At 45.3% G+C, this 57,671-nt stretch carries 44 protein-coding genes (1 of these 44 cut by a window edge); 16 read left to right on the forward strand and 28 right to left on the reverse strand.

The features are described from left to right. A protein-coding gene (locus tag KO501_RS13745; protein WP_216030239.1) for a hypothetical protein crosses the window boundary here: on the reverse strand, nt 1–223 show its start. The gene continues 1,493 nt to the left of window position 1, outside the view; 223 of the gene's 1,716 nt are visible here — the first part of the coding sequence; it begins with the start codon at nt 221–223; the stop codon falls past the left edge of the window. A 631-nt stretch (nt 224–854) separates the two neighbouring features. Between KO501_RS13745 and KO501_RS13750 the strand changes: the two genes are divergently transcribed. Together KO501_RS13750 and KO501_RS13755 are read left to right on the forward strand one after the other, a co-directional pair. Next, nucleotides 855–1,532 carry an HAD family hydrolase gene (locus KO501_RS13750; protein WP_216030240.1) on the forward strand — a complete coding sequence of 226 codons (678 nt, stop codon included), beginning with the start codon at nt 855–857 and terminating at the stop codon, nt 1,530–1,532. A gap of 2 nt (nt 1,533–1,534) precedes the next feature. Further along, on the forward strand, nt 1,535–2,491 hold the full coding sequence (locus tag KO501_RS13755) for a sugar-binding transcriptional regulator (RefSeq protein ID WP_216030241.1): 957 nt from the start codon (nt 1,535–1,537) through the stop codon (nt 2,489–2,491). A 51-nt stretch (nt 2,492–2,542) separates the two neighbouring features. Here KO501_RS13755 and KO501_RS13760 read toward each other — a convergent pair whose 3' ends face one another. From KO501_RS13760 to KO501_RS13780, 5 genes are all read right to left on the reverse strand, one after another. Next, complete coding sequence (locus KO501_RS13760; protein WP_216030242.1) at nt 2,543–3,013, reverse strand: hypothetical protein; 471 nt, start codon at nt 3,011–3,013, stop codon at nt 2,543–2,545. 140 nt (nt 3,014–3,153) lie between these two features. Further along, entirely contained in the window at nt 3,154–4,014 is an 861-nt protein-coding gene (gene yghU, locus KO501_RS13765) for a glutathione-dependent disulfide-bond oxidoreductase (protein ID WP_216030243.1), read from the reverse strand. 122 nt (nt 4,015–4,136) lie between these two features. Further along, nucleotides 4,137–5,168, reverse strand: coding sequence for a M48 family metallopeptidase (locus tag KO501_RS18590; protein WP_216030244.1), 1,032 nt, complete (start codon nt 5,166–5,168; stop codon nt 4,137–4,139). Between the two features lie 5 nt (nt 5,169–5,173). Further along, the gene (locus KO501_RS13775; protein ID WP_216030245.1) at nt 5,174–6,370 is read right to left on the reverse strand and encodes a YjgN family protein; all 1,197 of its coding nucleotides are present in this window, start codon (nt 6,368–6,370) and stop codon (nt 5,174–5,176) included. A 140-nt stretch (nt 6,371–6,510) separates the two neighbouring features. Then, entirely contained in the window at nt 6,511–7,749 is a 1,239-nt protein-coding gene (locus KO501_RS13780) for a hypothetical protein (protein WP_216030246.1), read from the reverse strand. 320 nt (nt 7,750–8,069) lie between these two features. On the opposite strand from KO501_RS13780, the gene KO501_RS13785 reads away from it, so the two are divergent. Then, complete coding sequence (locus tag KO501_RS13785; RefSeq protein ID WP_216030247.1) at nt 8,070–8,540, forward strand: DUF3718 domain-containing protein; 471 nt, start codon at nt 8,070–8,072, stop codon at nt 8,538–8,540. Between the two features lie 76 nt (nt 8,541–8,616). On the opposite strand, the gene KO501_RS13790 is transcribed toward KO501_RS13785, so the two are convergent. Next, complete coding sequence (locus tag KO501_RS13790; protein ID WP_216030248.1) at nt 8,617–9,330, reverse strand: DUF1499 domain-containing protein; 714 nt, start codon at nt 9,328–9,330, stop codon at nt 8,617–8,619. Between the two features lie 77 nt (nt 9,331–9,407). Continuing rightward, nucleotides 9,408–12,575 carry an EAL domain-containing protein gene (locus tag KO501_RS13795; RefSeq protein ID WP_216030249.1) on the reverse strand — a complete coding sequence of 1,056 codons (3,168 nt, stop codon included), beginning with the start codon at nt 12,573–12,575 and terminating at the stop codon, nt 9,408–9,410. 442 nt (nt 12,576–13,017) lie between these two features. On the opposite strand from KO501_RS13795, the gene KO501_RS13800 reads away from it, so the two are divergent. Next, on the forward strand, nt 13,018–13,536 hold the full coding sequence (locus KO501_RS13800) for a YgjV family protein (protein ID WP_216030250.1): 519 nt from the start codon (nt 13,018–13,020) through the stop codon (nt 13,534–13,536). A 1-nt stretch (nt 13,537) separates the two neighbouring features. On the opposite strand, the gene KO501_RS13805 is transcribed toward KO501_RS13800, so the two are convergent. Further along, nucleotides 13,538–14,443: a DUF6492 family protein gene (locus KO501_RS13805; protein WP_216030251.1), complete on the reverse strand. Its 906-nt coding sequence runs from the start codon at nt 14,441–14,443 to the stop codon at nt 13,538–13,540. 163 nt (nt 14,444–14,606) lie between these two features. Next, a complete protein-coding gene (locus tag KO501_RS13810; protein ID WP_216030252.1) occupies nt 14,607–16,673 on the reverse strand; it encodes a TonB-dependent receptor in 2,067 nt (688 codons plus the stop codon). Between the two features lie 329 nt (nt 16,674–17,002). On the opposite strand from KO501_RS13810, the gene KO501_RS13815 reads away from it, so the two are divergent. Further along, nucleotides 17,003–18,349, forward strand: a complete 1,347-nt coding sequence (locus KO501_RS13815) for an MATE family efflux transporter (RefSeq protein ID WP_216030253.1) — start codon at nt 17,003–17,005, stop codon at nt 18,347–18,349. A gap of 62 nt (nt 18,350–18,411) precedes the next feature. Here KO501_RS13815 and KO501_RS13820 read toward each other — a convergent pair whose 3' ends face one another. Further along, a complete protein-coding gene (locus tag KO501_RS13820) occupies nt 18,412–18,825 on the reverse strand; it encodes a hypothetical protein (protein ID WP_216030254.1) in 414 nt (137 codons plus the stop codon). Nucleotides 18,826–18,830: 5 nt separating this feature from the next. Beyond that, entirely contained in the window at nt 18,831–21,518 is a 2,688-nt protein-coding gene (locus tag KO501_RS13825) for a reprolysin-like metallopeptidase (protein ID WP_216030255.1), read from the reverse strand. 226 nt (nt 21,519–21,744) lie between these two features. Between KO501_RS13825 and KO501_RS13830 the strand changes: the two genes are divergently transcribed. Further along, nucleotides 21,745–22,161, forward strand: coding sequence for an META domain-containing protein (locus tag KO501_RS13830; protein ID WP_216030256.1), 417 nt, complete (start codon nt 21,745–21,747; stop codon nt 22,159–22,161). A 60-nt stretch (nt 22,162–22,221) separates the two neighbouring features. Here KO501_RS13830 and rlmF read toward each other — a convergent pair whose 3' ends face one another. After that, entirely contained in the window at nt 22,222–23,133 is a 912-nt protein-coding gene (gene rlmF, locus KO501_RS13835) for a 23S rRNA (adenine(1618)-N(6))-methyltransferase RlmF (protein WP_216030257.1), read from the reverse strand. 160 nt (nt 23,134–23,293) lie between these two features. After that, nucleotides 23,294–24,208 carry a choice-of-anchor L domain-containing protein gene (locus tag KO501_RS13840; protein WP_216030258.1) on the reverse strand — a complete coding sequence of 305 codons (915 nt, stop codon included), beginning with the start codon at nt 24,206–24,208 and terminating at the stop codon, nt 23,294–23,296. 380 nt (nt 24,209–24,588) lie between these two features. On the opposite strand from KO501_RS13840, the gene KO501_RS13845 reads away from it, so the two are divergent. After that, nucleotides 24,589–25,611, forward strand: coding sequence for a DNA topoisomerase IB (locus KO501_RS13845; protein WP_216030259.1), 1,023 nt, complete (start codon nt 24,589–24,591; stop codon nt 25,609–25,611). 163 nt (nt 25,612–25,774) lie between these two features. After that, nucleotides 25,775–27,703 carry an EAL domain-containing protein gene (locus tag KO501_RS13850; protein WP_216030260.1) on the forward strand — a complete coding sequence of 643 codons (1,929 nt, stop codon included), beginning with the start codon at nt 25,775–25,777 and terminating at the stop codon, nt 27,701–27,703. Between the two features lie 116 nt (nt 27,704–27,819). Here the strand turns inward: KO501_RS13850 and KO501_RS13855 are convergent, their stop codons facing one another. The 3 genes from KO501_RS13855 to yccS form a co-directional block, all read right to left on the reverse strand. Then, entirely contained in the window at nt 27,820–29,364 is a 1,545-nt protein-coding gene (locus KO501_RS13855) for an arylsulfotransferase family protein (protein ID WP_216030261.1), read from the reverse strand. A 282-nt stretch (nt 29,365–29,646) separates the two neighbouring features. Further along, nucleotides 29,647–30,108 carry a host attachment protein gene (locus KO501_RS13860; RefSeq protein WP_216030262.1) on the reverse strand — a complete coding sequence of 154 codons (462 nt, stop codon included), beginning with the start codon at nt 30,106–30,108 and terminating at the stop codon, nt 29,647–29,649. 125 nt (nt 30,109–30,233) lie between these two features. Next, nucleotides 30,234–32,426 carry a YccS family putative transporter gene (gene yccS, locus KO501_RS13865; RefSeq protein ID WP_216030263.1) on the reverse strand — a complete coding sequence of 731 codons (2,193 nt, stop codon included), beginning with the start codon at nt 32,424–32,426 and terminating at the stop codon, nt 30,234–30,236. 372 nt (nt 32,427–32,798) lie between these two features. Here yccS and KO501_RS13870 point away from each other — a divergent pair, with 372 nt between their 5' ends. The 3 genes from KO501_RS13870 to KO501_RS13880 all read left to right on the forward strand — a co-directional run bounded on the left by KO501_RS13870 (nt 32,799) and on the right by KO501_RS13880 (nt 35,879). After that, entirely contained in the window at nt 32,799–33,038 is a 240-nt protein-coding gene (locus KO501_RS13870; protein ID WP_216030264.1) for a DUF2164 domain-containing protein, read from the forward strand. 70 nt (nt 33,039–33,108) lie between these two features. Then, on the forward strand, nt 33,109–35,067 hold the full coding sequence (locus KO501_RS13875; protein WP_216030265.1) for a RecQ family ATP-dependent DNA helicase: 1,959 nt from the start codon (nt 33,109–33,111) through the stop codon (nt 35,065–35,067). 143 nt (nt 35,068–35,210) lie between these two features. Then, nucleotides 35,211–35,879, forward strand: coding sequence for a hypothetical protein (locus KO501_RS13880; protein ID WP_216030266.1), 669 nt, complete (start codon nt 35,211–35,213; stop codon nt 35,877–35,879). Between the two features lie 90 nt (nt 35,880–35,969). Here KO501_RS13880 and KO501_RS13885 read toward each other — a convergent pair whose 3' ends face one another. The 5 genes from KO501_RS13885 to KO501_RS13905 all read right to left on the reverse strand — a co-directional run bounded on the left by KO501_RS13885 (nt 35,970) and on the right by KO501_RS13905 (nt 41,755). Next, nucleotides 35,970–38,108 carry a hypothetical protein gene (locus KO501_RS13885; RefSeq protein WP_216030267.1) on the reverse strand — a complete coding sequence of 713 codons (2,139 nt, stop codon included), beginning with the start codon at nt 38,106–38,108 and terminating at the stop codon, nt 35,970–35,972. A gap of 214 nt (nt 38,109–38,322) precedes the next feature. After that, on the reverse strand, nt 38,323–39,444 hold the full coding sequence (locus KO501_RS13890; protein WP_216030268.1) for a P1 family peptidase: 1,122 nt from the start codon (nt 39,442–39,444) through the stop codon (nt 38,323–38,325). A gap of 137 nt (nt 39,445–39,581) precedes the next feature. Then, nucleotides 39,582–40,025: a DUF3859 domain-containing protein gene (locus KO501_RS13895; RefSeq protein WP_216030269.1), complete on the reverse strand. Its 444-nt coding sequence runs from the start codon at nt 40,023–40,025 to the stop codon at nt 39,582–39,584. Nucleotides 40,026–40,046: 21 nt separating this feature from the next. Then, the gene (locus tag KO501_RS13900; protein WP_252728475.1) at nt 40,047–40,685 is read right to left on the reverse strand and encodes a fibrobacter succinogenes major paralogous domain-containing protein; all 639 of its coding nucleotides are present in this window, start codon (nt 40,683–40,685) and stop codon (nt 40,047–40,049) included. Nucleotides 40,686–40,858: 173 nt separating this feature from the next. Next, the gene (locus KO501_RS13905; RefSeq protein WP_216030633.1) at nt 40,859–41,755 is read right to left on the reverse strand and encodes an AraC family transcriptional regulator; all 897 of its coding nucleotides are present in this window, start codon (nt 41,753–41,755) and stop codon (nt 40,859–40,861) included. Nucleotides 41,756–41,931: 176 nt separating this feature from the next. On the opposite strand from KO501_RS13905, the gene KO501_RS13910 reads away from it, so the two are divergent. Continuing rightward, the gene (locus tag KO501_RS13910; RefSeq protein WP_216030270.1) at nt 41,932–42,876 is read left to right on the forward strand and encodes an SDR family oxidoreductase; all 945 of its coding nucleotides are present in this window, start codon (nt 41,932–41,934) and stop codon (nt 42,874–42,876) included. Nucleotides 42,877–42,966: 90 nt separating this feature from the next. On the opposite strand, the gene KO501_RS13915 is transcribed toward KO501_RS13910, so the two are convergent. From KO501_RS13915 to KO501_RS13930, 4 genes are all read right to left on the reverse strand, one after another. Further along, on the reverse strand, nt 42,967–43,263 hold the full coding sequence (locus KO501_RS13915; protein WP_216030271.1) for a hypothetical protein: 297 nt from the start codon (nt 43,261–43,263) through the stop codon (nt 42,967–42,969). Then, nucleotides 43,232–43,411 carry a hypothetical protein gene (locus KO501_RS13920; RefSeq protein WP_216030272.1) on the reverse strand — a complete coding sequence of 60 codons (180 nt, stop codon included), beginning with the start codon at nt 43,409–43,411 and terminating at the stop codon, nt 43,232–43,234. The genes KO501_RS13915 and KO501_RS13920 overlap by 32 nt, the downstream gene beginning before the upstream one ends. Nucleotides 43,412–43,449: 38 nt before the next feature. Continuing rightward, the gene (locus KO501_RS13925) at nt 43,450–43,620 is read right to left on the reverse strand and encodes a hypothetical protein (RefSeq protein WP_216030273.1); all 171 of its coding nucleotides are present in this window, start codon (nt 43,618–43,620) and stop codon (nt 43,450–43,452) included. 343 nt (nt 43,621–43,963) lie between these two features. Then, on the reverse strand, nt 43,964–46,216 hold the full coding sequence (locus KO501_RS13930; RefSeq protein ID WP_252728421.1) for a TonB-dependent receptor: 2,253 nt from the start codon (nt 46,214–46,216) through the stop codon (nt 43,964–43,966). A 372-nt stretch (nt 46,217–46,588) separates the two neighbouring features. Here KO501_RS13930 and KO501_RS13935 point away from each other — a divergent pair, with 372 nt between their 5' ends. The 3 genes from KO501_RS13935 (at nt 46,589) to KO501_RS13945 (ending at nt 50,541) form a co-directional block, all read left to right on the forward strand. Further along, on the forward strand, nt 46,589–48,265 hold the full coding sequence (locus KO501_RS13935; protein ID WP_216030274.1) for an alkaline phosphatase D family protein: 1,677 nt from the start codon (nt 46,589–46,591) through the stop codon (nt 48,263–48,265). A 419-nt stretch (nt 48,266–48,684) separates the two neighbouring features. Then, nucleotides 48,685–49,863, forward strand: coding sequence for a HAMP domain-containing sensor histidine kinase (locus KO501_RS13940; protein ID WP_216030275.1), 1,179 nt, complete (start codon nt 48,685–48,687; stop codon nt 49,861–49,863). Nucleotides 49,864–50,007: 144 nt separating this feature from the next. After that, nucleotides 50,008–50,541: a PepSY domain-containing protein gene (locus KO501_RS13945; protein ID WP_216030276.1), complete on the forward strand. Its 534-nt coding sequence runs from the start codon at nt 50,008–50,010 to the stop codon at nt 50,539–50,541. Here KO501_RS13945 and KO501_RS13950 read toward each other — a convergent pair. Continuing rightward, nucleotides 50,524–52,443, reverse strand: a complete 1,920-nt coding sequence (locus KO501_RS13950) for a TonB-dependent receptor (protein WP_216030277.1) — start codon at nt 52,441–52,443, stop codon at nt 50,524–50,526. The two genes, KO501_RS13945 and KO501_RS13950, sit on opposite strands and share 18 nt — an antisense overlap. Nucleotides 52,444–52,539: 96 nt before the next feature. Beyond that, nucleotides 52,540–55,797, reverse strand: coding sequence for a glycosyl hydrolase (locus KO501_RS13955; RefSeq protein ID WP_216030278.1), 3,258 nt, complete (start codon nt 55,795–55,797; stop codon nt 52,540–52,542). Between the two features lie 369 nt (nt 55,798–56,166). On the opposite strand from KO501_RS13955, the gene KO501_RS13960 reads away from it, so the two are divergent. Further along, entirely contained in the window at nt 56,167–57,537 is a 1,371-nt protein-coding gene (locus KO501_RS13960) for an APC family permease (RefSeq protein ID WP_216030279.1), read from the forward strand. Nucleotides 57,538–57,671 lie beyond the last annotated feature (134 nt).

The raw sequence follows: 57,671 nt of genomic DNA on the forward strand, positions 1-57,671 counted from the left end.
TCAGTACAGCCAGGAGGTTCCCCACCAGCAAACCAAGTAAAATATCTGTCATTGTTGCCCCGAGGGCCACAAAAGTCGCACCAAAGACAAACTCGGTGGCAGCAACGTGTTCACCGGCATATAAACCCATGAAATGTTTCCAGCCTTTTAGCTGGTGTTTGGCAACGGGAAGTTGCTCATCGCTGATCTGTGATATATCAATCTTATTTGAAGTCGAACTCATTTTTTTCTCGCTTCATTTGCACATAAAACTTGGCTGACAATAGCAACGAGTTTTTCTTATATCGTTCGTCGCATGAATGAGCATTTACCCCTCCCATGAGATATAGCCCACGCGGATAGTTACATAACCGCGTAAAAATGTAAACAGATTTAACAGAACAATAGTTACATAATCGTTAACAGTTTCTTACATCACATCCTAATTACTTATATCATTTTTCAATAAAATGCCGCAAAAAGCTGTTTTACCGGCTTTTTTCACATAAACCGACATTCCATTGAGGTCATTTGTTAGACAAACGTAAATGAGAAAAGCTCAACCAATAATTGAATATGAGCAAATACTCACACTAAGAGCCAAAGCCCCAATTGATTTACTTTTACTTCTCATAATCTCTATACGTTGTGGTAAAGGTTTAGATTTCGTTTATCTATAAAGGGACGTCTTGCAGCAGCCCAAGTACACTCGCATCGCTGTCATACCGATTTCAGTGGCATCTCGGGTTGGATAACCGTAATATTTAAAAATAATGCTTATGCGGTTTGGCACTAGCAAGTACATGTTTTCTAAACGATACTGGTTTTATGCAAACAAAAATGACTGATCTCTACTTACCCAAGGTAAGCCACACGTGTTAGCAGACGTACAGCTTATCATATTCGACTGTGATGGCGTGCTCATTGACAGCGAAGTGCTGTCGATGAGAATGTGGCAACAAGTGTTAAAAGAGCGCGGGGCGAACCTCACCCCAGCCTATTTTGTCGATGAGTTCTTAGGAAAAAGTGTGCAAATTGTTGAACAATGCGTAGCCCGGGATTTTGGCATCACATTAACCGCCGATGATTTAGCCAGGTTTCACCATCGGCTAGTTGCCTCTTTTGCTGCCCATTTAAAGCCTACAGAAGGGATCGTATCGTTATTGCAGCAGTTATCAGTGCCTTACTGTCTGGCCACCAGTAGCTCTTCTGAGCGCACCAGTCAGGCACTATCATGTACATCCCTTGCCCCGTATTTCCCCCAACACCGCTTTACCCGCTCGCAGGTAACCCGAGGAAAGCCGGCCCCTGATTTATTTCTTTATGCGGCCGAGGCGATGGGTGCGGCGCCAGCTAACTGCTTGGTCATTGAAGATTCGCCTGCTGGGTTAGAAGCGGCTCATGCCGCCGGCATGCAAGTACTGCGTTTTACTGGGGGAAGTCATTTACAGTACCTAGACGATTTGAATGGGACCAGCATATCCAGTTGGCAGGCATTTAAAACACGTTTCCCCGAGTTATTAAAAAATATTGATATGAAAGACACGGAATGAGTATGAGTAAGAAGTTACAACAAGAAAACCAACGTCTCGACGATGCGGCTAGGGCTGGCTGGTTATATTATGTGGCAGGCAAAACACAGGATGATATTGCCAAGCGTTTAAATACCTCCAGACAGAGTGCCCAACGCCTTGTGGCCTTGGCCGTCTCAGAAGGACTGGTAAAGGTGCGCCTTGAACATCCCATCGCCCGTTGTATGGAACTTGCCGATGCCATCAAACAGCGTTTTGGTTTGCAATTTTGTGACGTGGTACCCGCACTGAGTGACGACCCTAATTCCACTTTGGGACTAGGGCAAGCTGGCGCTGCGGTTATCGAGCGAGAATTAAAGGCGAATACGCCAAAAACTATAGCTTTTGGTACCGGACGGGTTCTGCGCGCCTGTGCCGACGAACTTGCCCTGATGCACTGTCCGCAACATAAAATTGTGTCCTTGGTGGGCAATATTGCCAGCGACGGTGCTGCCACCCGTTACGATGTGGCAGTACATATTGCTGATCGCATTAAAGCGCAACACTATCCTATGCCTTTACCGGTTATTGCGTCCTCTGAAGAAGAACGCCAGCAGCTGCACCAGCAAGCGCACATAGCTCGCATTCTTATGCTGGCAAAACGAGCGGATGCCACCTTCGTGGGGATTGGTAATTTAGGCCAGACGTCCCCCTTACATGTGGACGGCTTCATTGATGATGATGAAATGGGGTCCCTCGCCGGTTCTGGGGCGGCAGGAGAAATTATCAGTTGGGTTTACAATCTGGAAGGTGCCATCGTCAATTGCGATATTAACCGGCGAGTCACCAGCACCCCGATGATCTTATCATCAGAAAAGCCGGTTGTCGGTATTGCATCAGGGGTCAATAAAACGAACGCAATATTAGGTGCACTGCGTTCTAAGCTAATTAATGCGCTTATTACTAACGAAACTACCGCCGCCCAAATATTAAAAGGCTAGGCGCTAGGTTATTCCGTGATTAAGGTGGTGAGACAAGTCTCACCGCCACCACTAATACCCATAGTCGTTAATAAACAGCGCCTTGTCTTCATTAGTGGCAGAATCGTTACACTCTCCGAGTATATTAAACCGTGTTTCGGTTTCATATGTATCTATTTCAATATACCCCTCTCGGCAATAACCGGTTTCACCCAACTTGAGATCGAGGGCTTCATATATCTTCTCGATTCTATCCTCATCGCTGCGACCTTGGGAGTCTTGGCCATCACGCTCTGGTGGTGCACCCTTGCCGCCTCGACCACCACGGCCCCCACCGCCAGATTCTCTGCCGCGACCGCCGCCATCTCTGCCTTGTTTTTCAGCCCGCATTGCCACACTGAAACTAAACATTTTAGACCCATCGGGTTTAATGTTCGTAACAAACAATGGCTGTTCTTTCGGTGGTTTATCGGGTTTGCTGGCACACCCGCTTAGCAAAAGCACCGGTGTAACACATAAGGGTAGCAGGAAAGTTTTTTTCATATATTTTTCGTCTTCTGGGTCCGAAACTGAGCGTTAATCATTCTTCAGTTAGAAGGACGATTAACGCCGATAGTTTCGTTCCTATTTGTAAGGTTTTAGTAAACCTTAACAATACTTAAGCAATTACCTGCTAAAACACATTAACTCGCCGCCTTGAGCGCATCATCAATATCCTTCGCACTATGCCGGTTTTCCAAAAAGCCTTCGTCGCCACTGGTACGGTTAACAATGCGTCCTCGTTTTACCGCAGGACGCTGAGCGATTTTTTCCGCCCAAGCCACCAGATGGGTGTACTCGTGAACCTGAAGAAACGTAGCCGCGTTGTAAGAATTATTAATCACCAAGTTGCCGTACCAAGGCCAAATAGCAATATCAGCAATACTGTACTCATCACCGGCCATATAGGTATTTTCGGCTAAGTGCTTGTCTAGCACATCTAACTGACGTTTAATTTCCATGCTAAAACGATTAATGGGGTATTCCATTGGGTACGGCGCATAATGATAAAAGTGTCCAAACCCTCCGCCTAAATAAGGCGCCGATCCCATTTGCCAAAATAACCAGTTATAACACGCCACTTTTGCATGGGGCGCTTTGGGAATGAAGGCATCAAATTTTTCAGCTAAATAATGAAGAATGGAACCTGACTCAAACAATTTCGTTTCAGGTGTGGTGGTGCGATCCACTAATGCGGGGATCTTGGAATTAGGATTAACCTCAACAAACCCTGAAGAAAACTGATCGCCCTCGCCTATGTTAATTAACCAAGCATCATACTCGGCTTCGGTGATCCCCGCTGCCAGTAACTCTTCCAACAAGATGGTCACTTTTTGACCATTAGGTGTAGCCAAGGAATAAAGTTGTAAGCCATGTTCACCAACCGGGCGTGCTTTTTCGTGGGTTGCCCCCGAAACGGGCCGGTTGATACTTGCCCATTGGTTGCCATCGTCTTCTGGCGTTGTCCAAATCTCGGGGGGCGTGTAATGTTTGTCGTCAGTCATAATAATCCTCTAGTAAACCATTTAATTACATAACGTACATGTAGGTTTGGAAGATAAAATGTCAAGAGGCCCGTTACCAATGTACGACCAATCACGCCGTGAAACGGTAAACGGTCTGCAAACTAAGGGGTTTCTGGTACTTTGCTGGCATTATCAATACGCGCGTCAATATGAGGGTGAGTCGAAAACCACTGTGATAGGTTTTCATTTGTTGTAGGCATCAGTGTCGCTAATTTCTTCATGGCTTGGGCAAAGGTATCCGGCTCTCTGGACAACTGATGAAGCTGACTAATGGCGTAATTGTCTGCTTCCCATTCATGCTTTTGAGAAAACTGATTGTGCACCACGGTGCTACCTACTCCCATAAACAAATCCAGCGCACCGCTTACATCACCAAAATAAGTACTAATAATGACGGTGGTAAAAAGAGATTCTGCCACCAATTGCATTGCGTGGTTGTGTTCAACATGACCAATTTCATGCAGAAGTATGGCATCTAGGAGGTCTTGCTGCTTATCGACCAATAAAATAATCTCATCGGTAAATACAATGGTCCCATCGGGCAATGCAAACGCATTGGGTCCCATGGCGTTACCTTGGCGAAACAAAATGGTGAAGGGGTCGTGCTGAGTATGGATATTGGCCAGTACCTGGCTAAAATGAACCTGTATGCGCTGTTGCTCCGCAGCCGAGAGTGACGAGGGTTCAAGCAACGAGTAATCTAACGCTTTTAAGGTTTGCTCAGAGGCAATTTGCTTTATGCTATGGGGCACATAAGCGGCAAAGTATACTGCAGACCAGGGCAATAAATAGCCAAAGAGGCCGTACAAGCTTAGCGGCACTAACAACAAACTCGCCACTAACCATTTGCGCTGGGTTTCTAATGCAAATAAGGAGGCGCCTTTTTTAGGCGCCAACCACTCATCTAAGGCGGCAAAAGCAGAACACACCACTTTATCGCCGTGGGGTAGATGAATCTCTCTTGGTAAACTAGCAAGCTTAGACTCGGCCTCGCAACTTGCCGAGGAATACCGATATATCACCTTGTTGTCGTGTTCATCAAAAATAACCAACTGATTATTCTTAATCGCACAGCAAACCGGCACCACCGGTCCACCTGTTGCGTGATACAGAAAGCCTTTTGACACCGTCACAGCAACTACCCTAATGCCACATCAACATCAAATAATGTTACCGCTTCTTCACCTAATGCCCCCGCAGCATTACGATCATCAGCCACCACCTCATCAATGCCCGGTAAAATTTCAACATAAGTCGCATTCGCATAAAAATGCGCGGTGCGGATCAGTACCCAAGGAATAGCAAACCCCAGGCTGCAAATAATCGCTAGGATATTGGAAAAACGAAGCCAGATAAGAGATGAGACCCTTACGTTTGAAGAAAATTGCGCCACATTACCTAGCTTTGTTCGTGCAAATATATGGTTTCGGATGCGAGCAGAATAAAACCCTGAGGCTATGATATAAGCCAATCCATAAAGACCCAAAAAGCCCGCCGTTAGAATACTGACCATCGCCTGCTCACCGCCTTCACTGGCCACAACAACGGCCGCCACCGTCGCCGCGATGCCTCCCACCATAAAAATACCCATGGCGATCCCCACAGCCCCTAAGCTGGTGCCATAATATTCGGCCGTGCTTAAGCGCGAAGAAAACTGACGATTTCCATAGCCACTGCCGTCGATAAGGTATTCATCAATTTTCTGAAATACGATGGGCAAGATAGTATAAAGGGTAAATACACTGGCAATAGGCAGTAAAAGAAACACCACAAAGGCCTGCTTAATACTGCCATTAAAATGGAAGCGCACGTGGCGATAGGCTGTCATACGCAACTTAAAGCGATAACTCAATACCACCAACACGGGCGTAAACCCAGCTAAGAGTACAGCCACGACCAAGCCAGCTATGGGATGTATGGTACTTAAAATAAAGTAACTCGCGAATAGACATACCGCTAGAATGCGACCCTTGAGGATTTGCAATGGGGTTGCCAAATAGGTAAACCGATGTCCGTCGATCTCGGTGTTACCATAAAAATAGCGGTAAGTTCTTACCTTTGCCCACGCCGAAAAAACACCTAGGGTGACAATACTAAGCAGCAAGTTGACGATCCAAATAGAGAAGTACTCGCCGGTTTTGCCATGAAACGTTAACGCAGCGCCAGCAACGGGTTTATCTTCAACAGGCAGGGTTGGATTTTCCAGGGCAGAAAATGCCGCTATCCGTTTATCTAACTCTGCGGCCCGTTCGGGGTAACGGGTTGCATCAATGGTACGTCTTGCTTCTTTTAATTCAGAAAATGAATAATTTTCATATTGTGTGGGGGCATCCATGTTCACAAATTCCTTTTACTGCTCCATACCCATGTTAATAAGCGCATTAACATATCCAATGCTGAACATACTGAAAACTAAATAAAGCGGCAACTTATTTCTGCCCACCTTACTCCACGCTAACTCGTCTTAAGTAACCGTTATTCATTGAAGCCAGTTAAAACAAATTTTTGCACCCTTCGCCCCGTGCTGACTTCAGAGGTATAAAGATTTCCTTGGCTATCTGCTACCACGCTGTGCAACCACGTAAATTGCCCGGCATAACGACCTGGCCGTCCAAAACTACCCAGCACTTCGTACGTTTGATGCCATAAAATCCAAATACGGCCATTCATCATGTCTGCCACATACATATAGCGGTTGTCCGGTGAAAAGGCGATATCTGAGGCAGTGCCTAACCCCCCCGTTTCCCCAGCGATGACCAAATCCTTCACGAAGGTTACTTTGCCATCATCATTAAGTGAGAAAATTTGAATTCGATTATTTCGCCGGTCGCACACATATATACGCCCATCACTTGATTGGGTAACACAATGGACGATATCCCCAAAATTCTCTGCTTCAACACTTGTACTGTCAGCATTTGCGGTGGCTTGAGAGACATCAAAAGACCCTGAGCGTGTACCACCTCTTGGACTATTGCCATACGCCCCCCAAACCTGATCAAAGTGATTGTCGGTAGTATGGTAACTGGCAATACGTTTATTAATATAACCGTCGGCAATGAATACTCGGTTTTCGCTGCTATTGTGAAAGACATCAGCGGGATTACCTAAATATGCCTCACTATTATTACCGTCGGTTTCCCCGCGCTGGCCAAACTGCTTAATAAATTCCCCCTGGGCATTAAAATTTAATACCACATGGTCGCCGTCACCATTGCCACCTAACCACACCGTATTGTCATCATCCACGTACAAACCGTGCACATTTTGCGGCCATTGATTGACACCCGCCAATGAAGGAGCGATCTCGGGTCCACCCCAAGCATTCAGCAATCGCCCTTGGGGTGAAAACTGCAAAACATGGGGGGCGGCTTTACAGCAAAGGCCAATCTTTCCGGTCAGCCCCAAATCAAGCTTATTTAACGAGTTGGGCCGGTGAAGTAGCCATACGTTATCTTGTGCGTCTACTGCCAACCCGGGCACCTGTCCGATTAGCCAATCGGCCGGTAGGCTTGGCCATCCTGGTGCGACTTTAAATTGCGGTACCGGATGCTTGGCTTTTGCAACTGGGTAAAATTCCACATCTACTAATGAAGGAGCGGTCATGGCTGCCTGCGCACTGCCCTTATCTTCTGCCTGACATATTCCCGCGACCAGATAAAAGAATAGTGCCGTGGTGAACGCTTTTGTCTTTTGTTCTAAACCCTGTGGCATTTTACTTCCCCGTTAAACGTGTTTTTTGAACAGACATCGTAAAGCAACATTAACCATAAAAGAATGGTGCTGCGTTCATTCGTCGCTCGTAAAGGACTGATTAAACATTATACAGCGTAACAGCAGTGTTGGATTTGCTAACAACCTTGGCATTAGGATAACAAAATGTAACAAACTTTCAGCCTGTAGGTAAAAACACCATTAAATACACACTTTCTGTAATTTAATTACAGTTTTAGCTTTATTTTCTGTAAATTTTGGTCATAATAAACGCATCAACACAGAGAAATCTTGTTTTATTACACTTTCAAGGAAACATTATGAAACTTTCGACCTTCGCCTTAGCACTTACTCTTTCAGTTTCATCTGTGCAGGCTTTTGCACAAAATGTGATCCTAAAGCCCGTTAATGACAACCTTGAAACTCAAGCTTGCCTAACCGCTGCTCAAGAAGGCTTTACTGCAGCCCGAAAACTAGTACGTCAACAGGGTGTTGCGTTCTCAGAATTCGCAGCCTCGGTGTCTTGTAACGGCATGAGCCTTAGAGCGTTTTCTGATCAGTATTCAAGTCACACCGTAACGGCACATTCCAGTGTTATTGCATTAGTAGCGAAAGATGAAGATGCTGCCTCTCAGGCATGTATTGATGCGACCCGCATGGGTGCCGATAAGGCCCTTGAAAAACATAACTTACAAGGGGAAGCGATTATCTGTAACCACAGAGATATCACTGCGTTTGCCCGTCAGTATCAAACTGATAACGTGATTGTTCGCGCCGCTGCCGAAGAATAAGCAAGACCATATATCAAAAGCCGTTAGTGAATGCGCCACAGACAATATGGCGATTCAACTAACGGCTTTTTTGTTGTTATAAATCGAGTTGTTCTTGTAACGCTTTTTGAAACGCTTTTATACGTTGGGCATTGGCGCCTAAATCACTTCGCCCTACTCGCGATTTACTACGCACATCCACTTTGGTTTGTGTACCCTGCTGAGTTAATCGCACAATAATATCGTCTTTAAAACCAAACCAGAACGAAGTATGCGTTGCCTCTAAGGTATTGGGCCGCGTATTTTGTGTCACTGGCTGCCAATTAAGATCATCAATCACATCCTGAGCGGCTGCAAATACCGTCGCGCTATCTGTGTTGAATAACTGAGGTTTAATATCAGGATAGGCTTCTACTTGCTGACGGGCTGTTTCTTCCCCAGGATACCCGGGAGGATTTGGCGCACCACTGCGAGCCTGCAGTACCCCGGCAAAAGAAGGCGGTGTGGTTAAATCAGTGGTGATATCATGTATAGGCGGCACCGAACGGGCCGTTTGCATTAAATGTAAGGGGATCCCCACAGAAACAAGCACACTGATCAAGGTACCGATAACTGCACCTGCGCGCATGGTTTTACGCATGAAAATACTTTGTACAATAAGTAATACAAAGGCAGCAATACCCACGCAAACCCCCCACCTTAGACAGGTAAAAGCAGGGCCAAGCTCAACGAGTTCAAACTTGTACAACGGACCAGGCAATAGCACCATCAACAAGGCCACAAAAGCGACGACAACAACAAGGGCATTCACAATTTTTATTCCTTACAACAAAATTATTTTAACAATCATGCCAGAAATAAAACGGGGACGCGAAATAAGAATCTGTTTTAGCTAAAATTCTGCTTCCAATGTGCGCCATTATTCCACTTGGCCACCCAATCAGAGATCTGCTCTGCAGGCATCGGCTTGGCGATACCATATCCCTGCGCTAGATCGCAGCCCATATCCATCAAGATTTCACCGTGCTTAACACTTTCGACACCTTCGGCAATGACATTCCGGTTAAAGGAAACCGCCAGTGCGATGACCCCTTTAACAATCGCTTTGTCGTCGGCATCTTCAAGCATGTCACGCACAAAGGTTTGGTCAATTTTAATCATGGTTGCAGGTAAACGTCGCAAGTAGGTTAATGAAGAATAGCCCGTACCAAAATCGTCAATGGCAAAACTCACTCCTAATTGTACGCATTCATTCATAATATCAGCCACCCGTTTTAAATCATCCAGCTTACTGGTTTCTAGCATTTCAAGCTGCAATGAACCGGGGCTCATGTTTGGCGAGCGGGCTAAGCGGGCTTTAAGCCCAGTAATAAAATGAGGCTGCTGAATTTGTTTGGCGCCAATATTCACACTGACTGGCAAGTGAATTCCCCGCTGCTTCCAGCGTTCCATTTGCGCAATAGACTCTTCAATAACCCACTCATCAATATCGATACTCAGTTGATGATTTTCCACTATGGGTAAAAACAAGGCCGGAGAAAGAAGGCCTTTTTCTGGGTGCTGCCAGCGAATGAGTGCCTCGGCCCCAATGATTTCACCGGTACGCATATTTACTTTTGGCTGGTAATGTAATTTAAACTCACGGTTTTGCAATGCTTGTTCGATTCTTGCTAGCCGCTCATGCCGGGCTTTAATAGCATCCTCAGTATCGATATCAAACAGATGAAAACAGTTTTTACCTTTTTGTTTGGCCAGATACATGGCTTGATCAGCATGGCGAATTAATTGGTCTGCATCGGTATGATCTTTCGGGTACAAGGTCACGCCAATACTGGCCGACAACTTAATGGTAAACGTATCAATACAAACCGGCTCTGAGGCCACTTTAAGCAACGACTTGATAATCACGTCGGCATCTTTAGCCTCTGTGAGATTCGCCAATACCGCCACAAACTCATCCCCACCGAAACGGGACAAGGTATCACATTCGCGTAACGCCTCTTTTAAGCGACCCGCCAAGACCAATAGTAAGCGGTCACCCACGTCATGACCATATTCATCGTTTACCTCTTTAAAACCATCTAAATCGAGTAGTGCTACAGCAACATACTTTTGTTTCAGTCTGCCTTCGGTGAGGGAATGCTCTAAACGCTGTGCCAAAAGTGTTCGATTAGGTAAGTTCGTCAACACATCATAGTGGGCCATTTTTTCCAGCTTACTTTGCTGTTCTTTGGCGTCAGAAATATCACTGAAAATAGCAATGTAGTTTTTAATGTTATCTTGCTCGTCCTTCACCACACTAATAGTGAGTAGCTGAGCATAAACATCACCATTTTTTCGCTTATTCCATATTTCACCAGACCAATACCCTTTTTCTAATAACGACGACCAAAGATTTTTATAAAAGCTGTCAGTCTGCAAATTGGATTTAAGTACACTGGGGTTTTTCCCTATTACCTCATCGCGACTGAATCCGGTGATCGTGATAAAAGTATCGTTCACTTCAATGATTCGGGCTTTATTATTGGTGATGAAAATTCCCTCTCGGGCGTGGGAGAAAACACTACCCACCAATTTTAATCGCTCTTCAAGGGCTTTGTTATTGGTTACATCCTGCACTAAAGAGGTCACACCCACCACATCATCACCAGCGGCATTGACAATGGGCGTGCTATACCATTCACAGGTAATAACACGACCACTTTTGGTTTTATTATCGTTAGTTTTGCGGTGTCCCGTACGATTGTTGACAATTTGTCGAAACACCTTAGACAAAGAAACCGTTAATTCGGGCAAAAGAATAAGCTCAGTGGCTGACTTTCCTATTGCTTCTTCGGCAGAATAACCAAAAATCCGTGAAGCAGAACGATTCCATTTGGTACATATCATGTGGCAATCCCAGGTAATACAGCCTAACGGCGTATTTTCAATATGCCCGGATAATTCCCTTTCACTTTCTTGTAACGATGACTGACTTTCGATGAGTTGTCGTTCAGCATTAAGCCGAGTTTTCGCCATTGAATTAAAACGACGTTGCAGCTCGACCAGCTCCTGTGCCCCACGCTGTTTTATTTCTTCGACGTCTTTCCCTTGCTCTAAATCTGCGGTGGATTTAAGTAAACTCTTCAACGGTTTCAACAATGTACGCTGAATTCCCCATCGGGCAATAAACAACATAACAATGACTAAAATAGCAAGCACAATCGCGGCTTTCACTAGCCGTGAATTAATCGCAAACAGCTCGGCTTCAAATGGAATACTAACGGTAATATTAATATTGTCACTGTTTTGCAAAAGGGGGCGGGTAACAAAAACATGGCCATTCATTTTCGAAATAAAAGGCTCTGGCGAACCACGATTTGGCCCCTTCTCAGGTAACTTCAGACCGGTTTCAATGCGACTTAATCGCACACCTAAAATGCTTAAATCAGCAGGATAACTGGCGATGATTTTTTGATCTCTATCGGTAATATATGCGTTCGCTCCGGATGGTAAGCTAGACTTGGAAAGAAACTCACTCCACCATTCCAACGAGACCACCGCCACCGCCACCGCGATCACTTCGTTATCTGACGGTCGAATGACAGGGTAAGCAAAATTCACACTGGCTAATCCGGTAACCCTATCAACCTGGTACTCCCCCACAGAAAACGTTTTTTCTTCGATAGCTTGGCGGATATACGGTCTATCAGACACATTAATTGGCGTATGCAACGGCATGGCATTACACAGCAACTCCCCAGATACCAGCGGTACCCCGAGGTTCACATAGCGGGTATTAATTTTAAGTATATTTTGCAGAAACTGACTGCATTGGGCAGGTTCGGTAGCACGCACTTCATCAAAAGACACAAGATTACGTAAAAACAGCTCGGTTTCTTCAATAAGAAAGGCTTGGAAGTCGGTAGTAAGTTCTACGGTATTCACCGCTTTGCTTCGTGCCAGTTCAATGGCATTTTGACGTTCTGTGACAGATTCGTAAATTAGCCCGCCCAACCCAGGAACGGCCACAATAAGTATAAGTAGGGTTAATCTGGATTGAAGTGTTCTAAACAATGTCATTTACCTGTGCACGCTGGGTAATGCTGATAGCCCGAGGCACCAGACGAATTAGTTCTAACTATGAACGTTTTTTAAGAAATACAGTCGGTTTAGCAATGGCGTGCATGGTAAAGCAAACGCCCTTGTATCGAAAGTCTCTGCTTGCCTAAAACGCTTCTATTTTATTGATACAGCTCAATGTTTTACCCAAAAACCGCAATATGACAATTGTGACATTTGTATAAATTTTTTGCACTCTCTTTTTTATAAAATGAAACGTTATATTAATAGTATAGTCCTTAATTTTTTACCTATCATTAAATTACCCTTTAGCATAATTTAAAATTTAATTATTGCGAGGATATATTGGCAAAAATTGCATTGGCATCCCCACTATTTAACACTACAATCCGCGCCATTCTCATACCCTGTTTTTTTACTATAAAGGCTTGCCAAAATGTTTGAGTTTTTGCTTCATGGGTTTCCCGTGTTGTGTGCGATTATGTCCTTTTGGTCTAATACCGAAAAAAAACTTCTGCTATTAAATTTAGCTCTGTGTGTTTCTATTGCATCATTATTGGCCTATGAACAGGCATGGGGAGGAGCCGTGGTGATCACAATAGCAGGGCTAAGCACCACGTACCGACTGGTAAAGCAGAAGCTATTATCGACACAAGCCACCTATATTAGCCTGTTTATTATGACCGCCATTGTCATGGCCATAAATGTGACCACCCATCAAACTGGTATGTTGTCACTGATGCCTGTGTTTACCTTTATGGCATATCGTTTTGGAGAGCTCTACTGTAAAGAATCAGGGTTACGCATTTGCATGATTGTGGGCTCGACAAACTTTATGATCTACGGACTGCTCACCCAAACGTGGGGGCTCGCAGTGACAGAAATGTTGTTTGCTCTGTCAAATTCTTGGTATTGGTTAAAGCTAAAACGAGGGTTATCGGCAGATCCTATTTAGCTCAAACACTGGGGACGAAAGGCGAGATTTTTTCCCATACGGTGTCCGTATCGATGCGCATACTACTGTTAACAACACAAAATAACCCGGTGCCATTCGGGGAAAAACTCTGTTGTGGAACCCATTGTTCAAAGGGATGGGAATCATGGATCAATAACTGTTGGGGATAGGCAGCAGAATTAGCAGTAACGTGATATTTATCAAGCAAGCCTAACTTTTGGGCACACAGGTAGTACAAAGAATACTCGGTCCAACGCCCTCGGCGCTGGCGATATAACGTCCAGTTCGAGGGAGATGTCGGGTTATGTAATCTGCACATTTTATCCACCCATGAGCCTTTACCCCGCAAATTTGCGGCTATTTCCTGGGTGGTAGCCTCGCTGATATCCCGGGCCATTATTGCCGGCGTGACAGACATGCCAACCGAACTATCCCCTACCTTATCGGACATTTTTAAAATACGCGCCGACGACTTCCACCATTTTGGATGCAGTGCTCTGTCTTCATATTGTATAAGGGCTTTGTTGTCGGGCAACAACAATGATGTGGTCAAGGGGCGTAAACAAATCGCATCGGCATCCAGGGTAAGATAATAAGGTGTTTGTACGTATTTGTAAGCGCCTAATTTAATCAACTGCTGCTTGCGCCAGCCTCGTACCTTGGGGTGATGTGCAAGTTCCGGTAACACGGCATCTTCACTGAGTACGCGAATAGCTAGCTTTTCCCAAGGCTGAAGTTGCGCTTGAATAATATCGACTTCGTTGTCGGGACAAATTACCAGGATTTCTTTTAACACCTCAGTGGCGTTAAATGCCATTAATGTTTTAAACAATATTGCCGCGCGGCCTAAATCATTAACGTTATAACTTCCTTCCGCCCGCAAGGGTAATACTGCACTTAAGGACATGCATCCGCTCCACTGTCTTGATAACCTAATTACACATCGAAACCGTATTTATTTCAATAAGTAAAACAGGGTCTTAGAGTAAATCTGTTATAAGAGTATGGGTAAATGGTGAATGAACAAAAAAGCCACGCTGAGGCGTGGCTTTTTTTAATCTCGATAATGATTAAAAATTAAACGAGAAATCAAGACCGTAGGTTCTAGGGTCGCCAGGGTAAACCGTACCGGAGGTACCCGCCGCGGCGTACTCTTCGTCAAAGGCATTTTTCACCCATAAGGCCACATTGTACTCCACTTCTGTGCCCCATTTATAAGCAATCCGGCCATTGAGGATATCGGTGGCTTTGCGAGAGATAATTTCACTGTTCGACAAATCATTGTACTGTTTGTCGGTATAGGAATATTGGACATTATAAATTAACTGCCCCTCACCAACCTCGGTAGCATAATTAAAGTTAACACCGTAACTTAACGGCGGCGCTTGTTTAAGCTCAGAGGATTTGTCGATAAATGCCAAGGCTTCTTCGGTAATAGTGACATATTTCGCTTCAAGGGTGCCCACGTAAGCATCGATGGTCAGATCTTCTGTGGCTTGCCAAGTTACACTGGCTTCAACACCGTAAGTTTCTACATCACCGGCATTTAAGCGTGTAAATCCGTTGGGAGTGGTACCACTAACCTGTAAGTTGGTATAGTCATTGTAAAAGGCATTCACATTCAATCGCAGTGCTTTAGAAATATCGCTTTTCACGCCCACTTCGTAGGTAACCACTGATTCGTCATCCACCACAGCGAAACTATCCGGTGACCAACCTCCCGATTTAAAACCGGTTGTCACCGACAGATAACCAAAGGCATCTTCGCTAAAGTCATAGCCCACGACGCCTTTCCAAGACAAGTTGCCCCACGTTTCTTCAGACAGACCTTCATTGGTTTGCGCTAAGCTGCTCCAGTAATCATCACTGGCATCCGCATCAAACTCTTTTGACTCCCAGGTGTACCGCAAGCCACCGGTTAGGTGTAAGCGATCATTCACATTGTAAGTGTACTGACCAAATACAGCTGCCGATTCAGTTAACAAATCAATATCCGCACTACCGAAAATATATTGGGTAAACTGATCCGCATCTTCGCGAAACAAGAAAACACCCGATACCCAGCTGTAATCGTCGGTATCTTTAGCAAACCGTACTTCCTGACTAAATTGATTTTGCGCGATGTCTTGAAAGAAAGTGAGCGACACAATAGTCAGCATTTGCTGAGTTAACCGTCGATAAGAGGTTAAAGACTCAACACTCACCCCATTATCTAGCTCCCGATGAGCCTTTAAACTTGTGCCGCTTTGATACAGGTGATTGTAAAATTCACCCAGTTCGGTATCCCCATTTATTGTGCCCCCTAATGGGAACATGGCTTGGTTGATCACAAACAGATCGCTGTTGGCGTCTTCAGGACGAGTAGGATAGCCGGGGTCTGAATTATCCCGTAAGAAATCCGCAGACCATTGAATATCCCATGTGTCACCATAATATCGCGTGGCCACACGGGCGCCGAGTCTATCCACATCCCCTAACTGATCCCCGGTATCGGTGTTGGTAATAAACCCTTGGCGACTCTTACTAAACACAGCCACTTGCCCAGCCAACTTGTCAGTAAGGGCCTTGTTCACCATCAAATAACCTTGCACCAAATCTGATGAGCCAATAGATGTTTTCAAAACCGTTTGATCAGACAAAGTTGGCTGTTTAGTGGTTACCCGAATGGCACCACCGTTTGAGTTACGTCCATAAAGTGTTCCTTGAGGACCCCGCAATACTTCTAAAGATTGAATATCAGCCAGGTCTAATAAGGCCCCCGTTTGACGACCAATATATACATCATCAACATACACGCCAACGGCTGGATCCACACCCGCGCGGGATTCATCCTCTCCGATACCACGAAGAAAAACCTTCATTCCGCTTGATGCACCCACGTTCTTTGCCACGTTGATATTGGGAACGGCTTCGTTTAACGACATGCTATCTTGCATGTTGCGTAGCTCGATGTCTTTCTCGCTCAGCGCGGTAATTGCAATGGGAACAGTCTGTAAATCTTCTTCTTTGTACTGAGCTCTAACAGTTATGCGTTCGAGCTCCTGAGCACTAACTGATTGGCATGCACATGCCACCGACAGTGAAAGAAACAAATGTGGTGATATCCGGCTAACGGCGTTGCGGTGTTTCTTACTCATTCTAAATCCTTGGTAATATTGTTAGTGGCACATTAATCATTATTGACATACTATTATATCTTTATACCATTAAATCACTCGCTGCAAGGATTAACACAAACTTTATAAGAATGTGATTGGTGGTTTACATAAAACGAGGCCAAAAAGAAAGGCAAAACAGAGTACCTGAATTTGCCCATTTATAATGCATTAAGTATATCCAACCATCGTTAAAATTAAGGTGTTAATTGGCAAAGTTAGGTATCTAATTTTGTTTGACAATTAACATGGCGGTCAAGACCAATTGGTGGAATGCTTTTTCCAGTACCTACCCCTGCTTAAGGATTACAATGGAAGATTTAACTCGCGGTTCTTTGAGTCGCCACTTAATAAAAATGGCGATCCCCGTTGCCGTTGGACTTTTTATACAAACCCTGTACTTTTTAGTCGACTTGTATTTTGTTGGTCGATTAGGCGGTATCGCCATTGCTGCCGTAAGCAGTGCTGGTAGTTTATTTTTCTTAATTTTAGGTCTTACCCAAGTATTGAATATTGGTTGTGCGTCTTTGGTTGCAAACGCGGTAGGTGGCAAAGATAAAGACCGAGCAAGTCATATTTTTAACCAATCATTACGTATTGCTATATTGGCAACTCTGGTACTTGGTGTACTCGGATACGGAAGTGCCGGATGGATTTTCACGGTACTGACAGCCGACAGCGAAACTAAGCGTCTAGCCTTATCTTATTTTTATTGGTTTTTTCCTTCCCTCCTTGCCCAATTTACCATGACCGTACTAGGCGCTGGATTACGGGGAACCGGTATTGTTAAACCGGTCATGATCATCTCCATGCTAGGAATATTACTTAATATACTGCTGTCTCCAATTCTTATTGAGGGCTGGCTCACTGGGTTACCGTTAGGAGTGGTCGGGGCGGGACTGGCTAGCAGTATTGCGGCCATGCTATCGCTGTTTTTATTAGCCCGATATTGCAAAGTAAAAGATCGCTATTTAACTGTTGCCCCCTTTAGCGTTGCTCTTGATATGTCCACGGTGAAGCGCATTCTCAATGTGGGCCTGCCCGCTGGCGGCGAGTTTATTCTTACGTTTTTCTATATGTCCGTGATTTATTGGGCACTCAGTCAATTCACCTCTCAAGCGCAAGCAGGGTTTGGCATCGGTATACGAATAATGCAATCCCTATTTTTACCGGTGATGGCCGTGGCCTTTGCTGCACCTGCGGTGATCGGTCAAAACTTGGGGGCCGGTAACACGGCAAGGATCATGCAGGCCTATCGTACCACTGCCACCATTACCGCTATTCTTATGGCCATCATATCCATCGTGTGCTTTTTTGTTCCCCAATTATTTGTGGGTAAATTTACCCAAGATCCTGAAGTCATTTTAGTCGCCACCGGCTTTTTGAGTATGGCTGCCTTTAACTTCATTCCCGCCGGTTATGTGCTTGCAGCGAGCAGCGTGTTTCAAGGGTTGGGAAATACACTGCCGTCTTTTTATAGTTCAATCACCCGTATGGGGGTGTTTGCCTTACCGGTAATTTATCTTTCACTTACCCAACAACTCGCCATCCAAGAAATTTGGTATCTGTCGGTGTTTTCTGTGTACGTTCAGGCTCTGATGAGCTACCTGCTAGTCACTCGCGCCTTAGCGCGAATCAGCAAGGTAACAAAGTTATAAACGGCTATATCACCTGTAAATGGGGGCATTTGTAAGGGGTTCATCAATTGCGCCCCTTGTGACTACAAACAATGCGTTAGCACAATTTGGTTATACCTTTTGGCATAATCGTAGGCTTGGCTGCGATAGGCGGTAGACTCACCCACTCGCAGCGTGTCGGATGTGCCACGAATAACGCGATAGCCACACTTCTCGCGTAAGGTGGGAAGAGGATACACTGCCATATCAATCCCAGGGATAGACACGACCCTACCGCCAAAGGCTAACAAACGTAAATCGCCATCATGGATTGCTTGTGTGGCATCCTGCTTAGGATCGGCATCCATGACCCACTGTAAAGGGTGTGAAGGTTGTGTGCCCTTATTATCCATTGTCGCGGAAGTTTGCTCCTTCCCCGCCATGTTACCGGCGCAGCCATGACACCCCACACTCACTAATACGGCCGTTAGCATTAGAGACCATGTTTTACCCATCATAACCATTATCTTTGCATCCGCCGGCGCAGACGTATAAAGGTCACACCACTTAATAAGGCCAACCACCCTAGTCCTAAACTCCCACCACCTGAATCACTGCTTGTGGTATCCGCGCTGTCATTGCTGTCGGTCTGTTCTGTTTCTGCGGCATTCACCGTGATAGTTAATGTGGCGCTATCAGTAAGGGCACCGTCAGACACGGTATATTTAATGGATTCTGTGCCCGATAGCCCGGCTTCAGGTTGATAGCTAATTTCATCATCATTGATGCTCACTAGGCTACTACCGGTATAGGTAATAGAGGTAATACTTAGAGTATCACCGTCGCTGTCACTATCATTGCTAAGTACATCAATGAAGGCCTCCCCACTGTCTTGTTCTACTGTTGCCGTATCGTCACTGGCTACCGGCGCTGCATTCACCGCATTTACCGTAATGACGAGTGGATAACTAATAGAGTCATTAACACCATCGTTTACCGTTGCCGATACCGATAGTTCACCATAAAAATCAAGATCCGGGATCACCGTATTGCCATCTAGGGTGTAATTACTGCCGGTTTCAAGGGTTAAAGTAAAGTTGTCGGGGTAAGATGAATCGGTATCGGTAACCTCTAGATCATCTAAGGTTAGGGTGATACTGCTGTTTTCATCCACTGATAAATCAGCCTGCCCTTCAATAATGGGAGCAACAGCCAATTCACTTGCGTAGATGGTAAACGCAGCGGGGTTAACCGCATAAAACACATTGTCACTACAACTGACCATCACTCGGGCCACTGTAGTGGCGGTATTCGGCACCACGACACTTTGTGTGCCATCGTTGTCGGTAGCACTGCTAAGGGTGGTATCAAATACATTGTCGCCATCAAGATCCGCGGTAATGTCCACCGTGTCACAGCTAATGGGGCTAGATTGGGTATTTGCTGTATTCCAGGTAACGTTTTCTTCGCTGTTACCCTCCCAAATACTACTTGCAACGGGCTGGGTAACGGCAAAGGTTTCACCAGTATCGCTTACCTCTAAGGTCACATCTGCGGTATCCACTCCACCCAGGTTGTCTTTTACCGTGACACGAAAGTTAAGCTCTCGGTCGGTGGTGGGGTAAGTCTCACCAAAACTCACCGTACCGGTGAGCACATCCGCTAACGCCGGAAAATAGCGATAGCTAAGGGCACTGGCTTGGTAAGAACGAAACAAAGGGTTTGCCCCATTGTCCGTGCTCATTTCCGTACCATCGGCCGTTCCCCCCTCGTCGCCTCCAGCGTCCATTTCTTCCCAAGTATAACTAAGCACATCATCGTCATCATCAGTGGCGCTGGCCTCCAAGTAAAACGCGGTGTTCGCTGGGATTGTATAACCACTGCTATCGACACTCACACTCGGTGCCAAATTGTCTATGCTGGTACGTGTACCACAGGTTGCTCCCCGGCCTGTCTCAACATAATCGCGGATCTGCTCCACAGAATGGGCATGAAAATAGGGATCCGCTGAGGTTTCTATATTTTGGCCACTACAAAGACCAGCGTAAGACATAATGGTTGAGCCACTGCCGGGCTCAACGGCACTGTTATTTGAACGCTGATCTTCAGCACAATCGCTGCTATCTTGAGCGTTGAAAGAATGCTCAGCGTCGAGTTGATGGCCTAATTCATGAGTAACAAGATCGATATAAAAACGTTCCCCTTGTGGGGAGGTGTTGCCACTATAGCCTTGTGCCTTGTAGCTACCATTACATACCACCCCCACATACGCTAAACCGCCAGGGTTGGTTGCCAGCAAATGCCCAATATCATAGTTGTCGGTGCCAATAGCGTCGTCGATAACGGTTTGATTGGTGGCAAGATCATCGGCAGAGTCAGAGTTGGTGTAGGGATCGGTATCACCATCGGTGTAGATAATGTCTTCGTTATCTACCATTTCAAATTGGATAGCCGTATCAACCAATAATATTTGATTAACCCGATTCACCAGTGCAACCATTTCTGCAATGGCATCCTCTTTCGTGCCGCCAACAGCTTGGGTGTATTCACCTGTCGCACTTAACGCAAGGCGATAGGTAATAAGGGTATCACCGGTGGTTTTTTGTGCTGTAGCTACCTGGGGATCCTGATCTTCTTCTGCCAAACTAGCGGCTTCCAACACATCGTCTACAGTACTTGCCAGTAAGCTTTCGCCTTCGCCATCTTGATAGTAGTAACTGACATATTCTTCGTTATTGTCTTCATAAACCGGTGACAACAACACCCACTTTCCGTTGTAACGATAAATTCCGCTTAACCCTTTGTGGGTAAGACTAAATCGGCCTATGTTTTTGGGCGCATCAACTTGCGCGGCCTGATATGACATAAATTGAGGGTAACGAGATGCAAGGGAAGCCGACATAACCTGAGATGGCGTTAGAGTAAAATCCCCTTGAGTACCATCGGGCAGAGGAATGGCCAGCGTAATAGTGGCACTTTTATCAGCAAATCGTTCTTCTAGCACCGCACTGTCCAAGGTTTGATAATTCCCCTTAGCCACAGACACTTTCTTTTGCTGAGTATAGCCAGACGCCTTCCCCTGTGCAGATTCTATCCACAATCCGTCAGCAGCCACCACATTCGCCACCGACAACGCGCTAACCCCAGATAAACCCACTACCGCAATACGCTTAGCAATATGACTAAATACGCGTTTCGCTACAACTTGCATAATACAACCCTAAGCGTGAAAGAAGCTTTGCCCCATAGTAGTCGAGGCACATAGGCCGAGCAACGATTTCGCGTCCCCAGCAATGTTATTTACATTGCCATAAATAACAAGAACAGCAAGCACGGGGTAACAAATTCATCGATTGGCGGTTATTCATATCCTATTCAGACTATTTATACATAATAACGGCTGTATATTCGCTGTTTAAAAATAAAAAGGAGCATTCATGCAAATGAAAATATGGACGGCCGCCATGGCCACTGCGTTACTTTCAGGGTGTGCCCACGAACCCAAAACCGCCACTCCCCCTGTTTTAGAAGGCCAATGGCAAGTGGAAGATATCAATGGCAAAGGGGTCATAGATAACAGCCATTTAACATTACTTGTGGAAGGCAACAGATTGTCAGGAAGTGCAGGATGTAATAATTTTAGCGGCACGGTGACACAAAATCAGGACGCCGTGGCTGTCAGTCAAATGGCCTTAACACGAAAAATGTGTCCTCCTGCGCTGATGCTTCAAGAGCAAGGGTACATGCAGGCATTAAATCAGGTTAGTAAGATTACGGCCGTTGCGGGAAAGCCATGGATATTGCTGGTTGATCCAGATTCCAAAAGCCGTATTAAGCTAATGCCTGCCAACTAACACCCAATGCAGGCTGTTTTTTAGCCGTTCGGTTGTGCTTTTGATGATTCGTTGCCCTTATTAACGGAATGTCCAGGCCACAAAACGGCTTTGCTTTTGCCCCTGCCCCATCTCTATTTTTTTAAATTGGGTGGCACCATAATAATTTACGCTGGTACTAATGGGCTTTAAATGTGCACTTTTAGACACTAAACAGGTAAACCACCCTATTTGATCTTTTACTGCGACACTTTCTTTAATCATGGTTTGAATAAAGGCTAGCTCTCCCCCATCACACCATAACTCATTTGACATGCCACCAAAATTTAAGCCTGGGTTAACCGTTCGTTTGGGTGCTTTACCCGTACGTTTATGCTTGTTTCGACCAAGATTTTCGGTTTTAAGAGCCGTACCTTTTCTCGCCTCATTGGCTGATTTATGAAACGGCGGATTGCACAGACTAAAAGCAAAATAATCATCAGCCTGAATGATATGTTTAAAGATACACTGTTTCTCTTGCTGATGACGAACAGTGACAAGCCCCGTTAATGCGGTATTCTTCGTGACTAGGGTTTGGCAAGCTTTCACAGCCGCACTGTCGATATCACTGCCCACAAATGTCCAGCCATAGGACTGACTGCCAATAATTGGATAAATCCCATTTGCTCCCACACCGATATCTAAGCCTTTAATGGTTTTTCCCGTGGGGATCTCGCCGTGATTTTCGCTGGCCAACAGATCGGCAATACCATGAATGTAGTCGGCCCGCCCTGGAATAGGTGGGCACAAATAGCCCTGAGGAATGTCCCAGTGCTTAATGTGGTAGTAATGCGCTAACAACGCAGCATTGAGTGCTTTTACCCCTTTAGGATCAGCAAAATCGATACTCAATTTGCCGCTTTTAGCTTGTTTCAAATAGCCAGACAGCGCAGGGTAAGTCTGACAAAGCTTGGCCATGGGGTAACCATTTTTATGAAGATTTCTTGCGTGCATTACGATGTACTTAAATGGGAGTACAAACAGAATATCATTGAAACAGTAAACTGAGGAGACATGTGGGCTTAATTTACGAGCATCGCCGCGTACAATCGGTGTGCTCAACACTGGGAAAAAAGGCCAAGTATGAACTTGGCCTTATTAAAAAAATGCACAATTAGCGGCGACGTCGTAATCCCACCAAGGCACCTAAGCCACTTAAGAACAACAGCGCGCTAAATGGCTCGTCAACACTAGCGGTGGGAGGATTATTAACTCCACCATCATTGACGGTATAAACCCCGGTTAAATTACTTAAAAATACACCACTATCGAAAATCAAATCCGACGTATCAGCGATGGCTATTTTAAGGGTATGCTCAGATAACGACTCATCAACTAAACCGACTAAATTTAGGTTCTTACTAAACCCGTCATATTCGATATCAAATAAGCCGGACGTATTGTCTAGAAAGTTTCCAGCATTCGTCCCTTGCACAAAAGACACTAAGCTCCCATCAGGGAAAAACGCATAATTGGTACCATCTACAAACACGCCAAACACATCCGTTACCCCTTGGTCCGGAAACTCATCGCTACCGAATATGAAATCTAAGGATATGGCGTTAAACCCTGCATCCAGCGTAAAATCGAACTCGATGTAATTAACGTCATCGGTTGCACTACTAGGCGCGCCAGCAGCGTCAAGAATAGCCGTTAGGTCCGCGTCGCCTCCCGTAAAGGGCGTGAACGGATCGAAGCTTGAAAAGCTATTGGTACTGGGTATATTGGCTGTGCCGCTGGTTAAAACTGCGCCTTGCCCCATGCTCACCGTGGTTGCGCCATCAGTGATATCAACGCCAGAAAAAATACCTGATTGTGCCGTGTCGCCATCAATACCATCGCCGATGGCGCCCATAAATACCTCGGAACCGGAGACGACATTAACGCCACCGCCCGCTACCACTAACGAACTGGTAATATCTGACACCGCATTATCACCGGTTTCGATAAGATCGAGTCCCAGTAATCCAGCTTGGGTGCTAGAAGAAAGTGCAAATAGCAATGTACAGCCAAGTTTGTTTAATTTCATTTCCATAATCCTATTGGTTAGTTTACTTCCTAGTGAAATCCCAATGAAACGGCTACCCCATGAGAACTGCGGAAATACTAAAAGCATAATTAAGACCAACTTAACAATTAAGGAAAAATCATTACCTTACTTTCAAGAGAGCCATCAAACTTTATAAAAATGTAAAATTAATGGACGCAAAAAAAGATGTAGTAATTGAAACTTCCACTCTTATTCATGACCTTCACTGCCTCACCACCTGCCTACACCTTCGTCCATCTCGTCTCCCAGACAGTGATCAAAGTGGGTTATTAAGCAGTATTAAAAAATCAATCTAAATAGGGTGAAGTTTGCACGAAAAACCACCCTCCCTAAATTGCACTGTTTAAGGAACAAAAAGTTTGCCAACCAAGGTTATTCATTACGATGACGACAGTCACCTTTCAATAGCGCGAATTCGGTGTGGCAAGCATGGCTTTTATTACCGCTATCGTAGTGGCAAAAAAGTGACTGGAAAGCGTGTGCTAAATCGTATTAAAAAACTGGTTATTCCGCCAAACTGGCAGAACACGTATATCAGTGATGACAGCAAAGCAAGTTTGCAAGCCGTAGGTTACGATAATAAAAATCGAAGACAGTATATTTATCATCCGTTGTGGCACAAGCAACAACAAGTCATTAAATTTTCACGTCTTAAGGAGTTTGGCCGTAAACTTCCCGCCTTTAGAAAGCGTTGCGTGAAACTACTCGCCAGCGGTGGTTGGCATATAGATAAGGCCTGTGCGTTGGTATGTTTACTCTTAGACTACACCGGGGCCAGAGTCGGTAATTCCCAGTATAGTAAACAAAATGCCACTTATGGCCTTACTACCCTGCGCAGAAAGCATATTGCAAAACAGGAACAGGCCAACCTCAGACTTAGTTATACCGGCAAGCACGGAAAACCACGTTTGTTAATGATAGATGATCCTGAACTCGCCAAATTAGTAAATGAATGTGCAGAGCAGCAAGGATATTGTTTATTTCGTTATCAAAGCGCGGATAAACGCTGGCATGACGTAACCAGCGAAGATGTGAACCACTTTATTCACCGTGAATTTGCCCCCCAATTTAGTTGCAAAGATTTTAGAACATGGGCCTCAAGCCGTTATGCGCTATTAAAAATACCCGAGGTAATTGCACTGTTGTCGGCCTCTAAAACACGAACATGGGAAAGCTCATTAAGTAAATTGGTGTCAAAGGAGTTAGGTAATACGCCGACAGTTTGCCGACAATACTATATTCATCCGCAGCTTTTTACCCTGCAGCACAGTGACGCCCTTAGCGAACTGGTAAGCCAAGTTAAAGAAATTAAAGACCAAGGCTGTACTTCATTGTCTCACTTAGAGCCAATTGAAAAGCGGCTTTTGGAAGTAATATCCTAGTAAAAACATTAGCTTAAAAGTAAAGACTCCGAAAAAAGGAGTTCACTTGCGTAAAAAAAATTCTATGCTATAAATACTATTAAGCTTTACTTTAATATATCAATGGTAGTATGAGGTAGAGCGTTATCCCATTACTGCGTATACGTACAGAGTCTAATTAGAAATGAATTCAAAAAGCAGTGGGATAAGAAAAGCACTCCCCTTTTTAACCCTTATTTTTTTACTCTTTTCAGTATTGTTGATTTGGAGCTTTTTCACTTTAAATCACAGCAACTACTTTCATCAGCTAAACGTGCGTCATTTTAAATATGTCAGTGATCTGCACTCTCTTATTTCAACCCCTAAACCCGCACTTTTCTCACAGCCTCCCCAGGCAACGGACACTATTCGCAACGCCATCATCAATATCCGGCAGCAACCGCTAGAATGTTTAGAGAAGATTGGCCCCATCGATCGTATCTTAATGACCTTTATCAATACCGATAACATCATTTCTATTTGCCAAAAAGACATTGTCAGCGCCAATCAAGCCTTAGAGGCCATAACCCACTTCGAAGCTGGGGTCATTGATGAAGCATCATTGCAAGAACAACTCATTGAAACCTTGCGGATATTTAGTCATAACTCCATTGAGTTTGAAGCACCTGTAGAAAAAACCGTCAATTTTATTGCCGATATTATTATCTCGCTGATTGTGTCTTCCTGCATTATTCTCCTTTTGTTTACCATGTATTTATCTAGAGCTGTATCCTTGGTACTTACCAATCGTGAAGCCGCCATGAAAGCCCTCGCAGAAAGTGAAGAGCGCAATAAAAGCCTTGCCTATAAAGACACCTTAACTGGGCTACCTAACCGGAATTTGCTTGAACACACCATTAATGCCGCTATCGCCAAATCGTCCAGAAATGAAACGCAATTTGCTGTGATGTTCATCGATTTAGACCAATTTAAAGACATCAACGATACCTTAGGTCATTCCGTTGGCGACAAATTACTTATTGAAATGGCAAGAAGAATTGCTCACACATTAAGAGAGTGTGATTCTGTGGTACGTTTTGGCGGCGATGAATTCGTGGCGGTTACTGACTGCTTTGACGCCGTTGAAACCATCGATGTTATTGCCTCAAGAGTGATAGATGCCATTAATAAACCCGTTAAACTGGTGCAAATTGAAACCTTCATCACTGCCAGTATCGGGGTGGCGTGCTATCCAGATAACGGTACCGATGCAACGGCATTACTCAAGCACGCCGATACCGCCATGTACCAAGCTAAAAGTGCAGGAAAAAACCAGTTTCAGCCATATGATAAAAACTCGGCAAATAGACAAAATCGAAAACTGAGTATCGTCCAACAATTACACCACGCCATCGCCAACGACGAGTTTAGTTTGGTGTATCAACCCGTGGTAAGGCTTGCCGATGGTAAGACGGTGGGCAGCGAGGCGCTTATACGCTGGACAAACATGAACAATGAGTCCATTCGTCCTGACGAGTTTATTCCCATCGCGGAAAATTCTGGGCAAATTATTGAAATTGGCGACTGGGTATTACAACAAGCTTGTGCGCAGTGTAAACGTTGGCATCAACAGGGTGCCACCGACCATACAATGGCCATCAATGTTTCCTCCCACCAATTAAAAGATGTGGGTTTTGCCAAACGAGTAGCTACCATTTTGCAACAATACGCCCTTCCCGCTAAATGCATTCACATAGAAATTACAGAAAATATCGCCATTACCGAAGATAAAGTGTGTGTGGCTAACCTGCATGAACTCTCAGAGTTAGGCGCGTTGCTATTACTTGATGATTTTGGCACAGGTTATTCATGTTTAAGCTATCTAAAGGATCTCCCCTTCGATATTTTAAAAATAGATAAGAGCTTTATGCCTGCAAATAACACCATTGCTGCAACCATTATTGCGATGGGTCACGAGCTTCATATGGAGATTATTGCCGAGGGTATAGAAACCAGTATGTGCCATCAATACCTCAACAACCTCCATTGTCAGTATGGGCAAGGTTACTTATTTCAAAAACCGGTTTCAGCCAGTGAGTTTGATGTGTTTAAGCAATTTAGCGTGGGATTGTAATAACCCAAAACTACGTGGCTTTAGGGAAAACCGCGCTATCCGCTATCTAAGGGGCTCCCCTTAAGGAAGAGAACGTAGCCTTTTAAAGGGCGAAATGGCGCGGTGTCTAGGGTTATTTAATCAAATACTTCGCAAGTGTAATCAGAGCCATTTTCGATGGTACCACTGGCAGTTAAACTATAATAAGACAGACCAATGTAGTCAGTGGCGTAACGGTTTATACGGAAAACAAAGTTATTCCCCGCCGTTTCTCCTTGGGTGAGCGGGCCGGTTTCATCCACAGGTGCGATGTATTTCCAAACTACGTCACCATCATAGGTCACCTCAAAAAATGTACCTGTGGTGCCTTCATCTATGATGGTATTGCCATTGTCTAAACGCTGTGCACCGGAAATATTAGTGGCATAAAAATCAGTTGGGTTATCCGCGGTGTAGGTCCAAGTAAAGTCATCGGGACCGTAGGTTCCATCATCGTTCAGGGCGTAATCACCGGTTTCACTCACTTCGGTATCCACCACGTTGATCGTCGAATAATCGGTGGTGCCGTAATAATTAGCTTGGTTATTAAAGATCATGACCTGCCCACCGTCGGTGTAGTCATCATCGATCCAGTATGCATCATGTTGTAAAAACAGCTTTTGATCATCAGCATCACCCATACCATACGTTTGCGGATTGCCCCAACGAAACAGAATGTCGCCACCTTTACCCCGAACCCCGCCAGTATGCGAAGCCGCTTCGGTGGTGGTGGTAGAATGGTCAATGATCCAAAATTCACTATAGTTGCGACTGTTGATCATAATTTGATCGAGATCGGCGTTATAAGCCACCGAGTTCATATGAATAGGATCGGCGTCATACTCAACATCAAGACCGGTAAAATTAATATCAATGAGTTGCGGATTTTCAGAAATCATCCCGTAATTTTGCGCTGAAACATCAGCGTCTTGTACCATATGATCCCACGAGTCCCATTGCCAAATCACTGCACTTTCTGCACTTTCCGCGGTGGGATCAAGCTCAATGATTTGCTCGCTCCATAACGCATGCCCGCCGCTATAGCCGGCTTCTTCAGCTTCATCTGCCGTGTGCTTGTTCCACACCATCACAAGTACCGTACCTGTACTTTCAAGATACTCCACATCGTGATGCATAAACTGGGTATCACTGTTGAATTCGTAATACCATTCCACTTCGTTTTGGGGGTTAATAATTTCAATCCGCCCCGAGTCACCGCCGGCTAACAAAAACTCGCTATTTTCAGCACTTTCAAAGCGAGCAGTATGTAATAGATTGCCATTTTCCAGTAAATAAGCAGACATAGTGCTGTAGTCTGAATCCCAGCTTTGCACCAACTCACCACAATTATCAATTAGATAGGTGGTATTAAAGCGTAGGCCACCAAATAACGTGTATCCGTTTTGGGCTTCTGAAGAGTTAAGCACAAGGCCAATTGTATTGGAGGTAGAATATTCGGTTACCGAAGAATCGGTGTCTGAATCCGAATCCGTATCATCGTCACTGGAGTCATCGCTTGTGGTTTCATCCACTGAGCTGGTGCTAGAAGAATCGTCCGATGAACTTGAGCCACACCCAGACAACAACGTTAGTAGTGACAACAAAAGGGCAAAATACCGTAAAGAAGAAGTATGTAAATGCATTCAATTACCTTGGGAATAAGTAAATTAAGAGATTTAGCGAATAAAACCGAAAAGGCGACTAAGCTGATTAATTTATCAGTGATGCGCTGACTTTCTAATCAGCTAAGACAGTGTGAAGATTGCCGTAAATTGTGCAATTAGATTTAAATATCTTTACTTTAATACTTACAAAACTGCCAAAGGTTGTGGCTAGCAAAACGAAGGGCTGAAAAGCAAAAAGACCAGCAGATGCTGGCCTTTTAAAATAAATGAAACAAAACATGGTTAGTAAAGGATCACCCGTTATTGCACCGTTGTTCCTCTACCGGCGGCTTTTAAGTAATTGATCCACAGCTGGCTATCTTCATTCACCACATCCTTGTTCACCGTAACGCCCACAAGTTCACTTAGCGGCTTACTCATTTTCCCCCGCAAGCGCCCTAAAAAACTGGGGGCAGCAATAATATCTACATGGTAAACCTTTTCGGTGCTACGGCGTTTATCCAGCCAATCGGCCACCGTGCCAGCAAAGCGTTCGGCCTCGATATCCGCCGCACTTTTTCTACTCATTGTATCGATTCCCGGCACTGTCCCACCAGCGGCAGAAACCGCGCCGGGACGGTCTGTGACAAGATCGCCATCAGAGGCCCGTCCATCTTCATTGACTAAGGTGGTTACATTCTCTAACGAACTAGCGCCGTCTTTCTCAAGTAATACTTTGGCTTCGGAACGATTCGCTACCACTAAATATGACTTTCCTAACATAGCTCCTCCTTAACTAAGGTATTCATGGTTTATAGCGTACCAAGGGCAAAAAAGTTTCATTTTGCCGAAAACGCCTTAGATAGAAAGGATCTTAATTGACCAATGAATGAGGTGTAAGCCTTAGACTACTCTTTACTGGTGACCGCCTCGCCATGAACCTGAATTTGCAGTTCACGGGTTAATTTACGAATATCCTCTAACTGCCCCAGTAACGACAATAACTGTGACAAAACAAAATAATGCTGCTCATTTTCTTGGGTAGAACATTCGTCAAGCTGGGCTCTTAGTTGTTCAAATTCTGTGGTGCAATCGACCACTAAGCTTCTATCTTCCAGACATTGCGCCACTTCAGTGAGGCTATTGACAATGTATTCTCCCGCAGCGATAAGCAAGGGATCGCTCGTTTGCGCAATCAAGGCTTCGCGGTGTGCGCCAAACGCTGCGATATAATTAAATAAAGTATGGCTTCGGATAACAAGTCGTTGCCATAACTCGGTGTCTCGCCGAAAATGCCCCGGCTCTTGTTGCATGTTCACCAACGTAGAGGTAAGCAGAGCATCTGCATTGTTCGCCCGCCGCCGGCTATGCCGATAAACCTGTTCACTTACCGCTTGGGCTTGATAAAAGCCCATTAAATCCCGTAAATAGTCGGAACTGCGGCGCAGACCCTCAGCAAAGGTGATAGGCAGTTGTCGATAAGACCAATCTGGCAGAATAAAGAATACGGCTAACCAAGAAATAACACTGCCAATTAAGGTGTCGAAAAGACGCGGTAATATCACATCATAACCGTCGGATACCTGATTAAAGCAGCAAATAACCATTAAGGTGATTGCCGATGTGGCCAGCACGTAGCGATGAGTTCGCGTTAAGAAAAATACGACACCTGCTACCACCGCTATCAGCAATTGAATAAGATCTAATGGGAAAAGTGTAATTAAACTCCAAGCAAGCACCAAGCCGACAACCGTGCCCACTATTCGCTCATAAAGACGTTTACGGGTAGAACCAAAAGTGGGCAAGCAAACAAATAAGGTGGTTAACATTACCCAATAGCCCACAGAAATATCAGTGGTTTGAATAATGGCGTAGCCGCAGGTAAGACCTATAGACATACGCACAGCATGGCGAAAAACTTGCGACTTCGGCGTTAGCTGATCGACTATCTGACTTAAAATAGCGCGAAAATTTACCGGTGGCTGAGGAATTTGCTGAGAAGCATCCGTTAGCGATATATCCTCTAGCGAACGGGCTTTATCGAGTTCTTGCTGCAAGCTAACGACATTGTCTGACAACTGACGAAGGGAACGAAATAACCGTCCTCGAACCGGTACCGCATTTTGCGCCAGATAAGCCATCGATTTCTTTAAACCGGCGACGGCGATTTCGCTATCGTGCAAATCGATGGCTTGTTTGCTGCGTACCGCTTCACCAATTTTTTCGCAGCTTACCCCGGCCTCATATAACTGCCGCTGTATACGAAACAAGATGTCGCTATGAAAAAACGTTTCCGCGAGATCCGCATAGTCATAGTGAGAAGAGCTAGCCCGTTCATGAATCGCTTGGGCAATAAAATAGAGCTGGATGTAACGCCCTAAACGGGGGTTTTGCGGGCTACTGTCGATGCGACTTACCAAAATAGCTCGCACCTTATTTAAGGCCACAACCACTTGCCCGTGTTGTTGAGCTAGATCTAATCGCAGTGAATCCACCGCCTCACTGGTGATCAGCGGAAACAACCGGGATTTTAATTTTAAATAACGACCCACTTCGACATACAAGGTCGCGAGCGCTTGCCGCAATGGAATATGTACAAACAACGCAGCCCAAATAACCGAAAGCACGCCATACCATAACGCCCCTAAGGTTAGCAGCGCGGGCTCATACCACACGGGCACCGCTTGCGTTGCCTGATTTAACCCTATCATGGTGTACACGGCTAAAATCAGGGTCGCTTGAGAAATTTGACCATAACGACGCCCTAACGCGCCGCCCATCGACATGGAAAACGCCACTACGGCGATGGATATTCCCATAGCCCATGGATGAGACATTAACAGCTGCACCCCAAATGCAGTGACAAGAAACAAAACGAGGGTAATGCTCAAAGCCCGCAAACGCCCCTGCCAGCCATCTTCCGTTTCGGCCAACGCGCTAGCAATGACACCAAGAAAAAGAGGTATAACCATATCGATACGGTCTGTCACCAAGCTCATGGTGATAGCGCCACACAATGCAATAAAAACCCGTATACCGTAAGACAATTGGCTAACGCCTAAATGACGCACCGACTGGGGAAGAAGCTTAAAGGGTGACATGGTGGAAAAATCCATCTCTTAGAAAAAGAAGAAGTAAGTAATTGCAAGTCTAAACGGCCATACCCCCAACTACAAGCCTATCCCGCAATCTGATATCGCGCTGTTAATAGTATGATAAGAGGATAAATTTTACGCAAAACTATCTTAACTAACGAGTCAAATCTTAGTGCTATTTTGCCTGGCAATACTGTTACCCTAAAAAGCCGCTTTTCGGTAAACGGGACTCTGGCAGCCCGTCGTCTTAGTGACACCCAATACTCAAGATCTGTTTTGACCGTAAATAGGCTAAACCCACCGACAAGTGGGTGTAAATGCGATAAGCTAATTAACTACGTTTCTTAATTAAAAATGCATCCTGTATGGAGATGGGTAATGGCAGAAATAGAGTTTACCGCTGAACAAAAAGCACAAATGACGGAAAAATTGCAGCGCTATATGGAAGCCGAGCTAGACGTTGAATTAGGCCAGTTTGATGCAGACTTTTTAGTGGATTTTATTGCGAAAGAAATGGGTAGCCTTTTCTATAATCAGGGGCTGTACGATGCCCAAGCGGTACTTACGGATAAAATGGACGGTCTAACCGACGCCATCTATCAATTAGAAAAACTGTAAGCGGCTATCATCGCCCTATACCCAACGCTTTTGCTTTTTTGTACACCTGGCTAAAGGAGCTGCCGCACCCATGACTGCCGATTACACCTCACAACTACACCATCTATTTGGCTTTTCGTCATTTCGTACCGGCCAGCAAGAGGTGGTACAACGACTGCTAAACCAACGTTCAACCTTAGCAATTTTTCCCACCGGCTCAGGTAAATCTTTGTGCTATCAATTTGTCGCTACCCAATTGCCCCACCTGACCTTGGTGGTTTCGCCATTGTTAGCACTGATGAAAGATCAACTGGCATTTTTACATAGCAAAGGCATTGCTGCGGCGAGCATTGACTCCACCCTAACCCATGAACAAAACCGTCAAGTAATGAATGACGTGCGCACTGGCCACTGTAAAATTCTTATGGTATCGGTAGAGCGTTTTAAAAATGAACGTTTCAGGCAGTTTTTAGCATCTATAGAAGTGTCTATGCTAGTGGTTGACGAAGCCCACTGTATTTCAGAATGGGGGCACAATTTTCGGCCCGATTATTTAAAACTACCGGCTTATAAACAGGCCCTCAATATTCCATTGGTACTATTACTGACGGCCACAGCCACAAAAAAAGTAAAACTGGATATGGCTCGCCGATTTGCCATACACACCGAGGATATTATTCAAACCGGTTTTTATCGGCCTAACCTGAATCTGAATGTTTTGCCCGTGGTAGAGGCGAACAAAAATGAGGCCTTGCTACAGCAATTACATCAGCAGTCCGGTGCGGGAATTGTGTACGTGACCCTACAGAAGACGGCTGAAGAAGTCGCCCGCTTTTTGCAGCAAAACGGATGCCGAGCAAAAGCGTATCACGCTGGCCTAGACAGTGATATCAGGCAAACCATTCAACATGACTTTATGCAAAACCACCTGCAAGTGGTGGTGGCCACCATTGCGTTTGGCATGGGTATTGATAAATCAGACATTCGTTTTGTTATTCATTACGATCTGCCTAAATCTATCGAAAACTATAGTCAAGAAATAGGCCGTGGCGGTCGCGACGGACAACCGGCGATCTGTACTGTCTTAGCAAACTTAGATGGCATCGTTACCATCGAAAATTTTGTATACGGCGATACGCCAGATCAAGACGCCATTGTGCGGGTCATTGATGATATTGCCGCACAAGGAAAAACCCCAGACTCCAATGGGCGGTATCAGTGGGAAACCCAATTAAACAGCTTATCTACGTTAAGTAATATTCGCCAACTCCCCTTAAAAACCTTGCTCGTACAGCTTGAATTAGCCGAGGTTATCCGTCCTTTATATGCTTATTTTGCCGAATTTAAGTTTCGCTTCATCACCGATAAAGCGCAAATTCTTAACCAATTTTCAGCAGAGCGCCGGGAATTTCTGAATGCGGTGTTCACCCATACCAACATGAAAAAAGTGTGGGGCGTAGTGGATTTTGACAGTATTTATCAACATTACGGTGCCGAACGTGGACGGGTGGTTACTGCTTTAGAGTATTTGCACGAACATAATCATATTGAACTGGCCTCTCGATTGATCACCGATGTCTACGAAGTCAACCAGCCCAAGCTATTAGCTGACGACTTAGCGGCAAAGCTGGCCTCTTATTTTGCTGAAAACGAAGAAAAAGAAATACAACGGATTGCCACCTTGGTACGTTTTTTCGAGCTAGATAAGTGCTTAAACGCAAGTCTATCGGCGTATTTTGATGATCAACACGCCCCCGCACAATGCGGTCATTGCAGCGTATGTAAGGGAAAAGTAGCCAAACTTTCTTATTCCCACCCCATTCCTATGCCAGATAAAACCCAAGTTGCCGAAGCGATGGCGGCACTTAACGCCCACCTCAAAGATAAGTTAGACATCCCGCTAACCGAGTCTATGTATTGCCGTTTTCTTACCAATATGACTATGCCATTATTTACCCGCTTAAAGGTAAAGCAAGTCGCGGGCTTTGGTTGTTGTGAGCACTGTCGATATGGCGATGTCAAAACCTTGGTGGCTTCGCTTTTACCTTAATCCCTTTTCACTGGTTGCCCCGGTTGCTTATGACCACCTTTTAGCTTTAAAGCCTAACAATGCCTCTAATGTATTTATAAGCTTTTATACATTGGGTTTGCTGTTCCCACTTGGCAAAAATTCGTTCACTAGGCGCTGACAATATGGAAAATCGTAAGCGAGTAAGAGGCGTAAAAGCTTCACGTCAAAAATTAGAAGCGGCAATGATTAGCAAAGGCTTTACCTCCCAGATCCAACTGGCTAGGCACATTGCGGAATTAGAAAACCTGCCCCGGCCGCCAAAAGATCTCGTCAACAAAGTATTTCGTGAGCAACCCGTTGCCTTTAGCAACCTCACCCGCATTGCCATGGGTCTTGAGGTAGAAACCCACACCTTGATAATGGCTGGGGATGATCCTTCGCTCATCGGGAAAATAAAAAACACGAGGTTAAACCCTACAGAAAATTCACCGTCATGGGCTCACGTTACCCTTAGCTGGATGATGGTGCCCATACCGGTAGTTATTTTAGTGGGCCATTTACTCTGGCTAGCTCCCCAAGCGCCTAATAACGCCTCTGCGAATGAGCCATTGGCGAATCTTACCGGTTCACCTAAGGGCAACACCACTACGGGCAAAACTGACATCACCGCATACGCGTCGGTGCCACAGGACTTCAGCTTTAACCCTGTCAGCAGTATCAAGGCATGCGCAGATAAACTCACCGCAGTAACCTCCCCTTCTTTTAGTCTTATCCATCGAAGTCAAAACACGATGACTGTGTATGAAAACCTAGGGAATGACGTCTATTTTTGCCTCACCTCTAAACGCTAATTATCAACACACTAACCCCATCAAAAAGGGTATTGTGCAACTTGCATCAATACCCTTTTATGTGTCCATCACTAATGGTTCATAGCCTATTTAGAAATCCGGATATAACACCGCCTTCACAGCGTTACCACCACCTAACGCAAGAATGGCAATTTCCGCAGAATCATCCAGCAACACCACCTGATCGCCATCGTTGATAATAAGATCACTGTTGATTAGTTCGTAGTCTTCCACACCCAGTTCTTTGTGCAAATACACATAGCTTCTTAAAATTGGGTAGCCATCATTATCGTAATACCAAACCGGATGTGTATCATCCTGAACCAGTTGTATCCCCGTGTTGTTGGTAAAGGCAAAACGGATCCCTGGCGTACCATTCACATACAACCATTCCATATAATTCGGCGTTAATGTGGTATACAGCGTGCCTTCGGAGACAAGGTTGTACTCCGCCTCCAATGATACGGCGATTTCCGCCACCTCTGGAAGCAGTAACTCATCACTGTCACTTACCACGTACTGCAACAGTGTTAAATGTGCGATGGTGGTTCCACTTGGTGGTAAACAGGATAGGCCGGGAAGGCTAAAATCGTTAAAACTGGTAAAGTTATAGCTGTAGCTCGTATCGCTAAAGCTATAGGTCACCATTTCCGATTTTACTAACTCACTGCCGTCGGCTTTTAGCATCTGCCAATCATCAATGTCTGAAAGACAAAGTTCATAGGCACTGGTATTGGTGATGGTAAACGCCCCCTGAACAATGGATTCAAATAAAGGGTTACCACTTTCATCGGTATAATCAATGCCCTTATCTACGGTACGAGAATAGATCTTTACTTGGCTGTCGATGGACAAACTGCCGCTGGCGGCGCCGTCGCCGGTTGCCACTATGGTGGCCGTTAACGGCTTGGTGAATTTATGACTTTCAACGCTTAATAGCCCTACGCAATTTCCGTCATCGGTGGTATAGGCTAAACCACCGTCTGACAGCGCCGTTGCGGTAGTGGCAAGATTAGTGGCACAAAAAGTAGTGTCAGTAGGCGCTTCAGATCCTACCCAGCCTGTGGTATCCACATACTCATCACCATCAACCCAAGGTACAGATCCGCTAACAAAAATAGATTCATTGTCGTCTTCCCAAATAAATTCAGCATTATCAAAGGTGATAAGTTGGGACTCAATATCGATGGCGATGTCACAATTAACGGTGCATTCAAAATTGTACTCCGTACCTGCAACCACAGAGATGATGGAAGCGCCGGTAATGTTAGTACCATCGGCAAAAGCAGCAACCATGGCAAAGCCGTTATTCGGCGATGACGTTAAGCCACTTAATGTTTCTACCGAATCCACATCTTCACCGCCTACCAGTAGCACAGATTCATCCACACCGGTAAATTCTGTATAACCCACCGCAATATCGCGGATCGCCAGATAATCCCAAATACTGCTAAGGGTACCGTCGTTACCTGTAACACTTAAACTCGTTAATGCCACGATATCATCGCCACCGGTGCCGGTGTCATCATCACCACCTGTGCCGGTGTCATCATCACCACCAGTGCCGGTGTCGTCATCACCACCAGTACCTGAGTCATCATCGCCACCGGTGCCGGTGTCATCATCACCACCTGTGCCGGTGTCGTCATCAGTCCCCAAGGTCTCATCTAGGTGCGCCAAGGCCGCTTCAACAGAGACCATGTGTTCGTAACTGTATTCTAAATGGGTAGCAAGAAGTTCAAGGGCGGTGGTAAGGTCGCTGTCAGCGGCGAACTCGTCACTTGAAACATCAAAAATAAGGGCGAGATCTTCAGCGGCCACCAGCATAGCGTCGCTAATGAGGATGCCGTTGGTTGGATCGCCATCGATATCGAGGGTTTGTAAGAACTGGGCAATATTGGTTACCACATCGGGGGAGACAGCGTCAGAAGTGGCAAATGAATACGGCGAAATAACCTCACCGCCCGGCACCTCGCCAAGTTCGATCCCGCCAATAGAAAAGGTGATGCTTTCCCCTTCATGGTAGTAAAATGTGCCCTTTTCGTCAGTGACTCCCGACAGGGTGTCGGTTTTGTACGCTAGCCCTTCTACCGCACTATCTAAAAATACGCCTTCAAGTAAATTGGCTTCAGATTCACTATCACTACTACCACAAGCCGTTATGGCTAACATTGCCGTAGCCATAAGGGGAACACGCCACACCTTATCGCCATTGAATACTATTTTCATGACATCTCTCCCTAAACATTAATACGTTCTCATTGCACAAGATTCACTATGCAGGGTTAAAGATGGTGAAAATTTAATCAATAACTATTTCGTCATTAAAACCTTAACTGTCACTAAGTAGCGTTAAGTGTCGATAACGTATAGCGTGTTGTCCTTGCTAGGGGTGACTACTTCGCCCAACGGTTAATAGCGACTTTTTGCTCAGGGCGGTTGTTCAGGGGCGCTTCACTTCCAGCATTGACCGCAAAGTATCAACCGGCAGGGCTTTTACCGGTCCCTGATGACCATTGGCGTCGGTAGCCATTAATAAGCTGTTATAAATGGCTTCTTCCGTTGCTTCATTTACCGCTTGAAACAATGGCGACATAGCATTGTTTGCCACTAGGTGCTGGTTCGTGGGCGGTGCATCGGCAAATCGTCTAACCTCATCGGCTGATGAAAAAGCAATAACATAATCGCCAGAACCATTGGTTAAACTGGCACCAGTTCGCGCCACCCCAGCCATGGCCCGTTTCGCTAACCGATGTAAATTACGGTGGGATAAGGGGGCATCGGTTGCCACCACAATCATAATACTGCCATCGGCCGCCGTATCCTCGTTAAGGGCACCTTTAAGGTAATATTGACCTAAGGCTTCCCCCACTTTTATGCCATCCATGGTTAAAATACCGCCAAAGTTACTTTGTACCAGTACCCCCACCGTATAACCGCCTAAATGGGCGGGTAACACTCTACTACTGGTGCCTATGCCTCCCTTCCAACCAAAGGCGCGGGTTCCTGTGCCCGCTCCCACATTGCCTTCTTTAACCGGCCCGCCGCTGGCTTGTTCAATGGCTTGAATAACCTGTGCCTGGGTAACGAATCGGGCGCGAATATCGTTTAGATAGCCATCGTTGGTTTCCCCCACCACCGCGTTCACAGAGCGCACATCTTCATTCCCTTTTTGTTCCAAGGTCCAGGCTACGACCCCGGCGATGCCTTCTGCCACATTTAAGGTATTGGTCAGGACAATGGGGGTTTCTATTTCTCCGAGCTCTTGCACCTGGCTAATACCTGCCATTTTTCCATAGCCGTTACCGACGTATACAGCGGCGGGAACTTTGTTTTGTCGCAGGTTGCCTGATGCGGGAATAACGGCTGTCACGCCGGTATTTTTATCCTTATTGTTGCTTAAGGTAATCTGTCCAACCTTTACTGCCCTTACATCAGTAATGGCGTTAAGTGGCCCAGGGGTGAGAACGCCGGGGGCGATCCCTAAATCTCGGGCTCGGACCTGTTCAGCATGAGCTGGAATATTCAGTGACAAGAGTAAAAAGACAAAGGTAATAAAACGCATAGTGCACAGCCCTTTTTTGATAGCTAGGTGGTCAAATTGCTTATTACAGTGTCACACGGGAATGAGGGAATATCAAAAGCAGGGCTAGGTTACAGTGCAGACTCTTAGTTAGCATTAAGATCCGTTATCCCCTCAAATTAACGTCGTAATTTAGGTTTTCCTCGACGCCAAAATTGCGCCCCTTCGTAGGGTAATTCGGGTTCCACCGTGAAGGTTTTATCCGCAATCAACTCCTCACCCAAGGTTAGTGTCATGCGCCAATCCCCTACTTTGTTGTCCAGCGGTTCCCACAGGGTATCGCCCAAGTAAAAATCCCAGTCGTTTGAATTGACGTACTCTTCGCCGTCGAAGGGGGGCATTGGCTCACCGCGCTTATCAGGAATATCGGGGTGATAGATACAGTAATACACCTTCTGGTTTTTCGCCCGTTTAATATTGACGATAAAACCGAATTCAATATCAAGTTCTAGGGGGACGTTTAAGGTGAATTCCTTTACTTTGGGCAGCGCTTTTTCTTTCGCGTCCCACGTTGAATGAATGCCGTAGGTGACTATCTCGACAATCGGTTTGCGCTTTGCCATGAATATTATCCAAGATGTGGTTCATGTTGTATTTTTCACACACCTTACCGAAAACAGATAGTCTTTGGTACTTGTTGCGCGGCGAATTTCCCCTTTATGTTTGTTCCACCACGAATAGGCAAGGGTTCGAATAATGGCCTTTTTATCACTGGCACTACTGGTGGTCCAAAACTCACTGTAATCCCCCTGGGTGATATACCAGCCATGCCATTTAACCCCCGCTGGACGAGCAGAAAACCCGTATCGATTAATTTGAGAAGGCGTAAAGTGAGCAAATAAACCATCGGATTGCGCCTCTTTTAATTGCACGCCTAAATTGAGAGCACCACCACGCCAACCGCTGTTGTTTACCTCATATTCAGGCATACCTATGGCACGCTCTAATGATTTCCAATCATCGTCAGAGGCAACGCGCCAGCCTACCGGGCAAAGGTTTCTTTCATCTGCCGCGTCATACCAGTTGTATAACCGGCCATATTTTAACAAATTGGTGTCATCATCTTTGGGAATAGCGCCGGACCTCACCGCCGAGCCATCTTGAAATCGGGTGCTTCTTAGGTTTTCTGCCAGCCAAATCTGATCGCCAATCGTAACGGTGCGATAAACATTGCCTTCCACATCTTGCACCGTTTCTTGCCGTATATTTAGTTCTTGATCCATATTTTGCGCTAAGGTTGTCGCGGCTACAACCATACTTGCTCCAATGGTTAAACTCAGTGCTTTCATAAAAATGGTCCGCATCACAAGGATGCGTATTACTTTAACGCTCTAGCCATTACCGTTATAGGCGATATGCTCTTAAAAACATGCCTATTTGTATTTAATTGCCCGTTTTAGAGCGAGTGCATATGCTCAAATAACTCTTCACCATGACGCCATTGTTTTGGCGATTGCCCATACATGCGTTTAAACTCTCGGCTAAATTGGGAGGAACTGACATAACCCACTGACATGGCGGCTTCACTGACGTTCATGCCTGCAGCAATTTTCATGGCAGCATTGTTCAGGCGCATAGACTTCATAAACTGAATAGGCGACATTCTGGTGGCTTGCTTAAATTTGCGATGGAATACCGCTCGGCTCATGCCAACCAAAGAAGCCAATTCATCAATAGTGATATTTTTATCTAAGTTTTCCGATAAATAGTCGATTGAGCGGGCGATCTCATTGCCGATACCAAATGCCCTTCTTGCAGACACACCGGCATCCCCTTTTAATACGGCGTAATACAACTCCCGTAATCGACTTTCGCCTAAAATAGCGATGTCCATGGGGCTATCCAGTTGCAGCAACCGAAGCAAGGCATCAGAAAAAGCCTCGTCCCAATTGGCCAACGCAAGCCCTTGTGGTTGCGCGGTGCTTTTAGGAAGCTTGATAGCGCCAGACGCACTTTCCATGGCGATGGCAAGCTCTGTCATCACTTTGGTATTCAGTGAAATATAAACGCCCAGTAATGGACTTTCTGGTGAAGCTTCTGGCGTGCCGGCCTCTACCGGCATAGAAACCGTGCAACACAGGTAGTGGCGATTATCGTAGTGGTATCGCTTCCCCTCCAAAATCGCCTCTTTTCGGCCATTTAAAATAACAATCACCGCCGGTTCATAGACCGCCGGTGCACACGGGATCCCGTGGGTAACTCTAAATAAACTCACACCTTCAACGCCGCTTTCAACCATGCCATCGTCGGTAAGGCGGTTAGCCACCAAGTGCTTTATTTGCTGCTTTATCATTTCCACAAAAATCTCACAAAGATACAAATAGGCATGTTTTAGAGATTATTTAGCCTATTTGAATCACCAAATGATAGTTATAGTACATTCCAGATAACGCTACGCTTTCCCGAAGTGTCAAGCAAATTAAATTTTTTAAGCGTGCCACGCGCAACGCCCCAACAAAGGTACTTATCATGACCACACAACCATTTGGCAAAAAGGGCTGGACACCCACACAAATCGGCTCACTTGCGAATAAAACCTACGTGATCACAGGTGCAAATAGCGGTGCAGGCTTTGAAGCTTCTCATCTTTTACTGAGTAAAGGCGCTAAAGTTGTTATGTTGAACCGTAACCCTAGTAAATCGGCCATCGCCATAGAAAAATTAAAAACATTGTTGGGGCAACACATTGACGTAAGATACATACAACTTGATTTGGCACAGCTAGATTCGGTACGCCGCGCAGCCAAAGAACTGCTTGCAACAACCCCCAATATTGATGCGCTAATCTGTAATGGCGCAATCGCACAAGTGGCAAACCAAGAGATCACCGTTGATGGTTTTGAAAGTCAGCTGGGGGTAAACCACTTTGGCCACTTTTTGCTGTGTGGTCTGTTATTCCAACGCATAGAAGATTCCTCGGGGCGCATCGTTATCGTGGGTAGCAACGCGTACAAAATGGGGCTCAAACGGATCAAATTTGAAGATCTTAACTTTGATCAAAAATATACCGCCTGGAATGCCTATGCTCAAAGCAAGCTGGCGCAAATGATGTTTGGCTACGAACTACAACGCCGTATCAAGGCGGCAAACATACAGGTAGAGGTACAGGTTTGTCATCCGGGCGCTTCCCGCACTAACCTGCTCATGGATACGGCTAGTACTTTCAACAAAGTGTTGTGGTCGGTGATGTCACGGTTTATTGCCCAATCGGCAGAAAAAGGCGCATGGCCAGAAGTGATGTGCGCAACCCAGGACAACCTAAAACCCACTACCCTTTACGGGCCCACCAAACGGGCAAATACCGTAGGCCCAGTAGGGGAAAATACACTCGTCCCCATTGCCCTCGATGAAGAAATGGCCGCTCAACTTTGGGCAATATCACTGGAAAAAACGTCATTAAACTGGCCCCTCTAGTTGAGGGCGAAACGGCCATCATTACCGCGGAAGCCGCCGTTCAGTCGTGGCTTCAACGCAACTGGCGCCACATAACCATGTTAGTGTTTCTTATTTTGGTGGTATCAGACAGTCTTGGTTGGCTACCCAATGATTTCGCGCCACAGGCATGGACACTACTTCAAATTGGCTTAGAGGGTTAGGTTGCAGGCCGTTCTGCTGAAAAAACGACCCAACAATACCTAAAAAGCCCGCCCGGCAGAGAATAGATCTGACACTGTGGCCAAGGGTAAGCACCGTCAGGTCAATAGCGTTATTTACCACTTTGCTTATTGCTCCGTAAAGCATGACGTTGGCAGAAGCCCCGTTTATCGGGCTAGCTGCTGTTGCTCCGCGTTTTTGTTTCATACATCTGGCTTGCAATAAAAAACAAAACGGCCATTTGTAATTGGTCTAGGTATGCCTCTTGAGAAAGCGTTGTAACAAAAGAATACAACGCTTGGCAAAGAAACAAACCGCCGGCGATCTTAAAGCCAATGCCACTGAGTTTTTTCATTGGCGACGTTCCTTTGTAAAACAATAGTTTTCGATGCGCTACAAATAGTGGTTCATACTCGTTCGACCATAAGTTCGATATATATGGTCATGGGCATTGGCTACTTCTCCAAAAAATGCCCCTAAATCGAAGAAAAGCGCAGCTCCACAAATCATATCGATCTGTTCACTTGATAGCTCAGTTGGTTTTTTTACAGTTGATTGCTTCATATTTTTGTTCCTATCTTCTAGTTGATTGATACCCTTGATAAAAGTCGTATACTGCATCTAATATCGCAATACCCACTGCTACATGGCCCCACGTCCCACCTGAGACGTGCTTTAATGTCTGTTGATTCAATTCTTCAATCATGGGCAAAACCCTCCTCGTTTATAAATAAAGGCCTTAGTGCCATATACAAACTAGCAGCCCTGTTATTAATTGATACGGATCTCAAAGACAGTTTTTCACCGCCGGTATTCAGGTATACATATCGCTTGTTTGTTCCATAAAAAAAGCCACTCATAACCGAGTGGCTTTTTGTTCGCATTTTATCCGAGAAAATCAGGTACGTTAATATTGCCCAAAGCGCTTGGTGAAATTCAAACTGACCATGCGCGGAGCCCCTTCAATGTAGGTAGCAAAACCGAAGGAACTGCCGGTATTTCCCGCATCCATAATGTATTCATTATCAAGCAAGTTAGTGGCGGCCAGGGTGAGTTCCCAGTTATCATCCATTGCGCTAACACCTAACTGCAAATTCACCAGAGCCACCGCAGCTTCTTCGTATTGATTCTCGATATCGAAGTAAACTGACGAACGATAGGTATAACTTCCCGAACTAAAAAACGTTAATTCATTGCCCATGTCGGTGCGATAAATATACCCTAAGGCTCCAGAGGTTTTCGGTTGTAAGCGAAACTGATTACCCGCGTATTCGCCATTTTCTTCATCGTCATCAATGCCTGCGTCCATAATGGCAATATTGGCCAGAATTCTTAACTCGTCTGTTATATTCCATGAAACCTCACCTTCAAAGCCGAGGTTACTGGCCGAACCGGCATTAACGGTTTCTGATAACCCGGTTTCCCCGTCATACACAGAAACCTGGAAGTTTTTATAATCTTGCAAGAACACGGCAGCGGAATAGGTTAATGCACCACCGTGACTGCGGCCTTTTAACCCTGTTTCATAATTACTGATTTCTTCTGCGGGTACCAGATTTAACGCCCCAGCATCAATATCAACAATTTGCGAACGCTGCCCTTTAGAGAAGGTCGCATAAACATTGATAGCATCATTAACGGTGTACAGCGCATTTAATCGAGGTAGCAATACACTGTCATCGGCATCGGCTGCATAGGTGATACCGTTGCTGGCGGTAGAGGTAAAAAACAGGGTGGAATCATAGCCGACCAGCGATGAAATCAAGGTGGTCGATGGCATGTCAGAAAATTCCGTGGTTTCCCGTGATTCTTTAACATAACGAAGACCGGCGGTTAACTCGAACTTAGGCGTGATCGCGTATGAGGCATCGGCAAAGACGCTAACACTGGTGTTGTTAGCCGTATTACGTGTATAAATACCCTCATTGACCAGTTCAGAAAATGCCCCCTCTGTAAGCAGTGCACTCGTACCCGTATTGCAGCTTTCAATACCGTAAGAGGCCAATAACCCCATACAACTGACCACCACACCTTCTTCCCCAATAAACGGAACCGATTGGGTCGCATCTTCAGTAAAATAGCTAGTACCTATAAAACCATTAAGCTTATCGCCGGTGAAATTTAAGCGCAGCTCTTGGGAGGTTTGATCACCTGTGGCATTCTCAGCAAAGCTAAGGAATTCGTATTCGGTACCGTCGGCATCGAAGGTTTCTAACGAATCGTAATCTCGGTATGCGCCAATGTAGGTGAGGCTGTAGCGAGGGGATAAATCCCAATTTACGGTAAGGTTAATGTCATCCACCTCTCGCTCAATGCCGATATCATTCATGCCCAGCACGGTTGAATCCGGCACACTAAAGGCGCCATCGTCAGTAAATAGCACATCTTCAGACGCAAAGGCGGTGCCCGGATCGCTCGCTTCATCATGGTTGTAGATAATATCCACCGTGAGATCGTCATTAGGCGTAAAACGTAAACTTGCGCGATAAGCTTGACGGTCATAGCCGTTTAAATCATTTTCACCTTCTGCGTTATTTTTCACGTAGCCATCTCGGGCTTTTTTAACAAACGCAAACCGCCCCTGCACCGTTTCGCTACCACCGGTTACCATGCCCTGCACTTCGTACATGTCATAATTACCAGCAGATACTTTAAGGTACCCATTCAACTCTTGCTCAGGTTTTGCGGTAACAAAACTTATTGCACCTATGGAGGCTGCCGTACCGAAAAGTGTGGCTTGGGGCCCTTTAACCACTTCAATGCGTTCCATGTCATAGGTTTCAAAATACGACCCTCGAGACCGAGACACATCGGTACCATTCAAATACACCGAAACCCGCGCCGAAGCGCTGGCAGAACCATCGTCTGAAGTAATGCCGCGAATCACATAACCATTGTTGTTGATACTTTGCTGCTGAACCACCAGACCGGGAACAAAATCTGATAGTTTATCAAACTGATCGATGCCTAAATCTTCTAAGGTATTGGAATCGAAGGCACTCATTGTCATCGGCACATCTTGAATCGATTGCACTCGTTTTTGTGCAGTAACCGTGATGCTTTCCATATCTTGGTTATTTTCTTGTTGTGCCTGCACTGAAAATACAGATAGCACCATCAATGCCAAAGGCGACAGTGTGAATAAACGTTTGGTATTCATAACTTCTATTGTTCTCGGTAATAATTAAAGGTGTAGGGCAAGGCAAGAACAATAAAGCCGGTGGTGTTTTATCACCTTGATAATATTGCTTGCCGCCTATGCTCCAGATGTTTTTAGTTACGCTGGGATCTGAATACCACGACAAGGTAACGTTAATTTGTGACAACTATGTGTAAGCTGTATGACATTGATTGAACTAGTATTTTTAACCTATTCTAAGTTGAATATTTAGGGTTTGTTGTGCTTTTTTAAAACTCAACTGCATCATATCCCTTAATCGATGCAGCTTAACGTGGTGTTATAAAAGTGCCATCTCAGTGTCATAGAGTTTGGTTATATCTTGGGTTTTCATTTACCAAAAGATTATCCTTTATGGACAGACGTTCTTTTATCAAATTAAGCACTTTTGCCGGAGCCAGCGTTGCCATTTCAACCGGTATTGCCGGATGTGTTTCTACCCAAACACCACAAGATAACGCTACCTTTACTCATGGAGTGGCCAGTGGCGACCCCTTGCACAATAGCGTTATTCTGTGGACACGGGCAGTACCAGAAAATAGCGCAGTAAGCGCTCACATTTTATGGGAAATTGCCACCACAAAAGACTTCAATACCCTAGTTGCTAGTGGTGTTGTCAAAGCAGAACAGACCCGTGATTTTACGGTAAAAGTTGACGTAACCGGTTTATTGCCGGCCACTCGTTATTACTACCGTTTTCGAAGCGCGAATAGCACCAGCGTAATAGGTACTACCCTCACCTTACCGAAAGACAAGGTTGATCAGGTCACCTTCGGTGTATTTTCCTGCTCTAATTATCCCGCGGGCTTTTTTACTCCCTATGGGGATGCCGCAGCGCAAAATGAGATGGATTTTGTCTTGCACTTAGGTGATTACATTTATGAGTACGGCGGTAACGGCTATGCAACCGAACATGCCGAAGAACTGGGTAGAACCTTTGAAAAAGATAACGATACCGAGTTGTACACGTTAAAAGACTACCGAAATCGTTACGCCATCTATCGCACTGACCAAGGCCTGTTAGACCTGCACCAAGCGAAACCCTTTATTGTGGTATGGGATGATCACGAGGTTGCCAATGACACCTACAAAGACGGGGCGCAAAACCACCAGCCCGATGAAGGGGATTTTTATGCACGCAGAGCCGCGGCGGTACAAGCCTATTATGAATGGTTACCAATTCGTCCCACCTTTGGCGAGAGCCGCTTAGAAATATACCGTCAGTTCTCCTTTGGCAATTTGGTCGACCTTTATATGCTGGATACCCGAATACTAGCCCGGGATAAGCAATTAAATTATGACGATTTCCGCGATCCTGATACCAAGGAATTTGATTTACAGGGCTTCACGACTGCCATTAGCGATCCAGAACGCGGTTTACTCGGCAATGCCCAACGCACCTGGCTTAATACGGCCATGAAAGAAAGTACTGCTAAATGGCAGCTATTAGGTCAGCAGCTGTTAATTGGGCGCATGACCTTTCCTGCCTCCATTTTTAACGGAGTACCTTTTGAAGATATTCCAGCTCACGTGCACTCGCTAGCCACCGCTAAGCGCAAGCAGCTTGCTGGCGAGACAATTTCAGAACAAGAAGCGCAGCTGTTAGCCACAACCATGCCCTACAATTTAGATGCTTGGGATGGCTATCCTGTTGAACGAGAACAGTTACTCACTGCCGTTCAAAAGTTAAACAAACCAGTGATTGCGCTGGCCGGCGACACCCACAATGCATGGCACAACCGACTTACGTTACAAGATGGTACTGTGGTAGCCACCGAGCTAGGTACCGCAAGCGTCTCGTCACCCGGCATGGAGCATTATCTAAAAATGGATGAGGCAACAGCAAAAGAAATGGCCGATGATCTACCTGTGCTTATTGACGATTTGCAATACTGCAACCTGCATCAACGGGGCTATTTAACCGTTTCTTTCACCCAAACGCAGGCGGTGGCAACATGGCGCTTTGTGGATTCTATTCAATCTACCTTAGCCGGGCCAATCCACACCCATGAGTTTGTAATAAAAAGCTAAGCGCTAAATTATAAATCCCGTTTTCGCAATGACAGAAAGCGGGATGTTCAACCCTTCTCAGTGGTTTTATGCCCGCCCCTCGCACCATAAAATGACCCAATAACACCACTTTTCAACTACCCTTGAATTGCCCTATTCACACGTTACGTTATGCTGTTGCTTAAAACACCGCACTAAAGACACGTTTTCACCGTTAAAATATAAACATTCCTCTATTTTAGTTGCTGACAAATAGGAAAAAACCTATTAGCTTACTAGACATGATTTTTATGGACCTTTCCAGCATTATTGTTATGCTAACAACGCTTTGCCCTGTACAGTGTCGGCAGTGAAAAACCCAGTCATACGGCAGCGCGCTTTCGGTGCGTTATCGACTAATAACAAAGATTGTCAACGGCATGCGGCTAAAAGGGGATGTAATGCAACTGGCTATTCAACATGATATTGCGGCAATTCAAGCCATTGAAGCAGTACCTCATATCATGAATATTCTGTCGGAAGTGACAGGCTTACGCTTTATTTGTGTTGCAAGAGTAACTGAAGATAACTGGACCATGTGCTCGGTACTCGACAAGGTCAATTTTAATTTACAGCCTGGTGATGAGCTAGAAATTCAAACCACCTTTTGTAGTCAGGTTCGCCAATCGGCAAAGGCCATCGTAATAGAAGCCGCCTCTGAAGATAGCCAGTATAAAAGTAGCCCAATTCCTATTATGTATGGGTTTGAAAGCTATTTTTCTTACCCTATCTACAAAGCTGATGGCACATTTTTTGGCACCTTATGTGGCCTAGATCCCGTACCTGCTAGGTTAAAATCGGCAAAGATAGACAGTCAAATTTCATCATTTGCTGAACTTATTTCCCGCCAATTAGCAGTAAACGACGAACTGAATTCAACAAAAACGGCACTGTACGATGAGCAATCAGCGGCACAGTTACGAGAACAATACATTGCCATATTAGGCCATGATATTCGCACGCCTTTATCGTCACTCAAAATGGGCGTGGATTTTCTCACTGACACCCTGCCAGATGCGACCTCTCAACAGGTGCTTAAGCGTATGGACAACAGTGTAAATAAAATGAAGCGTCTGATAAACGATGTGATGGATTTTACCCATGGCAAAATGGGCAAAGGTATTACACTAAATACTCGGCACTCACCGAACCTTCAGTCTGTGCTAGTGCACGCCGTCAACGAACTAACCGCGTTGTATCCAGAACGTCTCATTGACACCCATATTCAGATTACTGAAACCCTCAATTGCGATCCTGAGCGTCTCGGGCAGTTATTATCCAACTTGCTCATTAATGCCATAGTGCATGGTGATAGCACCCAACCCATTGAGGTAAATGCGGCAAGTGACAATGGTATGTTGACGCTAAGTGTTGCCAATGGCGGCGCCCCTATACCCGAAACGACCCAAACGAAGCTGTTTGAACCGTTTTGGCGAGATACCCATAAACAGCATGCTGGCGGGCTAGGATTAGGGCTTTTTATCGCGTCTCAAATCGCTCAAGCTCATCGAGGGGAATTATCTGTACTATCCAACCACCAAGTAACCGTTTTTACTTTTTCTGCTAACTTAAGTCGTTAGCGATACCGTGGTTAACAACCTTGTACTTAGCACCCCCAAACTAACGCGCTATCGAGCCAAAACTTAGCCCCACTGATATCAGGTGACTTTTTACTCCTTTAGCCAGATCAAGTATAATAATCAGCTAATTTAAGGTGTAAATATATGTCGATTAACCTGCGTAAACTCAGCCGCAATTACCACTTATGGCTTTCTTTGGTCATTTTTATCCCAGTTGTTATTGTCATTGGCAGCGGCCTTTTGTTGCAGGTAAAAAAAGAATTCGATTGGATACAGCCTCCCACGCAAAAAACCGATAGCCACACGCCAACCATAAGCTTCGAACAGATTATTGCTGCGGTGCAAACGGTACCTAATGCCAACCTACGAAGTTGGGCCGATATCGACCGTTTAGACGTTAGGCCGAACAAGGGCGTGATAAAAGTACGTGGTAAAAATCATTGGGAAATACAGTTAAACGCCCAAAATGCTAAGGTGCTACAAGTCGCCTATCGTCGTACCGATACCATAGAGTCCATTCATGATGGCAGCTGGTTTTTTGAAAGCGCAAAACTGTGGTTATTCTTGCCTGCCGCAGTCTTGCTATTTGTACTTTGGTTAACGGGCTTAGTGATGTTGTACACCACATTAAAAAGCAAATATCTAAAGCGCTATTACCGTCTACAACAAAAAGGTTAACGCCAGCTGTAGGCTTTTCCCTTGGGCAAAGGCCGCCTTTTCATCCGCACTAACGTAATATTGCTGATTGGTCAGATTTCGCCAACTTGCTTGCAGCGCAGTGCGGGGGGTCATCTCCCAACGTGCGCCAATATCTAATGTCACAACCGTATCAAGGGCTTTCTCACCTTCACCAATATCCTGCTTACTTGCCCGATACGCCACGGTAGAAAATACCCGTATTTCGTGCATGTGATATCCAACCAGTAATCGGTGATTGTCAGCAGGGATATCCGCAATGGTAGCGCCGGTGTTATCTTCACCATTAATCCAGGCTCCGCTTAACTGTGCATACCAGCGCCCTTGGGCATGCTGCTCTTCTACAGCAGCGGATTGTTGCCAATGCAGCTGATAACTCACGCCGCCGATGGTTGCGCGGTCTAAATTTCGATAAACCTCAATATCTTCGGTGACGCTAGCTCGCTCGATATAGTGATTGATATGTTGCTGGAAAACCGCTATCGAGGCGGAAATATCATCACGCTCATAAGCCAGCCCAGCCTGTAAATTTAGCGCTTGCTCGGTATCTAAACGCATGTCGCCAAGCACCGTCCCCCGAGGCGTTTCCCCTGAAAAATAGCGCTCTGTTAATGATGGGTTTCGAAAAGCACTCGATAAATAGATGCTTGCAGCCCAGTGCTGGGAAAGTTGATGACTGGTACCAACAAAAGCACTCATATTGGTATTGGTGACAGCATCGGTTTGGTTCTCTTGTCGCTGCCAATCGAGCCTGCCGCCAAGGGCGACTGAAGTGGCACCAAAAGTACGAGATGCATCTACCAGCCCGGCCACATTATGTTCGCTAGCATCCAAGGTACGCACGGCCCAAGCTAATTCAGGCACAAGAGTGAATTCCCTTTCGTCAATGATCACCCCCGTTCTGCCCATCATTTGCATTTGCCAATTCACATGCCAGCCATGTAGGGGCGCCGAGCTGCCGATGTCAAAACCGTAGTCGAGAGCCTGACTGTCACTTTCGTTAATACGTTCTTGTGGCCGCAAAATATGGGTATCTAACGTAGATCGGTGCCACCATGCATTACCTTGCATTTGCAAAAGGGCAAACTCAACCTTACCAAGCCAATGGGTGTTTTTAGGATAAGTGGTTATTCTATCTGTAGGGTAATCGCTACTGGATTTGCCGATGTCTTGGTTGTCTGAATATAAGGTCCATGCTTCCTTAATAACCGTACTGTCGAACCGATGACGAACAAACAAGGCGGTTTGCTCAAATTTATCGAATAAGGTATTACCTTGGGCATCAGAACCGTTGTTCCCATGACGATAGGACACGCTCCAGTCGGTATGGCCAGCATGATCAGCGTAACTGTAATCTTGCGCCTGCTGATTACTACTCCACCCTATTTGCAGGTTAGGTTCAATGCTATAGGGCAACTGTAAATTTACCGCGCCGCCTATAGCGCCGGATCCTAAATAAGTAGACGCTGCCCCCGGTATCACACTTACACTTTGAATAAACGACGGCGGTACGAAACCCACATTAGCGCCAGCTCTGCGATCGCTGACAATGGGCACGCCATCAAGTAATGATTGAATGCGCCAGCGTGAAAAACCGCGAATATTGATATTCTGGATTGCTCCGCCTTGTCCGTTTAAGTTAACCGACGGCGACTGTAACAAGATGTCATTGATGTGAGAGGTACCAGCAAGATTGTTCTTATCGTAATGATATTGAGGAAAAATACTGTCTAAGGTTTGATCATAATAAGGGCGCTCTGCGGTTACTGTGAACCGTTCTACCTCTTCGGCCTTGGTAACGAATACAGGTATCAGCCCCCATAGGGCAATGGTTGTTAATCTCGGTAATGAAGTACAATAAAGCGAATACGACAAGCTTTTCATTTGATATTGCTACGGTAGTCAGGACAAAAATAGAAGAGAATGTTTAAAAAAAGTGCGGCAGAAAACTTCTGCCGCACTTATTGTTACTAACAAAAGTTAGTCGGCAACAACGGGAATTCCCGTGGTCCAAGGACCGCCTTCATTCACCACCGCTTGTTGTAGCGCAGGTACCGTCGTTTCTTGCAGCATTTTAATACGTGCAGTTACTTGACCTAACGCATCTTCAGCATAACCAAGTTGGTCTTTATGCTGCTGCGTGGGACCATAAGATGAATTTAAAGCCGATCGTGCATAGCGTAAGCGACTCATAATATTGGCAGGTTTAATGCCTTTACGATCCCGAGATGCTAAGCCATTAAATGCTTTGTTTATGTCGTTAATTTCACCTTGTAAAGTGGCAAACTGACTTTCTAGCTCGGCAACGTTACTTGGTGTACGATCAATGGCTAAACGAAGCAAGGCCATGGTGTCTTTCACCTGCTTCAACACGGCAGTTGAAGACATGGCACGCTTTTGTACCTCAGTTAATGCGTTACCATAGGCAACAATTTCTTGGGCTGACGCCCCTTCAAGAGCACCTTCGTAAATAGACGCCAGTTCAAAATTGACCGGCTCGGCTAATTGACTAACCTTGGCACCTTCGCGCTTAAACAAGGTCGCACTGTAAGTACCCGGTAACGCCATTAGGCCGTTATTTTTGCTATCAATACTGGTGAGGGTTGTGGTGTTTGAATACTTCATATCCCACGTAATACGATGAATGCCTTTTTTCGTGCTTCCTGCTACGCGATTAACCACATCGCCGGCGCTATCACGAATTTCCAAATAAACCGCAGGTTGCAGTTCTTGATTCTCAGCTTCGATGGCTTCCCAGCTTGGATACTTAGGATACTTTTCATCTTCAATTAGCTTTTTATCTGCCTGTTGACGTTTTTCCTTCGCCGTTAGCAAACTGTCTTTGAGGTAATAAGTTAAGGTCGCACCATGTGCCGGATTCTCAGCAATAAAGCGGTCATCACCATCGGTGTCAGTGTGTTTGGTGTCTAACTGGAACCATTTAACCGGGCGACTAGGGGCAAACAATAACGCGTCTTGCTCCATTGTTTTCTCGGTTAACGCACGAAGTGGCGCATAATCATCCAAGATATAAATGCCACGGCCAAAGGTGCCCGCTACCAAATCGTTCTCGCGACGCTGAATTTTTACGTCACGGGTAGAAATCGTTGGCATGCCGCCATCTAATTCAACCCAGTTTTTACCGCCATTTACCGTAAAGAACACACCAAACTCAGTACCAATAAACATCAGGTCCTTGTTTACGTGGTCTTGTACAATACGCCACACAAGGTGTTTTGCGGGCAGATCATCGGCCAGCGACGTCCACTTTTTACCTAGGTTGGTCGATTTAATTAAGTACGGCTTATAGTCACCATATTTATGGTTATCTAGAGCCACATAAACCGTATTAGGATCGTATAAATCCGCACGAATGTCGTTAACATACGCGGTGGCAGGAATGCCTCTAACGTCGTCTAACTCAATTTTCTTCCACGACTTACCGCCGTCGGTAGTTACCTGAATTAAGCCATCGTCGGTGCCCGCCCACAAAATATTTTCATCCACCGGGCTTTCAGAGAAGTTAGCAATGGTGTGAAATTCGGTCATGGCGTACAAATCCCATCCCGCTTCCACTGACCAAGTTCTGCCCATCATCGGCATGTGCATGCGGTTCTCATTTTTGGTGAGATCCCCCGACACGGCTGTCCAGCTATCACCGCGATCATCCGAGCGCCATACACGCTGAGAAGCAAAATAAATACGCGCCGGATCGTGGCTAGAAACGTTTATGGGAGCATCCCAGTTATAGCGCTCAGCAGGATCGCCCGGAAGCGGTTGAGGCTTAATATACACCCCTTCTTTGGTTTTCATGTCAACCCGGGTAAGGTTACCTTGCTGCCACTGCGAATACATAATATCCGGGTTACCTGGTTCTACCGCTGGCCCATGTCCATCAGCACCAAGGGTTAGGTACCAATCTTTATTTTTAATCCCTTCTTTACGGTTAGTCCGTGAAGGCCCGCCTTGGGTAGAGTTATCTTGTGCCCCAGCATAAATGGTGTAGAAGGGCTTAGAATCATCAGGTGCCACCTTGTAGAACTGGGTTAACGGCAGGTTCGCCATAAAACGCCAGTTGGCCATTCTGTCGTGAGACATGTAAATACCACCGTCGGATCCCATCAGCACAAAATCAGGATCCGTTGGATGAAACGCCATCGCGTGGTCGTCAACGTGCTTATGTTTAGTGTTAATGGGCGTCCAAGTTTTGCCCCCATCATCAGACACTTTGCTGTAGTTACTGGCAATATAAACACGGTCGAATTGATGTTGATCGGCAAAAATTTCTTGGTAGTAATGGGGGCCAGTACCGGCTCCTATTTCATCAGAAACCTTGGTCCAGCTTGCGCCTTGGTTGGCAGAACGATAAAAGCCACCTTTGCGATTGTCGGTTTCGATAGTGGCGTACAGCACATCGGGGTTGATAGGCGAAATGGCCATACCAATTTTACCCATGTTGCCTTCAGGAAGACCGGTTTTAAGCTCTGTCCAGGTTTCACCACCGTCATCAGAAGTATGAATTCCTGCGCCTTCGTTTGTTCCCACATACAAGGCGATGGTGCGTTGACGGGCCCAGGTGGCAGCGTAAAGTTTATCTGGGTTGCGAGGGTCGATAAGCAAAGAGGTAACGCCTGTCCACTCATCAAAGGGTTTCAATACTTGCTTCCAGGTTTCGCCGCCATCGGTGGTTTTATACAAGCCACGTTCGCCGCCGCCTGTCCACAATGGCCCTTGGGCTGAGACCCACACAATGTCAGGATTGGTAGGATGAATAATGATATCTGAAACGTGCTCAGACTTCTCTAACCCCATATTCTTCCATGTTTGACCGCCATCTACTGATTTATAGACGCCATCGCCAAAACTAATATGTCGGCCACCGTTGTTCTCTCCGGTGCCAACCCAAACAATATTCGAGTTACTTGGCGCAATGGTGACATCACCAATAGAGTACACCGCTTGTTTATCGAAAATAGGGGTCCAGGTATTGCCTGCGTTAGTGGTTTTCCAAACGCCACCAGAGCCCACGGCGGTATACCAGGTTGAAGGATTATTTTGGTCAATAGCAATATCTGCTATGCGTCCAGACATATACGCAGGACCAATATTTCTAAGCTCCATGGCTTTGAAAGTTGAACTGTTAAAAAGTGTGTTTCCGTCGTCAGATTTTGCTGATAAAACAGTAGAGCATGAGAGTGCAAGAGATACAGCTGCTGCAGCTTTAAGAAGCTTGATCATTATTATTACCCATGGGTTAATTGTTATATTATCACGTTACAATCGTGATTTATTAGAAGTACTAACAAAGCTTTAAGGAATCAATGAACACACGACCAATTACCGAATAACACCGTTCAATAATCGACGAGCCTAGTGATTTCATCGCGACTTAAAACCTTACCTAACCTAACAGAAATTAGTAAACCAAGGGTATCACTATGTGCTTTTGGTCCATCACCAAACAAAAAACCATGATAAAAGTAATGACATGATGATAATTAGGTAGATAATAACCCATTGTAAATTGGTCAATTTCATTTCTTAGTGATAACAATCATCCATTAACATTAATTTTTTTATTATTAAATTCGTACAAAAGAAGCGTCGATGAATACAAAAACAGAACCCACCTTAGAAAAAAAAGCATTTGGTCTGTGGAGTGCCGTATTTTTAGGAATTGGCTCGATGGTGGGGGCAGGTATTTTTATTGTTATTGGCGAAGCTGGCGTTATTGCCGGAAATCTCGTCACTTTTTCGTTTGCCATTGCCGCCATTATTGCCTTATTTTGCGGTTATTCATTAAGTAAACTGGCGGTTCGTTACCCAAGCCGAGGCGGTATCGTGGAATATTTAACCCATGGTTACGGCGAAGGCGTATTCTCTGGAGCACTTGGGGTGCTCTTCTACTTCGCCCAATTAGTTGCCATAGCCGCAGTTTGCAAATCCTTTGGCACATATGCAGCAACCTATTTCCCCACCCATGACAATGATCTTTTGCTTAATGTCTTCGCCCTTTCTGTACTGTCTTTTTTTGTAATTATTAATTTTATTGGCGCTTCTATTGTTGCTAAGGCTGAAAACCTTATTGTCATCATTAAGTTGCTCGCCTTAGTTATTTTTACTGGCATCGCGTTATTCTACATTCAGCCCTCGCGCCTAACACTGGACAATGCCCCCACCTCCTTGCATGTTTTTTATGCCTTAGGCCTTACCTTTTTTGCCTTTCAAGGGTTCAGCGTAATTACAAATAGCGTCGAGGACATGAAAAACCCAGAAAACACCATGCTAAAGGCGATGACTATTGCCATTGCGCTGGTAACGGTTTTATACATTGCCGTTTCACTTGCTGTGTTTGGTAATTTATCGTTAGCGACAATTTTAGACGATAAGGATTATGCCTTGGCCGAAGCGGTTCGCCCCGCGATGGGGGAATGGGGGTTCAAACTTATCGCCATTACTGCGTTGCTTGCCACAGCCTCGGCGATTAATGCCACCCTGTATGCGGCAACTCAAATTGGCTACACCTTAGCAAAAGAAGGTAACCTACCTGAAGCTTATGAATACCATATTTTCAATAACACCGAAGGCTTATTGATTTCAGCATTGCTTATCGTTCCTATGATTTTATTGTTCGATTTAAGTCAGATTGCAAGCATAGCGTCTATTTCAGTATTGCTGATCCAAGGGTTTACCCATACAGGCCACCTTTTTAAAATTAAAGAAACGGCTGCCAATTTACCCTGTGTAATGGCTGCTGTTGTGGGCTGCTTCGGCGCGGCACTATTTGCGATTTCTTATTCTTCTCAAACCATGCCGCACATCATTTACTATATACTTTCGATCTTCTTTATTGCGTTTATGTTCGAGGTAGTAAATCGCTTATTTACCCATAGGGTGATACAAAAGCAGATCATATCTAGACACCACAACACGTTAAAAACACTTAAAGCCATTAATAGCAACAACTTAAAACTTTAATCATGGCCCAACCCCATGATGCTGTTTTTTCCCGCTGTTTTTGATCTTAAGCTCCCAAGATTGCGTATTTCTTTACTATGAGCACCTGTTTTAGTACGGCGTAATTTGCGACATTTTAACGATCTCGACATAGT

It is taken from the genome of Alteromonas sp. C1M14, assembly GCF_018860965.1.
GTDB lineage: Bacteria > Pseudomonadota > Gammaproteobacteria > Enterobacterales > Alteromonadaceae > Alteromonas.

Coding starts and splice junctions, on each gene's coding strand:
- KO501_RS13910 (WP_216030270.1), top strand. CDS start 41,932: ATGACCACACAACCATTTGGCAAAAAGGGCTGGACACCCACACAAATC.
- KO501_RS13905 (WP_216030633.1), bottom strand. CDS start 41,755: ATGATAAAGCAGCAAATAAAGCACTTGGTGGCTAACCGCCTTACCGAC.
- rlmF (WP_216030257.1), bottom strand. CDS start 23,133: ATGCACGCAAGAAATCTTCATAAAAATGGTTACCCCATGGCCAAGCTT.
- yccS (WP_216030263.1), bottom strand. CDS start 32,426: ATGTCACCCTTTAAGCTTCTTCCCCAGTCGGTGCGTCATTTAGGCGTT.
- KO501_RS13825 (WP_216030255.1), bottom strand. CDS start 21,518: ATGCAAGTTGTAGCGAAACGCGTATTTAGTCATATTGCTAAGCGTATT.
- yghU (WP_216030243.1), bottom strand. CDS start 4,014: ATGACTGACGACAAACATTACACGCCCCCCGAGATTTGGACAACGCCA.
- KO501_RS13860 (WP_216030262.1), bottom strand. CDS start 30,108: ATGTTAGGAAAGTCATATTTAGTGGTAGCGAATCGTTCCGAAGCCAAA.
- KO501_RS13760 (WP_216030242.1), bottom strand. CDS start 3,013: ATGAAAAAAACTTTCCTGCTACCCTTATGTGTTACACCGGTGCTTTTG.
- KO501_RS13840 (WP_216030258.1), bottom strand. CDS start 24,208: ATGAAATTAAACAAACTTGGCTGTACATTGCTATTTGCACTTTCTTCT.
- KO501_RS13870 (WP_216030264.1), top strand. CDS start 32,799: ATGGCAGAAATAGAGTTTACCGCTGAACAAAAAGCACAAATGACGGAA.
- KO501_RS13880 (WP_216030266.1), top strand. CDS start 35,211: ATGGAAAATCGTAAGCGAGTAAGAGGCGTAAAAGCTTCACGTCAAAAA.
- KO501_RS13820 (WP_216030254.1), bottom strand. CDS start 18,825: ATGATGGGTAAAACATGGTCTCTAATGCTAACGGCCGTATTAGTGAGT.
- KO501_RS13940 (WP_216030275.1), top strand. CDS start 48,685: ATGCAACTGGCTATTCAACATGATATTGCGGCAATTCAAGCCATTGAA.
- KO501_RS13850 (WP_216030260.1), top strand. CDS start 25,775: ATGAATTCAAAAAGCAGTGGGATAAGAAAAGCACTCCCCTTTTTAACC.
- KO501_RS13855 (WP_216030261.1), bottom strand. CDS start 29,364: ATGCATTTACATACTTCTTCTTTACGGTATTTTGCCCTTTTGTTGTCA.
- KO501_RS13885 (WP_216030267.1), bottom strand. CDS start 38,108: ATGAAAATAGTATTCAATGGCGATAAGGTGTGGCGTGTTCCCCTTATG.
- KO501_RS13920 (WP_216030272.1), bottom strand. CDS start 43,411: ATGAAAAAACTCAGTGGCATTGGCTTTAAGATCGCCGGCGGTTTGTTT.
- KO501_RS13935 (WP_216030274.1), top strand. CDS start 46,589: ATGGACAGACGTTCTTTTATCAAATTAAGCACTTTTGCCGGAGCCAGC.
- KO501_RS13805 (WP_216030251.1), bottom strand. CDS start 14,443: ATGTCCTTAAGTGCAGTATTACCCTTGCGGGCGGAAGGAAGTTATAAC.
- KO501_RS13830 (WP_216030256.1), top strand. CDS start 21,745: ATGCAAATGAAAATATGGACGGCCGCCATGGCCACTGCGTTACTTTCA.
- KO501_RS13800 (WP_216030250.1), top strand. CDS start 13,018: ATGTTTGAGTTTTTGCTTCATGGGTTTCCCGTGTTGTGTGCGATTATG.
- KO501_RS13875 (WP_216030265.1), top strand. CDS start 33,109: ATGACTGCCGATTACACCTCACAACTACACCATCTATTTGGCTTTTCG.
- KO501_RS13775 (WP_216030245.1), bottom strand. CDS start 6,370: ATGGATGCCCCCACACAATATGAAAATTATTCATTTTCTGAATTAAAA.
- KO501_RS13755 (WP_216030241.1), top strand. CDS start 1,535: ATGAGTAAGAAGTTACAACAAGAAAACCAACGTCTCGACGATGCGGCT.
- KO501_RS13955 (WP_216030278.1), bottom strand. CDS start 55,797: ATGATCAAGCTTCTTAAAGCTGCAGCAGCTGTATCTCTTGCACTCTCA.
- KO501_RS13930 (WP_252728421.1), bottom strand. CDS start 46,216: ATGAATACCAAACGTTTATTCACACTGTCGCCTTTGGCATTGATGGTG.
- KO501_RS13915 (WP_216030271.1), bottom strand. CDS start 43,263: ATGAAACAAAAACGCGGAGCAACAGCAGCTAGCCCGATAAACGGGGCT.
- KO501_RS13950 (WP_216030277.1), bottom strand. CDS start 52,443: ATGAAAAGCTTGTCGTATTCGCTTTATTGTACTTCATTACCGAGATTA.
- KO501_RS13925 (WP_216030273.1), bottom strand. CDS start 43,620: ATGAAGCAATCAACTGTAAAAAAACCAACTGAGCTATCAAGTGAACAG.
- KO501_RS13815 (WP_216030253.1), top strand. CDS start 17,003: ATGGAAGATTTAACTCGCGGTTCTTTGAGTCGCCACTTAATAAAAATG.
- KO501_RS13890 (WP_216030268.1), bottom strand. CDS start 39,444: ATGCGTTTTATTACCTTTGTCTTTTTACTCTTGTCACTGAATATTCCA.
- KO501_RS13945 (WP_216030276.1), top strand. CDS start 50,008: ATGTCGATTAACCTGCGTAAACTCAGCCGCAATTACCACTTATGGCTT.
- KO501_RS13780 (WP_216030246.1), bottom strand. CDS start 7,749: ATGCCACAGGGTTTAGAACAAAAGACAAAAGCGTTCACCACGGCACTA.
- KO501_RS13810 (WP_216030252.1), bottom strand. CDS start 16,673: ATGAGTAAGAAACACCGCAACGCCGTTAGCCGGATATCACCACATTTG.
- KO501_RS13900 (WP_252728475.1), bottom strand. CDS start 40,685: ATGGATCAAGAACTAAATATACGGCAAGAAACGGTGCAAGATGTGGAA.
- KO501_RS13960 (WP_216030279.1), top strand. CDS start 56,167: ATGAATACAAAAACAGAACCCACCTTAGAAAAAAAAGCATTTGGTCTG.
- KO501_RS13895 (WP_216030269.1), bottom strand. CDS start 40,025: ATGGCAAAGCGCAAACCGATTGTCGAGATAGTCACCTACGGCATTCAT.
- KO501_RS13785 (WP_216030247.1), top strand. CDS start 8,070: ATGAAACTTTCGACCTTCGCCTTAGCACTTACTCTTTCAGTTTCATCT.